This window comes from Novosphingobium sp. BL-52-GroH (genome assembly GCF_044813085.1).
Taxonomy (GTDB): Bacteria; Pseudomonadota; Alphaproteobacteria; order Sphingomonadales; family Sphingomonadaceae; genus Novosphingobium.
Window position 1 is genome coordinate 228,664 of sequence record NZ_CP171151.1, and the last position, 57,671, is coordinate 286,334.

The 57,671-nt window shown below is 61.3% G+C and carries 42 protein-coding genes and 8 pseudogenes (1 of these 50 running past the window's edge); 26 read left to right on the forward strand and 24 right to left on the reverse strand.

Features of this window, described 5'->3' with window-relative positions; genetic code table 11:
* A protein-coding gene (locus tag ACFFDA_RS11160) for a hypothetical protein (protein ID WP_404479198.1) crosses the window boundary here: on the reverse strand, positions 1-53 show its 5' portion. The gene continues 127 nt to the left of window position 1, outside the view; 53 of the gene's 180 nt are visible here — the first part of the coding sequence; it begins with the start codon at positions 51-53; the stop codon falls past the left edge of the window.
* A gap of 297 nt (positions 54-350) precedes the next feature.
* Here ACFFDA_RS11160 and ACFFDA_RS11165 point away from each other — a divergent pair.
* Both ACFFDA_RS11165 and ACFFDA_RS11170 read left to right on the forward strand, forming a co-directional pair.
* Positions 351-569: pseudogene (locus ACFFDA_RS11165) on the forward strand (transposase domain-containing protein); the annotation flags it as partial.
* 371 nt (positions 570-940) lie between these two features.
* Complete coding sequence (locus ACFFDA_RS11170) at positions 941-2,152, forward strand: IS256 family transposase (protein ID WP_404477663.1); 1,212 nt, start codon at positions 941-943, stop codon at positions 2,150-2,152.
* A gap of 713 nt (positions 2,153-2,865) precedes the next feature.
* On the opposite strand, the pseudogene ACFFDA_RS11175 reads toward ACFFDA_RS11170, so the two are convergent.
* A pseudogene (locus ACFFDA_RS11175) lies at positions 2,866-3,973 on the reverse strand (IS110 family transposase).
* Positions 3,974-4,919: 946 nt separating this feature from the next.
* Positions 4,920-5,318: a hypothetical protein gene (locus tag ACFFDA_RS11180; protein ID WP_404479199.1), complete on the reverse strand. Its 399-nt coding sequence runs from the start codon at positions 5,316-5,318 to the stop codon at positions 4,920-4,922.
* 427 nt (positions 5,319-5,745) lie between these two features.
* Here ACFFDA_RS11180 and ACFFDA_RS11185 point away from each other — a divergent pair, with 427 nt between their 5' ends.
* Positions 5,746-6,072: a response regulator transcription factor gene (locus tag ACFFDA_RS11185; protein ID WP_404479200.1), complete on the forward strand. Its 327-nt coding sequence runs from the start codon at positions 5,746-5,748 to the stop codon at positions 6,070-6,072.
* 181 nt (positions 6,073-6,253) lie between these two features.
* Here the strand turns inward: ACFFDA_RS11185 and ACFFDA_RS11190 are convergent, their stop codons facing one another.
* Positions 6,254-6,421 carry a hypothetical protein gene (locus ACFFDA_RS11190; RefSeq protein WP_404479201.1) on the reverse strand — a complete coding sequence of 56 codons (168 nt, stop codon included), beginning with the start codon at positions 6,419-6,421 and terminating at the stop codon, positions 6,254-6,256.
* An 83-nt stretch (positions 6,422-6,504) separates the two neighbouring features.
* Complete coding sequence (locus ACFFDA_RS11195; RefSeq protein ID WP_404479202.1) at positions 6,505-6,810, reverse strand: hypothetical protein; 306 nt, start codon at positions 6,808-6,810, stop codon at positions 6,505-6,507.
* Positions 6,811-6,862: 52 nt separating this feature from the next.
* On the opposite strand from ACFFDA_RS11195, the gene ACFFDA_RS11200 reads away from it, so the two are divergent.
* From ACFFDA_RS11200 to ACFFDA_RS11215, 4 genes are all read left to right on the forward strand, one after another.
* A complete protein-coding gene (locus ACFFDA_RS11200) occupies positions 6,863-7,090 on the forward strand; it encodes an AbrB/MazE/SpoVT family DNA-binding domain-containing protein (RefSeq protein ID WP_404479239.1) in 228 nt (75 codons plus the stop codon).
* Complete coding sequence (locus ACFFDA_RS11205) at positions 7,087-7,476, forward strand: type II toxin-antitoxin system VapC family toxin (RefSeq protein WP_404479203.1); 390 nt, start codon at positions 7,087-7,089, stop codon at positions 7,474-7,476. The genes ACFFDA_RS11200 and ACFFDA_RS11205 overlap by 4 nt, the downstream gene beginning before the upstream one ends.
* A 413-nt stretch (positions 7,477-7,889) precedes the next feature.
* Positions 7,890-8,594, forward strand: a complete 705-nt coding sequence (locus tag ACFFDA_RS11210) for a murein L,D-transpeptidase catalytic domain family protein (RefSeq protein ID WP_404479204.1) — start codon at positions 7,890-7,892, stop codon at positions 8,592-8,594.
* 61 nt (positions 8,595-8,655) lie between these two features.
* Positions 8,656-9,897 (forward strand): L,D-transpeptidase family protein, encoded by a 1,242-nt coding sequence (locus tag ACFFDA_RS11215; protein ID WP_404479205.1) that lies wholly within the window; start codon positions 8,656-8,658, stop codon positions 9,895-9,897.
* 376 nt (positions 9,898-10,273) lie between these two features.
* On the opposite strand, the gene ACFFDA_RS11220 is transcribed toward ACFFDA_RS11215, so the two are convergent.
* Positions 10,274-10,507: a DNA recombinase gene (locus ACFFDA_RS11220; RefSeq protein ID WP_404479206.1), complete on the reverse strand. Its 234-nt coding sequence runs from the start codon at positions 10,505-10,507 to the stop codon at positions 10,274-10,276.
* A 970-nt stretch (positions 10,508-11,477) separates the two neighbouring features.
* Between ACFFDA_RS11220 and ACFFDA_RS11225 the strand changes: the two are divergent.
* The 4 genes and pseudogenes from ACFFDA_RS11225 to ACFFDA_RS11240 all read left to right on the forward strand — a co-directional run.
* Positions 11,478-11,609 (forward strand): annotated as a pseudogene (locus ACFFDA_RS11225) (NAD(P)-dependent oxidoreductase); the annotation flags it as partial.
* A gap of 71 nt (positions 11,610-11,680) precedes the next feature.
* Positions 11,681-12,852 (forward strand): IS3 family transposase gene (locus ACFFDA_RS11230; protein WP_404478809.1). Its coding sequence is split into 2 segments (ribosomal slippage): positions 11,681-11,945 and positions 11,945-12,852, totalling 1,173 coding nucleotides; the frame shifts between segments, so codons are not numbered across the junction.
* A 175-nt stretch (positions 12,853-13,027) separates the two neighbouring features.
* Positions 13,028-13,246: an SDR family NAD(P)-dependent oxidoreductase gene (locus ACFFDA_RS11235; RefSeq protein ID WP_404479240.1), complete on the forward strand. Its 219-nt coding sequence runs from the start codon at positions 13,028-13,030 to the stop codon at positions 13,244-13,246.
* Positions 13,247-13,272: 26 nt separating this feature from the next.
* A complete protein-coding gene (locus tag ACFFDA_RS11240; RefSeq protein ID WP_404479207.1) occupies positions 13,273-13,590 on the forward strand; it encodes an SDR family oxidoreductase in 318 nt (105 codons plus the stop codon).
* Between the two features lie 295 nt (positions 13,591-13,885).
* Here ACFFDA_RS11240 and ACFFDA_RS11245 read toward each other — a convergent pair whose 3' ends face one another.
* The 3 genes from ACFFDA_RS11245 to ACFFDA_RS11255 form a co-directional block, all read right to left on the reverse strand.
* Positions 13,886-14,191 (reverse strand): hypothetical protein, encoded by a 306-nt coding sequence (locus ACFFDA_RS11245; protein WP_404479208.1) that lies wholly within the window; start codon positions 14,189-14,191, stop codon positions 13,886-13,888.
* Positions 14,192-14,288: 97 nt separating this feature from the next.
* Positions 14,289-14,564, reverse strand: coding sequence for a hypothetical protein (locus tag ACFFDA_RS11250; RefSeq protein ID WP_404479209.1), 276 nt, complete (start codon positions 14,562-14,564; stop codon positions 14,289-14,291).
* Positions 14,565-15,054: 490 nt separating this feature from the next.
* Entirely contained in the window at positions 15,055-15,504 is a 450-nt protein-coding gene (locus ACFFDA_RS11255; protein WP_404479210.1) for an Rrf2 family transcriptional regulator, read from the reverse strand.
* Between the two features lie 109 nt (positions 15,505-15,613).
* Between ACFFDA_RS11255 and ACFFDA_RS11260 the strand changes: the two genes are divergently transcribed.
* From ACFFDA_RS11260 to hmpA, 3 genes are read left to right on the forward strand one after another with little or no spacing between them, the layout of a single operon-like run.
* On the forward strand, positions 15,614-16,054 hold the full coding sequence (locus ACFFDA_RS11260) for a group III truncated hemoglobin (RefSeq protein ID WP_404479211.1): 441 nt from the start codon (positions 15,614-15,616) through the stop codon (positions 16,052-16,054).
* Positions 16,051-16,326, forward strand: coding sequence for a DUF1971 domain-containing protein (locus ACFFDA_RS11265; protein WP_404479212.1), 276 nt, complete (start codon positions 16,051-16,053; stop codon positions 16,324-16,326). The genes ACFFDA_RS11260 and ACFFDA_RS11265 overlap by 4 nt, the downstream gene beginning before the upstream one ends.
* A gap of 45 nt (positions 16,327-16,371) precedes the next feature.
* A complete protein-coding gene (gene hmpA, locus ACFFDA_RS11270; RefSeq protein ID WP_404479213.1) occupies positions 16,372-17,583 on the forward strand; it encodes an NO-inducible flavohemoprotein in 1,212 nt (403 codons plus the stop codon).
* Between the two features lie 260 nt (positions 17,584-17,843).
* Here the strand turns inward: hmpA and ACFFDA_RS11275 are convergent, their stop codons facing one another.
* Complete coding sequence (locus ACFFDA_RS11275) at positions 17,844-18,257, reverse strand: MarR family winged helix-turn-helix transcriptional regulator (protein WP_404478934.1); 414 nt, start codon at positions 18,255-18,257, stop codon at positions 17,844-17,846.
* A 73-nt stretch (positions 18,258-18,330) separates the two neighbouring features.
* Between ACFFDA_RS11275 and ACFFDA_RS11280 the strand changes: the two genes are divergently transcribed.
* Entirely contained in the window at positions 18,331-20,115 is a 1,785-nt protein-coding gene (locus ACFFDA_RS11280; RefSeq protein ID WP_404479214.1) for a chloride channel protein, read from the forward strand.
* 91 nt (positions 20,116-20,206) lie between these two features.
* Complete coding sequence (locus ACFFDA_RS11285; protein WP_404479215.1) at positions 20,207-20,497, forward strand: hypothetical protein; 291 nt, start codon at positions 20,207-20,209, stop codon at positions 20,495-20,497.
* Between the two features lie 550 nt (positions 20,498-21,047).
* Here ACFFDA_RS11285 and ACFFDA_RS11290 read toward each other — a convergent pair.
* A pseudogene (locus ACFFDA_RS11290) lies at positions 21,048-21,229 on the reverse strand (IS110 family transposase); the annotation flags it as partial.
* A gap of 209 nt (positions 21,230-21,438) precedes the next feature.
* Between ACFFDA_RS11290 and istA the strand changes: the two are divergent.
* A pseudogene (istA, locus tag ACFFDA_RS11295) lies at positions 21,439-22,488 on the forward strand (IS21 family transposase); the annotation flags it as partial.
* Positions 22,489-22,521: 33 nt separating this feature from the next.
* On the opposite strand, the pseudogene ACFFDA_RS11300 reads toward istA, so the two are convergent.
* A pseudogene (locus ACFFDA_RS11300) lies at positions 22,522-22,860 on the reverse strand (integrase core domain-containing protein); the annotation flags it as partial.
* Between the two features lie 154 nt (positions 22,861-23,014).
* Here ACFFDA_RS11300 and ACFFDA_RS11305 point away from each other — a divergent pair.
* A pseudogene (locus tag ACFFDA_RS11305) lies at positions 23,015-24,308 on the forward strand (IS110 family transposase).
* 214 nt (positions 24,309-24,522) lie between these two features.
* Here ACFFDA_RS11305 and ACFFDA_RS11310 read toward each other — a convergent pair.
* Both ACFFDA_RS11310 and ACFFDA_RS11315 read right to left on the reverse strand, forming a co-directional pair.
* Positions 24,523-25,352, reverse strand: a pseudogene (locus ACFFDA_RS11310) (IS3 family transposase); the annotation flags it as partial.
* A gap of 60 nt (positions 25,353-25,412) precedes the next feature.
* Positions 25,413-25,559, reverse strand: coding sequence for a transcriptional regulator domain-containing protein (locus ACFFDA_RS11315; RefSeq protein ID WP_404479241.1), 147 nt, complete (start codon positions 25,557-25,559; stop codon positions 25,413-25,415).
* Between the two features lie 915 nt (positions 25,560-26,474).
* Between ACFFDA_RS11315 and ACFFDA_RS11320 the strand changes: the two genes are divergently transcribed.
* The 8 genes from ACFFDA_RS11320 (at position 26,475) to ACFFDA_RS11355 (ending at position 32,065) form a co-directional block, all read left to right on the forward strand.
* A complete protein-coding gene (locus ACFFDA_RS11320; RefSeq protein WP_404479216.1) occupies positions 26,475-26,948 on the forward strand; it encodes a LuxR C-terminal-related transcriptional regulator in 474 nt (157 codons plus the stop codon).
* Positions 26,949-26,955: 7 nt separating this feature from the next.
* On the forward strand, positions 26,956-27,294 hold the full coding sequence (locus tag ACFFDA_RS11325; RefSeq protein ID WP_404479217.1) for a hypothetical protein: 339 nt from the start codon (positions 26,956-26,958) through the stop codon (positions 27,292-27,294).
* Positions 27,295-27,327: 33 nt separating this feature from the next.
* Positions 27,328-27,789: a hypothetical protein gene (locus ACFFDA_RS11330; protein ID WP_404479218.1), complete on the forward strand. Its 462-nt coding sequence runs from the start codon at positions 27,328-27,330 to the stop codon at positions 27,787-27,789.
* A 208-nt stretch (positions 27,790-27,997) separates the two neighbouring features.
* The gene (locus tag ACFFDA_RS11335; RefSeq protein ID WP_404479219.1) at positions 27,998-28,438 is read left to right on the forward strand and encodes a MarR family transcriptional regulator; all 441 of its coding nucleotides are present in this window, start codon (positions 27,998-28,000) and stop codon (positions 28,436-28,438) included.
* Positions 28,439-28,641: 203 nt separating this feature from the next.
* Positions 28,642-29,292: a GntR family transcriptional regulator gene (locus ACFFDA_RS11340; RefSeq protein ID WP_404479220.1), complete on the forward strand. Its 651-nt coding sequence runs from the start codon at positions 28,642-28,644 to the stop codon at positions 29,290-29,292.
* A 145-nt stretch (positions 29,293-29,437) separates the two neighbouring features.
* The gene (locus ACFFDA_RS11345; RefSeq protein ID WP_113941883.1) at positions 29,438-29,572 is read left to right on the forward strand and encodes a benenodin family lasso peptide; all 135 of its coding nucleotides are present in this window, start codon (positions 29,438-29,440) and stop codon (positions 29,570-29,572) included.
* A 340-nt stretch (positions 29,573-29,912) separates the two neighbouring features.
* Positions 29,913-30,323, forward strand: coding sequence for a lasso peptide biosynthesis B2 protein (locus ACFFDA_RS11350; protein WP_404479221.1), 411 nt, complete (start codon positions 29,913-29,915; stop codon positions 30,321-30,323).
* A complete protein-coding gene (locus ACFFDA_RS11355; protein ID WP_404479222.1) occupies positions 30,320-32,065 on the forward strand; it encodes an asparagine synthase-related protein in 1,746 nt (581 codons plus the stop codon). Before ACFFDA_RS11350 ends, ACFFDA_RS11355 begins: the two co-directional genes overlap by 4 nt.
* Positions 32,066-32,077: 12 nt before the next feature.
* Here ACFFDA_RS11355 and ACFFDA_RS11360 read toward each other — a convergent pair whose 3' ends face one another.
* The 10 genes from ACFFDA_RS11360 to ACFFDA_RS11405 all read right to left on the reverse strand — a co-directional run bounded on the left by ACFFDA_RS11360 (position 32,078) and on the right by ACFFDA_RS11405 (position 57,415).
* Positions 32,078-34,216, reverse strand: a complete 2,139-nt coding sequence (locus ACFFDA_RS11360; protein WP_404479223.1) for an Atxe2 family lasso peptide isopeptidase — start codon at positions 34,214-34,216, stop codon at positions 32,078-32,080.
* 3 nt (positions 34,217-34,219) lie between these two features.
* The gene (locus tag ACFFDA_RS11365) at positions 34,220-36,757 is read right to left on the reverse strand and encodes a TonB-dependent receptor plug domain-containing protein (protein ID WP_404479224.1); all 2,538 of its coding nucleotides are present in this window, start codon (positions 36,755-36,757) and stop codon (positions 34,220-34,222) included.
* Between the two features lie 75 nt (positions 36,758-36,832).
* The gene (locus ACFFDA_RS11370; RefSeq protein WP_404479225.1) at positions 36,833-37,927 is read right to left on the reverse strand and encodes a FecR family protein; all 1,095 of its coding nucleotides are present in this window, start codon (positions 37,925-37,927) and stop codon (positions 36,833-36,835) included.
* A complete protein-coding gene (locus ACFFDA_RS11375; RefSeq protein WP_404479226.1) occupies positions 37,924-38,523 on the reverse strand; it encodes an RNA polymerase sigma factor in 600 nt (199 codons plus the stop codon). The genes ACFFDA_RS11370 and ACFFDA_RS11375 overlap by 4 nt, the downstream gene beginning before the upstream one ends.
* A 221-nt stretch (positions 38,524-38,744) precedes the next feature.
* A complete protein-coding gene (locus ACFFDA_RS11380) occupies positions 38,745-39,671 on the reverse strand; it encodes a nucleotidyltransferase and HEPN domain-containing protein (RefSeq protein WP_404479227.1) in 927 nt (308 codons plus the stop codon).
* Positions 39,672-39,929: 258 nt separating this feature from the next.
* Entirely contained in the window at positions 39,930-40,562 is a 633-nt protein-coding gene (locus ACFFDA_RS11385; protein ID WP_404479228.1) for a hypothetical protein, read from the reverse strand.
* Between the two features lie 4 nt (positions 40,563-40,566).
* Positions 40,567-41,274, reverse strand: a complete 708-nt coding sequence (locus ACFFDA_RS11390) for a hypothetical protein (protein ID WP_404479229.1) — start codon at positions 41,272-41,274, stop codon at positions 40,567-40,569.
* A 159-nt stretch (positions 41,275-41,433) separates the two neighbouring features.
* Positions 41,434-41,946, reverse strand: coding sequence for a toxin-activating lysine-acyltransferase (locus tag ACFFDA_RS11395; protein WP_404479242.1), 513 nt, complete (start codon positions 41,944-41,946; stop codon positions 41,434-41,436).
* 25 nt (positions 41,947-41,971) lie between these two features.
* Positions 41,972-56,635, reverse strand: a complete 14,664-nt coding sequence (locus tag ACFFDA_RS11400) for a cadherin domain-containing protein (protein WP_404479230.1) — start codon at positions 56,633-56,635, stop codon at positions 41,972-41,974.
* On the reverse strand, positions 56,636-57,415 hold the full coding sequence (locus tag ACFFDA_RS11405) for a hypothetical protein (protein WP_404478781.1): 780 nt from the start codon (positions 57,413-57,415) through the stop codon (positions 56,636-56,638). It abuts the gene before it with no gap.
* Positions 57,416-57,671 lie beyond the last annotated feature (256 nt).

Here is a 57,671-nt window from a genome sequence, read left to right on the forward strand (position 1 = left end):
ATCAGGCTCATCTGTTTGCCCAAGGCTGGTGCGGGCGTGTCGTGCTTGTTCATCGACTTCCTCCCATGCGACTCCATCATCGCGTTGGGAGTTTGGTGAAGCAGCCACCGCGGTGACCAGCTCGGTCAGCGCCGCGACATCAACTTGGGGCAGGCCGACTCTCATCTCGGCGCAGGCGACGGGATCCACTATCCACTCCGGCATTGAAACGACAATGCCAGACGGGCCTTCCACCCTAAGGAACCTGCCGGTCGCTCGTTCCTCTACCCGCCGAACGCTGACTTTCCGCCCGAAATAGGGATGCCAACGATAGTGAACTTCCCGCTCTTCGCCGACATGGGCAGAATGAACGGGCGATGGCCGTGGGGCGCAAGAACTGGATGTTCGCAGGCGCCGACAGCGGCGGTGAGCGCGCCGCCGCCATGTATTCGTTGCTGGAGACCGCCAAGCTCAACGGCGTCAATCCGCAAGAATGGCTGGCCAACGTGCTCGATTGCATCGGGAAGGGCCACCCGATCAACCGGATCGACGATCTCCTGCCATGGAATTGGTCTTCGCCTCTGGCGTGAATGCGCGATTTGTGATGAGAAATGATCCTCGATCGATTTTTCGTTGCATCAAGCTACCTTGAAAGCGCACACGTCCCCTATGCAACGTTACGTTCTAATATCCATGCTTCTGGTGTTAGGTGGGTGGTCCCAAGCACGAGCAGAGCAATCTGAATATACCCTCCCTTCCGTGGCGCAGGGAGCTTCTGTCAATGAGTATCGTAAATGCCAGGTTAGCGTCCGCGCTCGTGGTGTAATTTCTGGTGTAGATTGAGGTGATCGCATCGGGTGGGGCATGCCCCACCCGATGCGATTTCGATCTCGGTGGCCACCGGGCTCATCGGTAAGGTGGAGTTACCACACTTCACACGCCCACCGAGGAGTTGATCCCGATGACCGACGACAGACTACCGCTTGCCGAGCTGATGGCGAAGACCGGAGATGGAGATTTCCTGCGCACGATCGCCGAGAGCGTATTGCAGATCATCATGGAGGCCGACGTCGACGGCCTCGTCGGCGCTAGCCGACACGAGCGCTCCGGCGACCGGACGACCTGGCGGAACGGCTACCGCGACCGCAGCCTCGATACCCGGCTCGGCACGCTCAACCTGAAGATTCCCAAGCTGCGGACCGGCGCCTACTTTCCCGGCTTTCTGGAGCCGAGGAAGACCGTGGAGAAGGCGCTGGTCGCGGTGATCCAGGAAGCGTGGATTGCCGGCGTCAGCACCCGACGCGTCGACGAGCTGGTGCAGGCGATGGGCATGACCGGCATCTCCAAGTCCTCGGTGTCCAAGCTGTGCAAGGATATCGACGAACGCGTCCATGCCTTCCTTAAGCGACCCCTCGCCGGTGAGTGGCCCTATCTCTGGCTCGATGCCACCTACCTCAAGGTGCGCGAGGGCGGGCGGATCGTCAGTGTCGCCGCGATAATAGCCGTTGCCGTCAACATCGAGGGCAAGCGCGAAATCGTCGGCCTGCACATTGGCCCCTCCGAAGCCGAACCGTTCTGGTCGAGCTTCCTCAAGGACCTCGCCCGGCGCGGCCTGAGCGGCGTTAAGCTGGTCATCTCCGATGCGCACGAGGGCCTCAAGGCAGCGATCACCCGCGTGTTCAGCGCTACCTGGCAGCGCTGCCGCGTTCACTTTATGCGCAATGCCCTGGCTTACGTGCCCAAGGGCCAGAACACCGTGGTCGCCGCTGCCATCCGCCAGGTCTTTCTCCAGCCCGATCATGCCGCCGCAACGCAGGTCTGGCGCCAGGTCGCCGACCAGTTGCGAGCCCGCTGGCCAAAGCTTGGCGCTTGCATGGACGACGCCGAGCACGACGTCCTCGCCTACATGACATTCCCCGAGCAGCACCGGGTCAAATTGCATTCGACCAACCCGCTGGAGCGCCTGAACAAGGAGGTGAAGCGTCGCGCCGACGTTGTCGGCATCTTCCCGAACGAGGATAGCATCATTCGCCTCGTCGGCGCTGTCCTGCTCGAGCAGAATGACGAATACCAGCTCCAGCACCGCTACATGCAGATCGAGGGCATGGCCGCCCTTGCCACACCAATGATCGAGGAGGTCCAGCCGCTACAGATTACACCCAAGGCCGCCTGAAAATGCAGCCCGCTGGCCACACCCAATTTTACACCACATTGACGGACGCGACCAATGCCTGCGATACCAAGAGCGAGGTCACAACGGTCCAGCAAATGCTCGCGAAGAGTTGGGTCCCGATCCGACACCATTGCCGCTCATCAGCAGCTTCGCCCGTGTTGTAGACTTCTGTCGATCTGAGCGCATGTCTGCGATCTCTACCATTCGGATCGAAATCCGGAAACGCCATCCGGACTGGCGGCCCGATAGGACTAACGAAGGCGCGGAAAAGGTAATGAGCCGGTTTGAGATGAGCATATTTCAGCGCTGGATAGCACCGACAATGACGTCCCATGGGCCCATAGAGGATTTTTAGCCGGATCGAGGTCACCCGCGAGGGATTCTGGATGGTGACTATCAGCGCAATTTCGACTGAGGGCTATCATTCAACCGTCGAAACCGGACGCTCTGATGTCCGTTGTCAACTCGGTAGACGCGAGGATTGGGCCACGGGTTGTGGCGGCTGAATGTGGCCGCGTACAGGTGGAGGTGGGATCGTTAGACCGTGGGTGATCAAGCTCTGATGCGCGGATTGGATACCGCAGTTCCGAGTATGCGTCCGGGGCTGATCCGTTCTTACTGCGGGCGTCGGCTAGGCCGGCCACAAAACGTCCGTCGGATGTTCCCCTGCCGATGATCCCACCCCCGCCTGTACGCGGGGTCGGTGGCAGATGTCAGGCTGGTTGGGCTTCGCGGGCTGCTGCCCACATGAAGCCAACCAGTTCCCTTGCGACCGCAGTACACACAACAGTGCTCTTCTTGCCCTTGGCCGTGAGGGCGCGGTATCGCGCGGAGAGGCGGCTCTGGGCTTTCCAAGCGATTTCACGGACGGCAGGCGTCGTTTTCTCCAGCAGGTAGAGCTTCCTCGCTCCAACCTTGGGGGCATAGCGATAGCTCCAGGCGCTCTCGACCAACAACTGGCGCATCCGGGTATTGCCGGCCTTGGTTATGCCTCCTCGTCTCACCGTATCACCGGTTGAGCGCTCGCTTGGCACCAGCCCGATGTAGGATGAGCTACCGGGGATTGTCGAAACGCCGCATGTCACCGATCTCGGTGACGAAGGTGATCGCCACGATGAGATCGACGCCCCGCAGCGCTTGCAGGGCGCGCACGACCGGCTCCAATTCCCACTGGGGGAGAAACTCCTCGATTGCGTGCTCAAGGCGAGCCACACGCTCCTTGGCGACGCGCACGGCATCAACCATTTCCTGAAGCGGAATCTGATGCGCAGGGTGGTCAAACCGTTGCTCTTGCAGCCATTTGAGGTGCCGTGCGCCCCATGTTTTCTTGCCCGGGTAGCTCGTCCCGTGCTTCAGAAGCAATGCGCTGACCTGCTGGCGATGTACGCGTAAAATCTCAACTGCTGCGGTGCGGGCACGTATCAGATCGCGGATCGCTTCATGGGCTTCATCCGGCACCCAGACTGCCGTAAGTTCCCCAGCGCGCAGCAGCTTCGCCAGTTCAATGGCGTCGCGCCGGTTCGTTTTCACTCTGTCCCCGGCGCGTTTGGGTATCAATGAAGGTGCGATCACCGTGCATGGATAGCCCATCGATGTAATCTGCCTGTATAGCCCGTAGCCAGTCGGTCCCGCCTCATAGCAGAAATGCAATTGCTGATGCCGGCTTGCGAGGCGCTGCACCATTCGCCGCATCGCTTCGGGGGTAGCAGCCAGCTCACCCAGATAGCGCACCTCGCCTCCGCGCTCCCCATCCGCCACAGCGACGGCATTCCGTGCTTTTGCGACATCGATACCGACGAAGACTTCTGTAGAATGTTCCACGGCTCGTCCTCCTGTGATGAGGATCGACTCGGCCCGTCCGAGGAACCCTCGGATGCGCAGTGTAGGGCGAGCCACTCAAGGCGCGCAGACGGACATACGGTCTTACGAATAAGCCAGATTGATGTTGCTGGCGCAGATGCGATCCAGGGTGCTGGTTCCGACGTACCGCTGCAACCGAATAAACTCGCTCGGCTCGTCGCATCTGCCGCAATTGTGTGCAAAAGTGGGTAGTCATCTGGTCCGCACTCAGTCCGTAGGGCGCGCACGGCGCGGCGATTTGCAGGGGACCGCCGCGCCTACCTCTTCTGCGAACGGATAGGCATAGGGGCCGCTAACCATCGGCCAGGAACGCATCAGCGATGTTCCCGAAACAATCGGATCAGCCGCGAACAGAGAGGGAAGGCCGCCCGACGTGATCGCATCTGGATTTAAACGGGTTGGGAGCAAATTAAAATTGACGCACGCCAGGCGCACTTCGCCGCAGTTCGACTTCTCACGGGCAAGCCTATGGGGGATTGTCTTCTCTCTGCACCAGGAGTCGGCGATGAAACTCACCGTAAAAAAACTACTTCGACGAGCGCGACGGGAAGCCCGTAAGGCTCAGGAAGCCCTGAGACGTGGCAGATCGATTACTGCAGTTTACGCTCATCGCGAGAAGGCTGTTATTTACCATGCAAAGGCGATGGTAAAGAATAGGATGACCTGACAGGCAATTCAGGGCCCGGATGTCATCGGCTTCGAAGCGCATTGGCTTCCGGTGAGCGGGACCTTCGACAATCACCTGTATTGCTCGATGGACATCCTACTGGATGCGGATGTACCTGCCGACCGAGAAATGGAGTCGGCCGCCCGCGGCTGCAGGCGCGAATCTGTTTGCGCAGCCGTAGCGACCTCGTTGAACTTTTCGGTATAAATGCCCCCCTTCCGCCTGTTTATCCCCGCCCCCTCACATCGGCGCCTGGGTCGATGTCCGTAACCGCATCCAACGAGCTATTGGCGACGCCATCCGCCATGCCGAAACGTCCATGCGGCCTCCGTAATTGAAAATGCGTCCAGCGTCGGTGCCATGGATGATTGCCGGGGATTCTCGTTCCACGGTTAGGCTGCCGGCGATCGTTCCGTGAAGGATGAGCCGAAAACCGCTGCGCAAAGTCGCGGCACCAGTGATCGTACCATAGAGCGCGATATCCTCCTCGATGGCAAAAGGACCCTCGACATTGTCGTGGATTGATTTCACATCTGTCCCTCCCAGCAGCAATGACAGACATTCCGGAATCCCAGTCATCATATCCGCTCGCTGACTGCGCGAGGGCCGTGCCGCTCGCTCGATGATCGATCCGGTCACCGATCAAAAGTATCACTCTATCTTTCAACGGCCAAGTCCGAAGCGCTCACTTGTGTGCAGACGTGAGATACCCGGTGCGTCGTCGGCAGCCAACGCTGCGTCCCCTTGTGTTGGATCATCTAGTTGCGCAGTTCCACGACAACGCCAAGCCGCGGAAACCAACCGACAGGCCCACTACCGGCGTCAAAAGCGGATTTGAAGCCGGGCAGAATATTTTCTACAGAGCGCCAAGTGCTCTCTGCCATAGCTGCGGTCTTTACCGCATGCCGAATGAATCGGCACAAAAACGCGCGGCGTGCCGCTCCAGACAGGTCAGGGCGTTGCCACAGCGGATCGAGGGAACCACCCGATGCATCGGAAAGGCGTAAAAACCAGTGCCGGGATTCACCTATATTGTTTTAACAGGCGCTTCGAGTATTATTAATATATGTTCATCATTTTATCTGGTATGCGCGATGCCGTGATTGCAAATGACAAACCTAAGCAGGGCGTAACGGGGGGAACTATGCAAGAAAACTCTGAGTTGGAACTCACTGCTCGCGAAAACGAAGTCGTGGTCCATGTCGCATCCGGCATGTCGGCCAAGGAAATCGCAATCCGCCTGAGAATCTCGCGCTGCACGGTCGAAAGGCACGTCGAAAACGTGCGCCTCAAGACTCGGACTCGCAACCGTGTGCATATGGTAGCCTATGTTTTGCAGACCGGTTTATTGCGGTCGCTCATCGACCGGCACCGGACAAATCTAGTGGCGTGACGGCTGACGGGCCGAGAGCCTATCAGCGAAGGACGCCCGTTTGCCGGTTTCAACGGAACTGGCATTCCAGTCGCTACTGGTGCCGACAACCGACGCACAAGAGCGGTATCGATTACGTCGAGTCGCCCCGAAAATGCGAGTTGTAGCTGAGCAACAAGCTTGGCGCAGCAAACTAGATCCCTCATGCCCGCTGCTCACGCTCGATTAAGGCCAAGCCTTCCCGGTATGTCATCGGGCGGAAATTTGGAAAGCGCGTATTGAACTTGCGGGACATAAAGATGTTGTCCACGACATAGCGCGGCAGCAGTCGCGCCGCATCGCGGACGGTGCTGTCAAACAGTCCCGTCATGCGCAACTGCCCCCGCTCGAGAGTCCGGTAACGTGGAGCGGAGCCGAGCTCCTCGGCAGCCAGGTCGATGAAGGCGCGGTAGGTCAGCCGGTTTTCGTCATCAGGAAGAAGGAGCGGCCGTAAGGCTCGGGCGCGTAACCCTGCAGCGCCATAGCCCGACTGGTGCCCGGGGTGTAGATCGGAGTCGGCAGTGTTTCGTCGCGAAGGAACACCCGCGCCGACTTTCCCTTTGCCAAAGGCTCGATGATCGCGCCGTTTGAGATGCTCTGCGGTTTACCAAAGCCATAGAACTCGGAAGGGCGACAAATCCTCGCGGTCAGCCTCGCTTGACCATCGCTCCTAACGTAAAAAGAATTGTGATTTTTGCCGGCAGCCCTGCCGTGGCTCATCACTGCCGATATGACATGCCTAGAGCGCGGTGGCAAAGCGTAGCATTTTGCGATATACACCCCTAACGGGCGCATGAGCCTTCCGGCCGACGTGCGTAAGCGACTTGGTCTCACCAGCGGCGCAGTCTTTCTGGAGGAAACTGAAGACGGCGTGGTTCTGCGCACCGCCGCGCAGGCCGTGGCACGCGCGCAGGCACTGGCCCAGCAGTACACCGGCGGCCACCCGGAAGCCGGTGTTGACGGGTTCCTTGCGCGGCGCGCGGAGGACAGCGTCGAATGAGCGAATTCGTTCTCGATGCCTCGGCCCTGATTGCCATGCTGAAGCAGGAGAAAGGCGCGGCTAAGGTCTCTAAGGCGATTTCCTCAGCGCGCATGTCGGCGGTCAACTACGCCGGGGTGGTCAGCCATTTCGCGTTCCTGGGGATGCCAGCGGCTGCAATCGACGCCATGCTCGATCCGTTGCCGATCGCGATCGTGCCCGCCGACCAGGCGACGTCGCGTTTCGCCGGACGGCTGCGGGCGGTGACCGCCAGCGCCGGGCTGTCGCTCGGCGATCGATACTGTCTCGCCCTCGCGCACCGCGATGGTCTGCCCTCCTGGACCGGTGACACCAACTGCAATCGCGTCGCGCAAGAGGCCGGGGTCATAGTCGTGCAGATCCGCTAACTTTACGGCTCTAGGCACCATCGCAGCATGAATGTGCTTCTTTCCTTCGAACTCAGCCTCATCGCGAAATTTTTCCGCAGTGGTGAGAGAGGCTATGTCCTCGACTTCTCCAACCGAACCATCACCGATTTCTTTTTCGCGAGTCGATGTCGCCATCGATGCACCGCAATACGCCGCGGACGGCACCTCCCAAGCACCTGCGCAGCTTTCTCGGGCAAATGGACGACCGTACTATTGGGGTGTTTGCGAAGCGCACTAAAAGTGGTGGTTCAGAAGATTTGTTCCAGAGTAAGCGCTGCACTTTGAACCGCCCGCCGCAATTCTAGAGCATTTCACCGCTTAAGCGCACAAGTGCTCTGACCAGGCCAGCCAAAAACTATTTAAATACAGTCTCATATGCCCATTATGAGAGGATGCTTGAGTTCACCCTTCGATCCGACCGCCGCGCCGTAATGATTTCAGGTGCAGGCATTGCTCTCGCCGCGCTTGCCCGGCCGATCGCCAAGCCGTTTTTAGGATCGTCGCATCCGCGCCGCCCGACGACAGTTCCAGCTACCCCCCGCAATGCCCCGCGCATGCCGCAGACGGCTCTGGATGCTGCGCGCTTTTCTGTGGACCCCGCGCTGCTGCGCCGGGCTCTATCTGCGCTCGACCAGCATTCTGGTTCAATCAAGGCGCGTGACCGGATAGCCATCGTCGATTTCACCGCCCCGTCTTCCAATCCCCGGCTGCATTTCCTCGATGTGATGAGTGGCAAGGCTTCGCGGCTGCTGGTCGCGCACGGCTCTGGTTCGGACCCGGAGCATACCGGCTTCCTCGAGCGGTTCTCTAACGCCTTCGGCTCCAATGCCTCGAGTGAGGGCGCCTTCCTGACGGGCGATTACTATACCGGCAAGCACGGTCGGTCGCAGCGTCTGGTGGGGCTCGACCCGACGAACAACAATGCGCTCAGTCGCGCCATCGTAATCCATAGCGCTTGGTATGCGAACGACGACATGATCCCCGCCCATGGCAAGTTGGGCCGCAGTCAGGGGTGCTTCGCGGTGGGCGAGAACAAGCTCAGCGACGTGTTTAATTTCCTCGGCGAAGGACGGATGGTCTTTGCTGCCCGCGCCTGAGGCAGCATGAAACCTCCGGGATTTCCATAAGTTGTCATACGGGTCTTACCAGGAGATTCGTGTGCATAGAAGTGTGATCGTTTGCTCGTTGCTGGCCCTGACGGTCGCGCTGCCCGCGTGCCATTCGAAGCCCGACAATACATCCCAGACCACCGAAGCGCCGCCGATTAACATCGACCAGGTGCGCTGGAACGACGGGGCGGTCCGCCAGTTGCGCGACGCAATCGACCGCCGCGCTGCGCATGGCCTCGACCGGGTGCAGTTCGCTGTGGATGGTCGGCCCGGCAATGCCGAAGGTGACCGTGCCCTGACGCAGATCGCGTTGCGTTACGCCTCGGCTCTGGCCCGCGGGGCGTCGGATCCTGCCAAGCTCTATGACGTCTATACCGTCGCCCGCCCGAATCCGAACCTGCTGAATGGTCTGGGTGCAGCTCTTAAGGATGGGAGCCTGGACAAATGGCTCGATGGGCTGGCTCCGCAGGGCGACAGCTACCGCGCACTGTCGAAATCCTATCTCGCACTGCGCAAGCAGGGCGATATCCCCGCTTCAGCGATCCCCAACAACGGCGAGCCGCTGAAGCCCGGCGCTTCCGACCCGCGGATACCCGCGATCGCACGTCAATTGGTCGCCTCCGACTACCTCGACCGATCTGCTGCGCCGGGTGACCGCTACAACCCCACAATGGTCCGCGCGGTGCAACGCATGCAGGCCGACTACGGGATCAAGCCGGATGGCGTCATCGGCGCCGACGCTCTCGAAATCCTCAACCTGTCGGACGCGGACCGGGCGCGGACAATGGCCGTGGCGATGGAGCGGCTGCGCTGGCTCCAGCGCAATCCCGTCCCCACGCGCATTGACGTGAACGTCGCCGCTGGACGGATGCTCTATTGGCGCGACGGCAAGGTCGCCGACAGTCGCAAGGTGGTCGTCGGCAAGCCTGAAAACGAGACACCTCAGTTGGGATCGCCGATCTATCGCCTCGTCGCGAACCCGACGTGGACAGTGCCGCGTTCGATCCAGACCAAGGAGATCGCAGGTAAGGGCAGCGTTTACCTGCAGCGCAACGACATGGCTTGGAAAAACGGTTGGCTTGTCCAGCAGCCCGGCCGCAAGAATTCGCTGGGTCTCGTAAAGTTCGACATGAATAACGAGCATCAAATCTACCTGCACGACACGCCCGCCAAGCAGCTGTTCCAAGAAGTCCAGCGTCAGCGCAGTCACGGCTGCGTACGGGTAGAAGATGCGTTGGGATTTGCTGAGATGCTTGCGAAGGACGAGGGCATGCTCGACGAATGGCATTGAGCTCGTGCGACCGGCAAAGAGACGTTCGTCAAGCTGCGGCATGAGATCCCAGTCAGGCTGCTCTACCAAACTGTGGTGCTCGGCGAGGATGGTGAGCCCGTAATCCGTTCCGACCCCTATGGCTGGAACGACCGCGTGGCCGCCGCGCTGGGCTTTTCCTCCGCCCAGGCCTACCGCCTGCGCACATCGGGATCCGACGTAGGGCCTTAGCAAATACCGACCAAAGGATGGCCCGCATGCGGGTGCTGGCGATCCCAAACCGACCGGGTGCGTTACGCCTTTCTCGTCGTTTGGAAAGCTCATTTTGGAGGTTTTCCGCCAGCTCGGGGACGCTAGCGTCTATCTGTGCCCATTCTATATAACGCCCCAACATAGGTCAGAGGAATTCCGCGCCCACATGGTCGTAGAAAATCTCTTCCGAGCGCACATAGCCGAGCAGGACCTTGAGTGACTTGTGCCGCGAGACCTCCTGCTTGGCAAGCGAGAACCGGGCGCGCGCCGCCTCGATAAAAAATCCGCCGCGCAACGATTGCCGAGCAATCGTATCGGGATCGAGACCCTGCTTTGCAGCATAACGCTTGACCAGCCGCGCCGCCGAGTGGTCGGACATTGCCTCAAGTGTGAACTCGCTCTTCGTGCCTACCCGCATAAACAGCGGCCCTAGCGTCCCCCTCCTCACCTGCAACTAGGCATTAAGATGGACGACGGGCCTCACGGCCTTCCCGCAAGTACCGCAATGATAGCCCCCTCACCTTCCTATCGGTCTTGGAATGACCGATGCCGACAGTCAGCCCTTGCTCGACCAGTGGGACGTCGGCCAGTTGCAGCGCGACGAGTTTCAGACCGTCGCAGCGCGGCGGCGAGGCCCAGCGCAAGGATCGCCCGGTCGCACACGGCACACGTGCTCAGCCCTTCTGCCTTGCCTATCGTGGCCGCCAACTCCTTGGCGCCAAGTGCCGCTTTCTTCCCTGTTGGCCGCAGCCGCTGTTCGCGGCGGATCCCGATCGCCTCCACGGCGCAGAGCCGGGCTAACGTGATAAACATGGGAAATTTTTCAATAGCACCAGTCGGCGCGCTGCTTTCGGCTCATCACTCGATATAAGCGGCTAGTCAGTTCCTCAGCCTTCTTGGAGATCGATGTGGAGAGGGCGAAACGAGACCCTGGATATGGGTTCCGCTCTTCATATCGAGAAGGCAATTAAACAGAACCAGCAGATCCGTTTCGTCCTGGGGCCAACTGGCGGGGGAAAGTGAAATTAACGCCTGGGCAATATCGTCTTCCGTTATGCATTTAAGCTGGGCCACCGTATGCATCGCTGTCCTCCTCTGGATGGTTAACTTTGTCTAACCTATCCGAAGAAAGCGCTCCCGACCTAATTACAAAGCTGAAAACATCTTTGGGCTACCCCGCTGAACTTCAGAAAAAATGCAGAAATGAGCCCCGTCCGCCTGTTTAGCTCTCCATGGTAGGAATAGGACTTGGAGTCCCGCGCTTGGCTGATATGAACATGGAAGAAAGCGCCATGAATTAGCAGACCATCAACCCGGAGACGCCGCCCTTTCCCGAGTAGCAGCCGGCCGTGCCAGGCAGGACCGATGATATAACCCCTCGCCCCGATCACGGGGAGGAAACCTATCGCGGTTCAGAACGCCTAAAAGGCAAGAAGGCCATTATCACAGGCGGCGACAGCGGGATAGGCCGGGCAGTTGCGCCTATGTGAGGTGGTGCCGGTTTTCTGGACAGGATGCTAAGCTAATTCCGACCTGACGGATTGGTACGGGAATGAAGACGACGAGGAAGCGCTACAGCGCGGATTTCAAGGCGAAGGTGGCGCTGGAGGCGATCCGGGGTGACCTGACGCTGGCGGAGTTAGCCGCCAAACATGGCGTGCACCATACGATGATCGCATCCTGGAAGCGGCAGGCCATCGAAGGGATGGCCGGCACGTTCTCCGGTGCGGGCGATGTGGCCAAGACCGCCAACGATAGCGAGTTCGAGAAGCTGCACGCGAAGATCGGGCAACTGGTCGTCGAGCGGGATTTTTTAGCGAAAGCCTTCGGTCGATGAGCGTGGATCGGAGGCGGGCGATGATCGAACCTGCTCACCACCGCTTGTCGATCTCTGCGCAATGCCGCCTGCTGCGGATCAGTCGTTCGTCTTATTACTACGCCCCGGTGCCGGAAACGGACGAGACGCTGGCGCTGATGACGGTGATCGACGCGACGTTTCTGGACTGCCCCTGGTACGGCAGCCGCCAGATGGCGCGGCACCTGCGGCGTGCAGGACATGAGGTCGGTCGCCGTCGGGCACGGCGGCTGATGGCGAAGATGGGGCTGACGCCGATCTACCAGCGGCCGCGCACCAGCGATCCCCATCCGCAGCACCGGGTCTATCCCTACTTGCTGCGCAAGCTGGCGATCGAGCGGCCAAACCACGTGTGGTGTGCCGACGTGACCTACATCCCCATGCGGCGCGGCTTTCTGTATCTGGTAGCGATCATGGACTGGGCAACCCGCAAGGTACTGGCCTGGCGGCTGTCGAACACCATGGACGCCGGCTTCTGTGTCGCAGCGCTGGAGGAGGCCCTGACCCGCTTCGGCAAGCCCGAGATCTTCAATACCGATCAGGGCAGCCAATTTACGTCGCACGCGTTCACCAGCGTGCTACGCGACGCCGAGGTCCGCATCAGCATGGATGGCCGAGGCCGGTGGATGGACAACGTCTTCATCGAACGCCTCTGGCGATCCTTGAAGTACGAGTGCGTCTATCTCCACGCCTTTGAGACGGGCTCCGAACTGCGGGCTGGCCTGGGCCGGTGGATCACCTATTACAACACCCAGCGTCCGCACTCGAGCCTGGCCGGGAGAACCCCACTCGAGGCCTATCGGCGGATCGGACAATCAGATCATGGGGGGCATGCCCCCCATGATCTGATGATCAAACAGGCGGCATGAACGATAACCGGGATTAGCTTAACTCAGCCGCCAAACTGTCCAAGAAGGCGGGACCACCTCAATGTCGCGAAGGCGCCGATTTCTTCATTTCCTATCTGAACGAAGATGAGGATGCGAAGAAGACTATTCGCTGATCGAAAAGGCGGGACGTACCGGAATTGCCCTGGCTGGCGACATCAGCAGCGCTGAGCATTGCCGCACCGTGATCGCAAATGCCGCCGAGGCGTACGGAACCACCGACATCCTTGTCAATAACGCTGCGCACCAGATGACATTCGAGTCGCTCGAAGAAATTCCGGACGAGTATTGGGATAACAACCTCGCGACCAACATCCACGCAATGTTCTATCTGCGAAGGCGGCGCCTCCCCACACGAAGGAAGGTAGCTCCATAGTCAACACGACCTAGGTCAACACCGACATGCCCCGCGCCACCCTTCTGCCCTATGCCACGACAAAGGGTGCCATTCAAAATTTCACCGGTGGCCGGTCGCAGTTGCTCGGAGAGAAAAGAGTCCGGGTAAACTGTGTCGCCCCGGGGCCTGTCTGGACGCCTCATCCCTTCGACCATGCCGCCCGACCAAGTCGAGAACTTCGGCAAGAACACACCGCTGGGGCGGCCTGCTCAACCGGCGAACTGGCCGCAGCATTCGTGATGCTGGCCAGTGACGAGGCGAGTTATACCTCAGGAGCAACCATTGCGGTAACAGGGGAAAGCCGATCCTGTAACCGCCGATAAATCTAAGCGGTACGCGCGCAATCGATATGCAGCGTGTCACCAATTTGACGCGCGATACAGAACTTGTTGTAATCCGGAAAGGAAAGCGGAGCCTCATTTGCTTACGAATCGATCTTGCCCTGCTCAGACCGAGAGTGGCCAATAAACTGCAGGCGCGATTATCTTGCTCTGCTTCATTTATATCGCCGTCGAAGCAAGACATGGCCTTAGAAGCTGGACCGAATCCAACTACTCGATCGAGCTTGGTGCTCCCTGGAGTGAAAAGTTCTTACGATCCGAGATTGACGATTGTCACTTATGCCCGCCCCCTGACATTGGCGCCTGGATCGATGACCGTAACCGCATCCGCCGAGCTATCAGCGACACCATCCGCCATGCCGAAAAGTTCCACGCGGCCTCCGTCATTGAAGATGCGTCCAGCGACGGTGCCATGGATAATTGCCCGGGATCCTCGTTCCACGGTTAGGCTGCCAGCGATTGTTCCGTGGAGGATGAGCCGAAAACCGCTGCGCAAGGTCGCGGTACCAGTGATGGTACCATAGAGCGCGATATCTTCCTCGATCGTGAACGGGCCTTTGATGCTATCGTGGATTGCTTTCACGTTTGTTCCTCCCAGCAGGCAATAACGGGCATACCTTCGGCCGGTTGTGCGGTCGGTACGGTCAGGCGCCAACTTCAATTTCGGATCAGGGACCGCCTCATCGCTCGTCCATCGCGGCTGCGACCATGAAGCGCCAAGTGCTCGCGGCGTCGTCCCGATGGTCCACTGCGGTTTCGGCAGTGGCAATGTTGCGGATTACCTCGCCGCCCGCGAGTGCCATTGCGTCGGTGGGTTCGCGAATGGCATGGAATACTGCGCGCACATCACGCTTGATCGCCGCCTGATGCTTGGGGTCCAGCGAATCCCAGTCATCATGCCCGCTCGCTGACTGCGCGAGGGCTCGTGCCGCTCGCTCGATGATCGATCCGGTCATCAATCAAACGTAACACTCTATCTTCCAAAGGCCAAGCTCGATGCGTTCACTTGTGCGCGACCTTCAAAACGGTCCGGTTCGTTGTCGGCAGCGCTGTGACCCATCATTTTGCGTCATTGGCTTGCCTGTTATATAAGACCGCCGAATTCGGCGGAACCAAACCGGCAGGCCGCTCCCAGCGGCCGCGGTGGCGTTCCAGCAGACGATGGCGGCAGTGAGCAGGGTGAGGCTGGAGAACCGGAGCGCGCCTGTTCGGCTTCGCCGAGCAGCCATGCAAAGTGTCCGGGACTTACTGAAATGCCTGTCCGGGACTTAGCGAAACACGCAGATGGGCATGGCCGATGCCGTTGAGCCTTTTCGAAACAGATTCTAGTCAGGAGGTCCGCGGGCCTAAGCGCAAGCTCCCACATCAATCTGCAACCTCGCACACAAACGCATTGGCAGGACGGATCCGGTGATGCGGCGAAGCGAAGCAGTGGAGCAATAGTTTTCAGATTTTGGCTCTGTGTTCTGCCGGCTCAGACACGAGTGGAAACATCGCGGCAAAACCCGGTTGCCGGGCGAGCAGATCAGCAAGTGTGTAGCTGTCTAGAACACCAAGGAAGGCGCCCAAGGCTTCCTTTAATACTCCGGTCAAGCCGCAAGCCGGCGCGATGACACAGCTTCCGCAATCGACCAAATCGAACCCCTCTTCGGTATGCCGCACAAGCGTACCAAGGTTAATCGCATTGGGCGGCTTGCCGAGCCGGATGCCACCAAAGCGGCCGCGCACGCTTTCGATATAGCCGCTGCGGACCAACTCGTTGACAACCTTCATCAGATGGTTTTGCGAGATCCCATAGGCTTTCGCAACCTCACCAATCGAGCACAGCCTTTGTTCGCGCGCGCCGAGATAGAGCAGCACACGCATCGAATAGTCGGTGAACAGGGTCAGTTTCATACGCTCCGGGTAGCCCGCTTCATGGCTCACTTAGATAATATGCATTTATATTGCATATTTCAACGCACAGCGATAGATGCACGACGAATACATGATTGGAGCCTGAGTCGTGGACACAGTGGCGCAGATCAATGAAGAGAAGCTGGGGCAGCTTGTGCATGCCTTCTATGCTCGTGTCCGCGACGATGCCGACCTGGGGCCGATCTTTAACGACGCGATAGACAATTGGCCGAACCACCTAAATAAACTGGCGGCCTTCTGGTCCTCGGTTATGCTGACAACGGGTCGTTACAAAGGCCAGCCAGTCCCGGCGCATATGAAGCACAGCGGCCGGATCACTCCGGCCCTCTTCAATCGTTGGCTCGCACTTTGGACGGAAACGACCAATGCCCTGATGCCGCCCGCCGCCGCAGCAGCGTTGCAGGCCAAAGCGGCGCGTATCGCCGAAAGCTTGCAACTGGCGATGCTCTTCCGATTGGACGGACCGGCGATGTCGGTTGCCGCAGGAAGCCACAAGACGACTGCGAGCGCGGTGGGGCAACTGTCATGACCGCGCCGACTCCCTACCGCTCGACACCTGTTTTCGACGAGACCAGCATCCCTGCAGCCTTGCGCGGCTTCCACCAAACCAAAGCGGGGGTCTGGGGTCTTATCGGCGTAATCGAGGGCGAACTTAATCTCACCTATGCCGAGCCCGCCTCCGAAAAGATTCTTAGCCCCGGCAATCCCGGCGTCGTCGAGCCCGAGCAAACCCATTTCGTAACACCGCTAGGCAAGGTCAGGATGCAGGTCGATTTCTACGATCAGCCGCCGGATGGCTGAACCCTCCTTCCCGCTCCCGCAAATTCTTAGCTACAGGAGACGTTGATGTCGCAGACACTCAGCGACGAGACCATCGCGCTCGTCAAAGCCACCGTTCCCGCGCTCGAGGCGCACGGCCTCGACATCGTGCGCGAAATGTATGGGCGCATGTTCGAGAATCCGGCAATCCGCGACCTGTTCAACCAGTCGCACCACGGCGACGCCGGCTCGCAGCCCCGCGCGCTGACTGCGGCGATCCTCGCCTATGCCAGCAACATCGATAATCTCGGCGCACTGGCGCCGGCGGTGGAGCGCATCGCGCAGAAGCATGTCGGGCTTCAGATCCTCCGCGAGCATTATCCCTATGTCGCCGACGCCCTGCTTGGCGCGATCAAGGCGGTCCTCGGCGACGCCGCAACCGAAGAAATTCTCGCGGCTTGGGGCGAAGCCTACTGGTTCCTCGCCAACATCCTGATCGCACGCGAAGATCGCATCTATCACGACCAACAGCACGCTACGGGGGGCTGGAACGGGTGGCGAGACTTCCGGATCGAGAAGGTCATCCCGGAAAGCAGCGTCATCACGTCGTTCGTTCTGCGTCCCGCCGATGGGGGGCCGGTGATGACACACAAGCCCGGCCAATATCTGACCTTCTGGATCGAGATCCCCGGCCATCCGTCGATCAAACGCAATTATTCGATTTCATCGGCATCCAACGGCGAAAGCTATCGCATCTCAGTCAAGCTCGAGCCCCACGGGCTCGTCTCGGGTTGGCTTCACGACAACGCGAAGCCAGGCACCATCCTCAAGGTGGCGGCGCCGGCGGGCGAGTTTTTTTTGGACGGCGCCCCGGATCGCCCCATCGTGCTGCTGTCGGGCGGCGTTGGCTTGACGCCGATGGTGGCGATGCTCGAAGCCCTGGTCGCGGGCGGCAGCGACGTGCCTGTTCACTATGTCCACGGCACGCACGACCGAAGCACGCACGCAATGCGCGATCATGTCCGTGCGCTGGCGGCGAAGACCGCAAACGTCAACGTTGTCGACTTCCACCAGACGCCGATCGCGGGCGAGATCGCCGGGCAGGACTACGACGTCGCCGGGATCATCACCGACGCATGGCTCGTATCCAACACACCGGTTGCCGATGCCGACTATTACATCTGCGGTCCGCGCCCGTTCTTGCGCCACGCGGTTTCCGCTCTCTCGCTCGCAGGCGTTCCATCGAGTCGCATCCACTATGAGTTCTTCGGGCCCGCTGACGAACTCTTAGCGGCTTAAAAAGAGCTTGCCGATTGCATCGGCTGACTGACTTTCGAAGATCCGGCCCGTCGTCACCGCCCCATCTTGGTGATGCTTGGCGAGCCGGATTGTGATTGTGTATCCGGGGCGTTTCACGTCCTTCCTGGTAAGAATGATGGCCCCAAGCCGAGGTAGAAGCGACCCGCTTGAGCGCGCGAGTTCGGCTTTAGCGTCCCCGGCCGGCGACAGGACCGCACGGGTTCTCGACGTCCGCCGCCATTCGGTTGACATCTCACATTTCAAACGAAGCGGGCCAACATTTCCGTGAGCAGGGGGCCGAGCCGCCGAATTTCGTCCCTGTGGGCGCTCGAGAGTTTCGACAAAATCTCAGAAGCTTGGGGCGTCAGCCGCAATTGGGCACGGCGCCGGTCATCGTCGTTCGAATGTCTGGTTACGTATCCCTGCTTCTCTAACCGATCAATCAAGCCCGTTGCGCTATGCGGCTTCAACAGCAAGCGCCGTGCAACGAATCCGACTGTAGCATCATCAATGGGGGCAGCGCGTAGCGCCAGAAGGGCCTGATGCTGTTGGGGCGTCAGGCCCTCTTGCGTTGCCCGTTCGTCGCTGAAAGCCTGAAATTTCCGCAAGGCAAACCGCAAATCCGCAAGCGCGGCATAATCGGCATCATCCAACTCTGCTTCTTTCGTTTCCATAGCACCTCCGTGTTGAAATATATCGCAATGCGATATAGCTGCCCCAGGCTAATTCTTCAAAGAGGGATTTTGTATGATTCGGGAAGCCTCCTGTTCTGCCGAGGCTGTCAGGCTGGGCGACCATAGCGCGGATCTGCGCATGATCATGTTGGCCGCCATGGCGCTGTTCGTTGGGAGTGGTGGCGCAGCAAGTGCATGGGTGCTCCTGAAGCTGATCGCGCTGGCGACGAACCTGTTCTGGTTCGGCCGCCTGTCGTTCGCGGAAGTTGACATGGCGGACAATGCCCTCGGGATGGCTGTCCTTGTCATCCCCATGATTGGCAGCGTGATTGTCGGACTGATGGCCCGCTTCGGCTCGGAAAAGATTCGCGGACACGGGATACCCGAAGCGATCGAGACGATATTATTCGGTGAAAGCCGACTGTCGATGAAGGTGGCAATTCTCAAACCCGTTTCGTCCGCGATTTCCATCGGGAGCGGCGGGCCCTTCGGCGCTGAAGGTCCGATCATCATGACGGGGGGCGCAATTGGTTCGCTATTTGCGCAATGCTTCCACCTGAGCGCAGCAGAGCGCAAGACATTGCTCGTTGCCGGCGCGGCGGCAGGCATGACAGCGATATTCGGCACACCTCTCGCCGCCATATTGCTGGCGATCGAGGTGCTGTTGTTCGAGTGGAAGCCGCGCAGCTTCGTACCGGTCGTCCTTGCGGTCCTCGTCTCCTTCACATGGCGACCGCTGCTCATTGGCGATGGTCCGATGTTCGCGGCCCATCTCGTGCTTCCAACCGGATCGGGGTCGCTGGCCTATGCATTGGGTATCGGCCTGCTCCTTGGCTTGCAAGCAACCTTGCTTTCAAAGGCGCTCTATTGGATCGAGGACGGGTTTCATCATCTGCCACTGCATTGGATGTGGTGGCCTGCATTGGGTTCGATCGCGGTCGGGCTAGGCGGCCTGGTCGAGCCTCAAGTGCTAGGCGCAGGCTACGGCAATATCCATGCCTTGCTGGGCGATAGCCTGGGAATGCGCGCCATCATCATGCTTCTGGTGGTGAAGGGGCTCGTTTGGCTGATCGCGTTGGGGTCAGGAACGTCAGGCGGCGTGCTAGCACCGCTTTTGATCCTGGGCGGGGCGCTGGGTTGCCTCATAGGACAGTTCCTGCCCGGAGACCCGGGTTTTTGGGCCATGATAGGCATGGCTGGCATCATGAGCGGCGCAATGCGCGCGCCTATAACCGGCGCGTTGTTTGCGGCCGAGCTGACGGGGCAGTTCGCTGCGCTGCCGTTCTGTATCGCGGCCGCCGTCTCCGCCTACGCGATCAGCGTCCTGTTGATGCGGCGTTCGATCCTGACGGAGAAGATCGCGCGGCGTGGGCGGCATATCCTCCAGGAATATAGCGTCGATGCATTGGATCTGTTGCAGGTGAGGGATTTGATGACCGCCGAACCGGAGACGCTTGCTGGCGATATGCCGATACGCGAGGTCATCCAGTTCTTCGAGAAGGAAGCTCGCCATCGCAGCTATCCCGTCATCGATAAGAGCGGGCGCTTGGTCGGCCTTGTCTCACGCAGCGACGTATTGCGATGGGAAGTGGAGGGTTGTGATCAGGAGACGTTCCTTGCCGAAAGCCTCTCGGATGCGTCACAGCCTACCGCCTTTCCCGACAGCCCCAGCGGCATTGTGGCAGACCTCATCGTTCAATCCGGCATCGGACGCATCCCAATCGTTGATCCCGATAGTCGTAAGGTTGTCGGCATTCTCTCGCGCCAAGATTTGCTCAAGGCACGACACAGGATTCGAGTCGAGGAAACGCAGCGGACCCGGCATGTCGGCGGAACCAGGAAGACAGCTGGCACTTGATATTTATATCGCGAAACGATATAAAATGTTTGGGGGGGCAGGATGCTGCCGGATGGCAGGTTAAGCGGGGTCAGGCTGGAAAGGACGACCCATGTTCGTGATTGCCGGAATGGTTGAGGCCATTGGTGCCGTTTTCGGCAGCCTTCTGGCTGTCGCCTTGATGTGCTGGCTTGCGTCAGGTGTGGCGAATCGCTTGCACCACAGCAATTGGGCTGCGTTTCTGGTTCTCGGGCTAGTGGCAATCGTTTCGCTGAGCGGCCTGACCCACAGCGGTTTTGTCAGGCTGTGCGCGGCATATGGGCTGTTCGGCGCACTCTTTTTGTGGCTCACGGCCCGAAATAAAAATCTGGGTCCGGACACGCTTGAACGGGATGGCAAGTAATGACCCTGCGCTGCTGGTTTTATCCTGCGCTTCTTGCCGCCATCGGCGCACAACGGCGACCAGATAGGGCGGCGCTCCGCTCTCTGGTCCGGCGCATTCGGCAAGAAGCATTCCCCGGAATCGACGACCCTGCTCAACGACGCCTGCAGGTCAGACAAACGATCAGCGCGTGCCTCAGAACGTTATAGACCGTATTGCCGCCTCACCAGTCACTTCCTTCACGCTTCACATGTTTGCTCCCCGAAGACGGCTATCGCATGCGTACCCACCTTCCTCGCCGATGGCCGGATATGTCTCTCGACGGATGGTGTAGAGAAGCCCCAAGCGTCATCCGGGCGCAGATTTTCCCGGCTGCTGCTTCCAAGCTGCTACCATCCGCTCGTAGGCGTGCTCAGCGCTCACGACGTATCCGGCTTCCAGGTCCCTGATCTTCTTGATCCAGTAGTCCCGAGCCGAACCCGCCTTGCCGTACGCCCGAGGAGCTCCCGCCATCAGCTCAACCTTGCGCAGCTTCATCGCCGTGAACGATGGCCGCGCATATGTGTATTCCGTCAGCCACCCAGACCTCCGGTATGAAGCCCGCCGCATGGAGCTTTGCCAAGGTTTGGCGTCGATCTTGTCGGTTTTAACGCGCGCGTAGGCGATAGCGCGAACGAGCCTGGGATTCGCGACGACGACACGCTTGACGTACGGTCGCATGAGTCGCTCTACGGCGGCGCTGTTCCCAGTCTGTTGCGCGGCGATCTGAATGAGAAAGCGCGACAATCAAGATGAGAATCCAGTGTGTCGGGATCGGCGTAGGGCGTAGCCCGTAGCCGGTCCCGACACACTGGAGGCACTCTTTGCCGGGTGCCTGTGATGGTCGTGGTGGCCGCTATGCATAGGGTTTTCCGGGGAGGAGGACCTGGCGTGTGGCCGGCCGACACATCAACGATCATCAAGTGAGACTTTTCATGACCAACAGACGTTATGACCCCGTCGCGCTGGCGGCGGCGAAGGCCGGGTTCAGTCCGGCGACGGGCTATCGGGTTTTGCAGGACACCCGGCTGCCATCACAGCGGTCAACACCGCGCAGCCGGCGCCGACCCGATCCCCTTGCCGGTATTTTCGATGAAGTTGTCGTGCCGATGTTAGAGGCTGCCCCGGGCCTTCGGCCCGTAGCGATCTTCGAGGAGCTGCGGCGCCGATATCCTGAGACGGAGTTCGGCTCCCGGCGAACCCTGGAGAGGCGCATTCGCGACTGGCGCGCCCTGAACGGGCAAGATCGCGAAGTCATTTTCCGGCAAGTGCACGAGGCCGGGCGGCTCGGCCTGTCCGATTTTACGTGCATGGACGATCTGGGAGTTTCCATCGCCGGACAGCCCCTGGACCACCTGCTCTATCACTTCCGGCTTCCATGTGGCGGCTTCGAACACGGGCACATCATCTTGGGCGGCGAGAGCTTCGTCGCATTGGCCGAAGGGCTGCAGAACGCGCTCTGGTCCGCAGGCGGCGCGCCGAAGCTTCATCGTACCGACAGCCTCTCGGCCGCCTTCCGCAATCTGGACGCGGATGCCAGGATCGACCTGACCAAGCGTTATGACGCGCTCTGTGACCATTATGGAATGGAGCCCACGAGGAACAACCGGGGCGTTGCTCATGAGAACGGCGCGATCGAGAGTGCCCATGGCCATATCAAGGCTGCCATAAGGGATGCGCTGCTGCTGCGCGGGAGCGCCGACTTCTCCGACCTTGCCGACTATCGCCGCTTCATCGATGAGGTCGTAAATGCGCGCAACCGGCGGCACGGCCCCGGGATCGATGCCGAACGCAAGTTCCTGCAGCCGCTGCCGGACGTGCGCACCACCGATTACGAGGAGATCCTCGTGACGATCACATCCTCGGGCGGCTTCACGTTGCGCAAGGTGTTCTACACGGTCCCATCCCGCCTGATCGGGCACCGTTTGCGGGCTCGCCTTTATGATGACCGCCTCGACCTCTTCATCGGCGGTGATCGGCCCCCACCGAGTGGTCCGGGTTATTTGTTAGTGTAAGATTGCCTCCGGCGCCATGGCCGGCCGCAGGTGGAGCGAAGCGGAGCCGGAGGGCGGCCATGGCGGCGTCGCTGCTTCCGGGGCCGGCGGCCGGTAGCCCAGCGAGCTGTGCGGCCTGACGGTGTTGTAGTGCCGCCGCCAAGCCTCGATCAGGATCTTAGCCTCGGCCAAGGTGTAGAAGATCTCACCGTTGAGTAACTCGTCACGCATCGAGCCGTTGAAGGACTCGCAGTAGCCATTTTCCCACGGGCTGCCGGGGGTGATGTAGAGCGTCTTCACACCGATCCTGCCCAGCCATTCTTGCACGGCATTGGCGATAAATTCGGTGCCGTAGCACATTGGGAAACGCCGGATCGGGAGCCGCTATGGCCCTGATGAAGACAAGGTCGCGAAGCGGCCGCCGGCTTCATCAGGGCAAGCCATGGCCGGCCAGCATGTGTCTAAAGTGAAGTTGTCGAGACAACACTTTGGAGGCCAACCGACCATGACCAAGCTCATCCCTACGCCTGCCGATGCCGTGCTGGTAGCCATCGATATGTCCAAGAACCGGCAGGAGGTTCTCATCGAGCGACCGGAAGGCGGGCGGCGCCGACGTATGACCGTTATGGCGACCAAGGAGGACTACGACGGCTTTGCCGAACAGCTCGCCGCCATCGGTCGTCCTATCGTCGTTGGATTTGAAGCGACTGGAAATTACCATCGCACGCTGGCGCACAGACTGCTGACCGCGGGGTTCGAACTGCGCCTCATCTCATCAGTCGCGCTCGCTCGAACCCGCGAAGCGCTCCATAATGGCTGGGACAAGAACGATTCCAAGGACGCGCAGGTGATCCTCCACATGCTGCGGATCGGCGCCACACAGCGCTACGTCGATCCGCTCGCCGCTGGGATCAACGACCTTCAAGAGCTGTCCAAGACCCACGAGGTCGTCTCCAGAATGAAGACGCAAACCTGGCATCGCATCTTGACCCATTACCTCCCCCTGTATTTTCCCGAGATGGCGCGCTTCGCCGGCAACAGTCGGTCGGATTGGTTCCTGGCGATGATCGAACGGTTCCCGACCCCAGCCAGCATCACCTCGCTTGATCGGGAAGAATTCTCTGCCGCGGTATGGCCTCTGATCGGGCGCAAGGTCTCCAAAGCCCGTTTGATCAACGATGTGTATGAGACCGCCCGCAGTTCTGCGGCGTTGCCGGTGCCCGAGGACTCGATCGCGATCACCATGTTTCGCATGGTCATCGCGCAAGGTCGCAGCCTCATACACCAGCGCGACGAGATCGAACGGCTCGCCCATGCCCGGCTTGCCGAGCATGTGGATTACCGGCTGCTGCGCAATATTCCTGGCATCGGTCCGATCAACGCCCTGACGATCCTGGCTGAGGCAGGCGACCTTCGCCGCTTCAACCATCATCGCCAGTTCCTCAAGTTCTGCGGCCTCGATCTTGCAACTTGCCAGTCCGGCACGTTTCGCGGTCGCACGAAGCTATCCAAGTACGGCAATGCGCGATTGCGTCGTACATTCTGGATGGCAGCTCAGGTCGCCGCGCGTCAGCGCGACAACAGCTTCCGCGACAAGCTCGGACGATACACTGCCGGGCACGCGGACGATGCCGATCGCCGCCGCAAGGCGATGACGGCGCTCACCGCCAAGATGGCGCGCGTGGCTCACGCCGTCGTCAAGACGGGGACAGAGTACCGGCCGTTCGTCGAACGGCCGGGTGCCAGGTGGAAGGACCCCTCTCTGCAAGTGCCGTGAGGGCGCGAAAGCGACCCTGTAGATAATGTTCGGGCCTTCCACCTGGGTGCGTATCTCATTCTAAGGACGGTGAGGACCACGGTGGCTTCGGCGCCGCTGGATCCTGTGTTTGCTATGGCAGAGAGCGATCCCGTTGACGGTGGAAGCCATCTGGCTCAGAATGCATGCCGTGCCGATCATTGTCGGCGCATAGAGACCTGCTGGCCAAATCTCGCCGTTGCTTCCCTACCCAGGACGTTGTCCGACCGTATATGCGCAGGCGGCCCACGCGTGACGAACAGATCGGCCAGCGCCGCCAGCACATCCTCGCTCCTGAGCCGTCGCGCGACCGGCAAGGCCAGGCACTCCCGACTGGCCTCGTCGATGATCGACAAGATGCGGAACTTGCGACCATCATGCGTGCGGCCCTCGACGAAGTCGTAGGACCACACGTGCCCCGGATATTCGGGCCGCAGCCGGATGCACGATCCGTCATGGAGCCAGAGCCTTCCGCGCTTTGGCTGCTTTTGCGGCACCTTGAGCCCCTCGCGGCGCCAGATGCGCTCGACCCGCTTACGGTTCACATGCCACCCCGCATCGCGCAGCAGGGCGGTCACCCGGCGATAGCCGTAACGGCCATATTGCCGGGCGAGAGCGATGATGTCCTCCGTCAGTGCGGCTTCGTCGTCCGCCCCGCGTGGCGCCTTGCGCTGCGTCGATCGATGCTGCCCGAGCACACGGCACACCCGCCGCTCGGAGACAGCCATGATCCCTCGGATGTGATCGACACAGCGTCGGCGTCTGGCGGGGCTCAATAGTTTCCCCGCGCCGCCTCCTGCAGAATCATTTTATCGAGCGTCAGATCCGACACCGCCTGCCGCAGTCGGGCGTTCTCTCGCTCGAGATCCTTCATCCGCCGTGCCTGATCCATCTTCAGCCCGCCGTACTCCTTGCGCCAGCGGTAATAGCTCTGTTCGGTGACGCCGATCCGCCGGCAGGCGTCGGCCATCGTCCCGCCCTGCGCCAACACGATCTCCGCCTCACGCAGCTTGCCGATGATCTCCTCGGGCTTGTGCTTCCGAGCCATTCCATTCCTCCTTCGTGGTCCAGACTACGATAGTCGATGGGCCACTCAGAAGGGGGCAGATCACCGATCGTCACCACTGGCCCTGCCGGCGTCGGCCACCTTCCATGCGGTGCGGTAAGCCGGGTCGCGCCGGAGCACCTCCCACGCGAGCCCCCCGCGTCCCCGGCGCGACAAGGCATCAAGCCGATGGGCAAGCGAACCGACCATCACGACCGGGAAAAAGGCAGCATACACCGATGAATGTCGCGATCAGTCCGGCGCAAGCGCCGTGTCGACGCTTGGGCTATTTGTGGACCTGCCGTGTCCACGGCGCGCTCACCAGCCCTGCGCATGTACCTCCTTTCGCCAAGGACAGCCGATCGGCATGCGACCGGCGACGCCCGCCGCCCCGCGCGGGCGGTGACATCGCTTCCCGCAAAGATCGCGGCTATCGCCCGCGGCTGTCACCCCCCGAAGATCAAGGGGCAGTTTTTTGACGGGCCGCATGAAGGCCCTGGGGAACGGCCAGGCGCGCCTTGGGGTGGCGGCGCAGCGGGCTGCAAAGCCAGCACCGGACCCGCGGACAAGGCGGGATCGCCGCGCCGCAAGCGCAGCGGTCAAGCGCGCCGAGACCGCCGATTCTGGCCGCCGGCACCCGCGAGGCGACACCAATAACCACCGGCATGCATACTGTGACGGACTGGTCGCCGGGAGACGCCGGACCTGTAAGAAAATTCAGGCCGGCATTCCCATCGTACCGCCGAACATCGCATCGCAAGGGCCACGTTCGGCCCCGCCACACCACACGGAGGCTAATCCCGCTCCGCGGATTGCCGGGCACGCTATCCCCTGGCCGGCGAGAACACCTGCATACACGGCGAGCATCGCGCTTCTAGCGCTGACGGCGTGACAAACGGACCCATCAGGATCTATGGACGGCTGTGCGCAGTAGTGACCGGTCCCGGCAAGGGATTGGTTCCGCTGGTAAACCCGCAGAAGACCGCTCGATCGCAGACGGGCGGATGGAGGTGCGATACTGGTGCGAACGACAGGTGACACCATGGGGCTCGGCTCAGATTTCCCGCCGATCGCTCGCTCAGCGGACCGCCGCTTCGCGCTGCCGTACTCTAGAAGGCAGCCGCAGTGACGGAGGACATTGACACCCTCGCCGCCCGGCTCTCGCCGCGCCACCGCGAATGCCTCTGGCATGTTTTCCAGCTTCGGATTTCCAAGGAAATCGCCGCCGAACTGGGAATCGGCGTCGGCACGGTGGATTCCTACATCTCGGAAGCGGTGGCGATCCTGGGCGCGCCAAACCGGCGCCGCGCCGCCGAAATGCTGTTCGGCGGGAAGGAGCCGGCGACCCCCGGGAAATTCGAGGGAGAATTGCCGGGGGTAGCCATGGCCTCGAACGATGACCCATCCCCGGGCCAAGGGTTGCAGGTCGGCGATTGGCAGGTGCTGCTTCCCTTTCGTCACAAGGGAGTACACCGCAATGATCTCGGACCTATCCACCGCCTTTTCTGGTTCATCCTTCTCGTCCTCGCCGCCGCCGCCAGCTTCGGAATGCTTGCCGTCGGCCTCGAGGTCCTCTCCCGGCTTCTCGGCAGCGATTGAGGGCGGAATGAGCGGCGGCGGACCGGCAGTCGCCACGCTGGCCAGCGACCTGCATGCCTACGAGAAGCTGCTCCAGACGCTTTTCGCCAAGGGCGGCGAACTGTCGACCTCCGCGATCCTCGCGCAGATCGGCCGCAATGTGTCACCCGTGGCAGGCCACCAAGTCCTTGCCGCGATCAGCAACGCACAATTGCTGACATCGAGCGCGCTTGGCCATGTCGCCGAGGCCCACCGCATGCTCGAAGTGCTCGGCCGCAAGCTCGGGATCGACGTGGAGGCCTTTGGCGACGTCCTCAAGCCGCCGTCGAGTGCGATCGGCCCGGATCAACCCGAGCTCGGCGGATGATCCACGGGCATGATGATGCGGACCTGCACAAAGATGACCCAGATCGCGGCCTTTCTCGTCCTGATCGCATTGCTGGCAATACATGCCGCGTGTCGTGGCGGCGCCCCGGAGCGCCTGACGGCAATGGCCATGCTGGTTGCGGCGGTCGCGACCAGCATGGCGAATATGCAGGCTGCGTTGCCTTTCCGCGATGTGGAATGGCTGCTCTTCTGGATCGACGGAGCGCTTTTCGCGGCGCTGCTTGCCATCGCGCTCACGGCGAACCGGTTCTGGCCGCTCTGGGTCGCCGCGATCCAGTGCGTGGCACTCGCTGCCCATGCGGCGCGTGCCTTCGATGCCGCAATCCTGCCGTTGGCCTACTGGTGGATCATCGGCAAGCTGTCCTATCCGATGCTATTCCTGCTCGCGGTCGGAACCGAGCGCCACCATCGACGCAGGCGTCGCGGCGCCCTCGACCCGGCGTGGAGCCGAACCGGCCGATCGCAACCCCAGTGATCTCGAAGCCAAGCCTCGCGCCGAATGCGACAAGGCGCCAGCAAGGCTCAGTCGCACGAGGACGAGCGCAGGCCAGCCGGGTGACGATACCGCCGTGTTGCGGCCGGACCCGCCCCGCCGAACAGCATGACCGTGCCGGATCGGCGCAGGCCACTGCTCGCGCAACGAGGGGAATTCCCCCCTGTTCCGCTCGAAGGCGGAGCACGGCATGGCCGGAATGACAGGGATGCCGAACGAGGACCTGCGGGCCCAATCATGCCGGGCTCTTGCCAGGATGCGAGAGGCGACGAGCGAATGCTTCGACCGGCATTTCGCATCGACGCCCCGCCTCGACATGCTTGCCCAGCTCTATCTCGCCGAGCGCGAACATCGCCCACTCTATGCCTGGAGTTTGTGCATCGCTTCGCAGGTCCCGGCATCGACCGCGCATCGCAAGATCGGCGAACTGGAACGGCATGGCCTCGTCGCCTGCAGCCGCGGTGCGCATTCGGACATCGGCAACGACCGGAGCAGGCGGCGCGGCGACAACCGCTACGTTCGCGTCAGCCTGACACCGGAAGGCCGGAAAAAGATAGGCCGCCTGCTCGACCACTTCGCGGGCATCTGGAACAGCGCCAGCCCCAGGGACGCGGCGGACTCGTTGCCATAGGGCCAGGGCGCACCCGAGATCGCAATCGACAGGCCCGCGGTTTCTGCCTGCAAACATGCAGTAACCGTGCAGGACCGCGTCGGCACGGCGCCGGCAGGAGGCTGGTAAGCCGTGAGTGGTCCCGCGCGGACCGAACGGGGAGCCTCCGAACGGGGCGAGAAGCGGGGCAGGCGGACTGGCTGCTGCCCATAGGACGGAGAATCATGATGGCCCCCGAACCCGTGACAGCACATCATATCCATGGCCTCGTCCGGCAGGAGATCGTCGCGGGAGCCTACACGCCCGGCATGATACTCAACCTCAACAGGCTCACGCATGAATTCGGTACCAGCAGCACACCTGTCCGTGACGCCATGAACCGTCTCGTGGGCGAGCGCCTGGTAGAACATCTTCCGGGCGGCGGTTTTCGCGTCAGAGCGCTCAGTCCCGACCGACTGGCCGGGCTCTATGAATGGCATGGCCAACTGCTCCGGCTTGCGCTTGCCAGCGCCTTGCCGGAAAGCGTGCGAGAGCAGGTCAGCGCGCTTGCGCGCAGGTTCGATGAGCCAGGACACGTGGCACCAGTCGCCGGCGCGGCGTTCGGGATCGTGGTCTCGGTTTCGCGCAACGAAGAACTGGCGCGGGCGTTCGAGGCCGTCGCCCTCACACTCGCGCGCGCACGGGCCCTCGAGCATCTGGTGATCCCTGGTGCCGTCGACGAACTCTCGCAAGTCATCGCGACGATCGCGGCGAAAGATGTGGCCGCATCGCGCCGGATCGTAGGGCGCTATCATCGAAATAGAATCCGGTTGAGCCCGCGCATTCACAATATGCTCCGACCAACAACCGCGGGGATCGGACAAAAGAGGCCATGAATTTTATCAACTTTCACGCAAAAACACTGTAACGGCCTAACGCATCGGACTGACTCTCATTTCGGGACAATACAAGTTCGCGCCCGTTCATATCGCGTCTTATCCTTATCGCGCCGCAATCAAGCGGCGAGAAGGAGTAGACGAAATGGAACGCACCAGCGAAGACCGCCGTGACGACGTCGTCGAACTCGGCGCGGTGAGCGTCGAAACCAAGGGCATCGTCGGCAACCCCGTCGATGCGCCCGCAGGCCAGGGCCTTGCCGGCATCCTCGACGACTGATCGACCGCTTGGCGCATCCCCGGGGATGCGCCAAGCACCATCCCTTCGGAGCAGGCGCTGCCTGCAGCATCCGACATGCCGGGAGTCAGAATGCCCCATGGCCCGCTCGCAAATATCCTGGTGCACAGTCGGCTCACATATCGTCGTCATCGACATTCGCCGCGACACCTACCTGCAATTGCCGCCTAACCTTGTCGAAGCCTTCCATACCCTGCGATGCGCCGGCAGGCCCGCAGGTGGGCCCGCCGAATGTCTCGAAGCACTCGCGCGGATCGGCCTATGCGATAAGGATTACACCCGTCCGGCCGAACAGCCCACCATCCGTGTCCCAGCGTATGATATGCCGCCGCCTGCAGTGGGCTACCGGCGACCGCCGCCGCAGACGATGATGGCGGCGCTCGCTCGGATCATCACCGCGCGCCTCGCGGTCCGCGCGCTTCCCCTGCGCGTACTCGCGCAGCGGGTTCGGCGCCTCGATACCTGGCCATCGCGGCCCATGGCCGAGGCCGACGTGGCGGCACGAACTGCCATGTTCGTGCAGGCGCGGCAGCTTCTACCCGCGCGGGGGGCCTGCCTGCCCGACTCCATCGCGCTGGTGCACTTCCTGCGCGCGCACGAAATAGCATGCAACATGGTGTTCGGCGTGCGGCTGGACCCGTTCGAGGCGCATTGCTGGGTCCAAAGCACGGATGCGATCCTTGGCGATACGCACGAACGCGTCTCGTGCTTCACCCCGATCCTGCAACTATGACGCTCGCATCCTACTTCGGCGTAGTGGCGCTCGAGAAGGACCGGCCCGCACCTGCCCGGATGGCCTCCCCGGCGGTAGCGGCGGAAATGGGACTGGCCCCTTGTGTCTCTTCGACGACGTACGTCCTGTTCGCTGCCGGACCGGCCGAGACCGTCAGCGGCATGCCGGCGGCCACCCATGTGGTAGGACCCGCCTTCGCCCGCCCTGCGGACGGACAGCCGTTTGTCGCGAACCACGATCGCAACGCCGCGCCGGCCAGCTTTCTCGAAGCCATCGAAGCGCGATGGGGTGCGTTCGTGGCATGGACCGCCAACGAGGCCACCGGCGAGGTCTTCGTCTATCGCGATCCGTCGGCGCGCTGCCCCTGCTATTATACACGTTGGGGCGGCGAACTCGTCATCGCGTCCCATCTCGACTTCATCGAGGCTCTGACTGGTCGCGCCAACGCGATCAACTGGGCGGTGATCGCCGATGAACTGCTCTATCCCGACCTCGCTGGACGCTCGAGCGCGATGCTCGGCATCGAGGAAGTCCTCCCGGGCGAGATCGTGCGTATCGGACACGAGGGGGTCCACCACCATGCGTTGTGGACTCCAGCGAAGTTCATCGACGAGAGGCGCGTTCCCTCTTTCGAGCAAGCGGAGCACGATGTCGCGCGGGCGGTGGAGCGGTCATGCCGGGACTGGTCCGCGCACATCGGGCCCGTGGCACTTACGCTCAGCGGGGGCCTCGATTCCTCGGTTCTCGCGGCAACGCTGCCCGCTCTTTGCCACTGCATCACGCTGATCAGCGGGACGGGGAGCGGCGACGAAAGGGCTTTCGCCGGCGAAGTATGCCGGCATCTCGACTTGCGCCCGCATCAGCGTCGCTTGTCCCCGAGCGACGTAGCCCTGCCCCTGACGAGCGCCGGGCGGCGTCCCCGTCCCTCGACGCGCGCCTTCACCCAGAGCATCGTCAAGCATGCAGGCGCGGTCGCCAGAGAAGTCGGAGCGCGCGCGATCGCCTATGGAAGCGGCGGCGACAACGTATTCTGTTTCCTGCGATCGGCCACGCCGGCGAGCGACCGGCTCGAAGTCGAAGGGTTTGGCGCGGGATATCGGCGCACTCTGATGGATGTTGCGGCAGTCACCGAGTGCTCGCCGTTACTCATCGCCCGGCGGTCGCTGCAAAAGCATTTTCGCCGCCGCCGGGCCTGGACATGGCCGCGCGACGAGCGCCTGCTCGCGCGCGGGCTGCTAGAGGCCCGAACGTCGCATCTTGCCCACCCCTGGGTCGACGAATTCGCGGCCCTCCCGGTCGGCAAGCGCGAGCACATAGCGGCAATCATGCGGGGCCTCGCACTGGTGGACTATCTCGACGGCGAGGACGGCGTGCCGGTCATCTACCCGCTCCTCTCGCAGCCTGTCCTGGAGGCCTGCCTGCGGCAACCGACATGGCTGTGGTACCGGGACGGCGTCAACCGGGCGATCGTGCGCCGCGCCTACGCCGGGAAGCTACCGACCGGGATCGTCCAGCGTACCTCGAAAGGCGGCTTCACCGGCCTGGTACGAAGCCTGTACCTCGAAAACCTCGCGCAAATCCGCAGCATGCTGCTCGACGGCGAACTGTGCGCGCGCGGAATCGTCGACCGCCAGGCGCTCGAAGCCAATCTGGGCAAGGTGCCCGACGCGCAAGATCACATGTATGTGCGGATCATGCGGTTCGTCGATGTCGAGGCCTGGCTGAGCGCACGTCGTGGCTGATCACCGCCGCGCTCACGGCGACGCGCCCTCGCGCGGTTTGAACCACCGCTGGAACCAGGCAAGGTTGCGCTCATAGACCGCGAGCCGGTGCGCTGGCTGGAGCTTGACGTGACCTTCGCCCGAAAACACGTACATCTCGGTCGGCCAGCCCGCGTTCTTCGCGGCGGCATAAGTCGGCAGTGCGAAGCGAAATTCCTCCTCCCCCGCCTGGATCAGCAGTGGTACCGGCGGAAGATCGCCGAGATTGGGCACCAGCGATCCCTCCTTCCAGAAGCCGCGGCGATCCTCGTTGAACCTCGGATATCCGGTCCTGGCGTACCAATCCTCGAACCCCGGCCCGAGGTTCGCCATCATCGTCGCCTCCTCGCAGCATGTGCTGAGCGCCACGGCCTTGAACAGGCGCGAATGGACGAGCGCAAACGTCGCCGTGGTGGCGCCGTCGCTTTGCCCGGTGATGCCGATGCGCGCAGGGTCGGCGATGCCGCGCGCGATCAGGCGCTCGACGACGATTTCGAGCGAGGACTGTACGCTGCGCCGGTCGGACCAGTCCTTCTGGTTGGCCTTGAGGAAGGCGAAGAGGTCGAGCGGCGGCCCCTGGAGCCCATACCACGGCGGCCGATTGAAACTGAGGACGGCAAAGCCCTTGGCCGCGAACAGCTGGATCGGGAATTCGTCGGCGGTGCCGCCCCGCAGGAACCCGCGCGAATCGTACTGGACGACGATGAGCGGCGCCGGATGGCCCGGACGGTAGTCGGACGGGAGGACAAGGTCACCGAAGGTCTCGATGCCGAAGGCATTGCGCCACGCCATGCGCTCGGGCCGGCGAAGCCGGATCGCGGCGAACTCCGGATTGGGATCATAGATGGTGCGGACTCGGCCGGATCCCGCGTCGACGCCGATCACATGGCGCGGCGCGGTGTCGCTTTCCGCCGCACAGACCAGTTCGATGGGCCCGAGCTGGCAGCCAAGCCACGGATCGATGGTCGTGTGCAACACGCGGGGCGCACCCTTGCCAAGGTCCCAGCTCAGCAACGCCATCTCGCTGCGCGCCACGCCTTGTCGGCGCAGGAACAGGATCGTGCGCGGATCGCGCTTCCATAGCCCGACCACGTCGGTGCAGGCCGACTGCGGACAAGGCAGCTCGCGGCCATTCATCGAAACATGGAGAACGTTGGGCTTGAACAAGGCGCTCGGGTCGACCGGTGCCAGCCAGGCGCGATCGGTGCCGCCGCCGACTGGCAAGACTTGCGTAGCGCTGGCTGGCCAACCGGGCGTTCCGTCCGGCGCCAGTACGAGCCCTTCGGCCGACAGTGCAGGACGCGGAGTTCGGTCGGCCAGCGCGATCACGTCGATCCGGCTGGGTGTGGAGGACGGCGGATGGGGGCGCCCGCCGGCAATGGGCCAGAATCGCACGTCATAGCGCCAGCCGCTCGGTGCCTCGCCATCGATCCGCCGTTCCTCGTCGAGAAGCGCGGGCCGACTGGCATAGACGATCGCCGCGCCGCCCGGCAGCCACTGGAAGTCGTCGATCGACACGGGCGAGCGCGTCAGTTGCGCCTCGCCCGATCCATCGGGGCGGACCAGGAAGACTTGCATTAGGCCGCCGATGGCCTTGGTGAAGGCGAGTCGGCGACCATCGGGGGACCAGCGCAGCACCGACGGCACCGGGGCGCCGCTCACCAGCCCGGAAAACCCGTACTTGTCGAACGAGAGCCGGATGATCTCGCCGCCATCGGCGACGATACGCGGCGGCGCCGTACCAACGGTTTCCTTGACGACGATGCCGGTACAATAGCGGTTGGAGGAGGGATCGCCGCGGCGAAGCTGCAGCGCGACATGCCGGCCATCGGGAGAGAGCGCGGCCGGTGGGCCAGGATAAGTATCGAACTGCATGCCCCCGAAGTCGCGCAGCCGTGCTAGGTCAAGCGCGGTGATCTCACGCTCCGGCGCCGACGGCGCCATCGCGGGAGGCAACAGGTCGCAGGGCGGCTGGCTTGCCCACGATGCGACCGGAACCAGCGAGATGCCAAGGATTACTCCGCCCAAGGCGGTACGCAGGTTCTTTTTACATGCCCGGCGAACTGCAAGGCGAGGCAGCTGGCCCGTAGCGGCAGATGACGATCCGTCACCATCCAAATCAATCTCCTTCATTGCTCACCACTCCTTGGTGAGCGAGACGCTGACGAAGCGTCCGATCGCGGACTGGTTGGTGGAGTCGTAGCTGACGTAATAGTCGGCCACCGGCCGCGCGTAGGCGGGCTTGTCGTTGAGCAGGTTGCGCACGGCGAGCGCGAAGCCCAGGCCCGGGACGAGACCCTGCGCGGACGCACGATAGACGACCGCGAGATCGAACGTGGTTTGGGATCCGACGCGGACTGCGGGGGCGCCGCGGGTGTCTTCGACACCGCCTGTATAGTTGGCGAAGGCGGAGGCGCTCAAGGGACCGCGCGTCCATGTCGCACCTGCCCTTCCCCGCCAGTGCGGCGGATTGAAGATCGTGCCGGCAAGTTCGGTGTACGGCCGGGCGGGGTCGAGCCTCTGGCGCGACTGCAGCCAGGACGCCGAGCCGTTGAACGCGAGCGTATCGCCTGAGCCCAGCCGCGCCTCATAGCGTACCATAAGGTCGAGGCCCCGGATTCGCTGGCGCGCGACGTTGAAGAACGTGTTGTAGACCGCCGCAGCGACCGCATCCGGATCATAGGCCAGGCCCGAATAATTGTAGAGCGGTACGGGCGATGCCGCGATCAGTTCGGATTGCAGGGCGGCCGAGGGATAGGGATCTACGAAGTCGTCGAGCGTTCGCGCGCCGAGCGCGGTGTAGAAGTCGGTGCCCTGGAACGGCTGCGCGACCCTGTCGCGATAAGCGATCTCGAAATAGCTCGCCTCCACCTGCAACCCGGGAACGGCGCGGGGATGCGCGGCCAGCGTTGCCGACCATGAGGTTGCGCGCTCGGGCTTGAGCGCCGGGTTGCCGCCATTGGTGAACAGCGCCGTCGCACCGGCCGGGTAACCGGCGCCGCCCAGGGTCGTCGCGGGATAGAGGAAGGCATATTGCGGCTGATACTGCTGGTAGAGCGTTGCCGCCTTGAAGGACTTGCCCCAGGATGCCTTGAGATCGATATCGGCGCTCGGCGCATAGATCGCGCCCAGCTTGGGCGTCAGGACGTCGTCGATGCCGGGATATTTCTCGTAGCGCAGCGCGCCGCTCAGCGACAGGCGATGGATGGCGGTGACCGCCTGCCCGGGCGAGACCAGCGGGACGTAGATTTCGCCGAAGCCGTAATAGCTGTCCTGGTGCGCGTCGATCGGCTCGGCTAGGCTCGCGGAGCGGTTGAGGTAACCATTGTCGCGGTAGCCAGCCCCGGCAGCGAACCTGACCGGGCCCGCCGGCAGGTCGATGACATCGCCCTGCGACGTCGCCTCGAGCGACTTGACCGAATTGCAGTAGCAATAGGGATAGGCGCTGACCGCGCCGGCCGGGGTGGTGGTGAACTGCCGGGTATCGGTGTGGTCCTCGCCATAGACCCCGCTCAGGGTGAAGGACAGCGAGGGCGTCGCCTCGAACGTCAGCGACGGCGCGACCGCGAAGGACCGGTTGGTCGGCTCGGTCGTATAGCGCGCGGAGCCGGGCACCTGCAGAACGGTGGACGAACGCCGCCAGTTGTAGAGGCCATCGAGGCTGAAGGTTAGGTCAGGCCCAAGTTCGTGGTGCAGGCTCAGCACGGCACTGTGCCGCTTTTGCGCCGGAAGGAGGGTGCTGTTCCCGGGCATGTAGTTCGTGAAGTCGCGCTGACGCGCGGTGATCGCCGTATCGTGCTCGAAATCATAGGTGGCGACGAGGCCGCCGCCGTCCCACAGCGTTCCCGCGACAAGGCTGTACTGCTGCTGCGTGTTACCACCATCGGTCGCGGCACCGAGCCGCGCCGTGGCGGAGACCCCGTCATAGTCCTTGCGCAGGATGATGTTGGCGACGCCGCCGACCGCGTCCGAGCCATAGAGCGCCGAAGCGCCGTCGGCGACCATCTCGATGCGCTCGACCGCGCCGAGCGGGATGGCATTGACGTCGATCGCCTGGGTAAAGGAGCCGTAGGCCAGCCGATGGCCGTTGAGCAGCGTAAGCGTCGCATCGGGCCCGAGACCGCGCAGATTGATGCTTGAGCCCGAGTTCTGGTTGTTGTTGCTGCCCGGTGCTCCCGGCGCGACGCCCGGGTTCTGGCCGCCGGCGAAGCTCTGCGGCAAAGTACGCACGGCCTCGCCGAGGTCGGTCTGACCGGCCCGGGCGATGTCGCGGGTGGTGAGCGTGGTGACCGGGGAAGCCGGCGGCGCCCCGCGAATGCGCGAGCCGGTTACCAGGATCGCGGAACCGTCACCGCGGGATGCCGCCGGGACTTGCGGCACCTGCGATCGCCCCACGACAAGGACACTCCCGTCCCGCTCGACCGCGACAAGGCCGCTTCCCGCCAGCAGGAGATCGAGTGCCTCCTCGAGCGTATATGCGCCGTCGATCGGCGCGGCGGACTTGCCTGCCACGGCGCCTGGCGTGAAGATGATCTCGCGCCTAGTGGCGCTGCCCAGCGCGCGCAGCGCCTCGCCAAGACCTTGCGCGCGCAAGTGCAGTTCATGGCGTGGTTCCTGCGCTGCGGCCGGGACGGCGAGCGCCCATAGGCTCGTCGCCAGGAACAGTGTGCTCAATCTCTTGTCCATCATGGATACCCCCATTGCCTGGTTGCAGGCTGTTCGGGGGTATCCATGCCGGTCAGGCGAAATTTATGAGGGCGGGCAAAAGTTCTTTTCCATGCGGGAGCAGCGGCGCGCGAGCGCGATTGCCGATGGGCTTTCGACAAGCGCAAGGTCGAGCAGTTCGGCGAGGTTTCCGGCAAGGCGGACCGGTTCGCGGACCCGGAACGTCCCCGAGACGCGAAGATCGCCGAGAGCGGGTTCGGCAAGGACCACGGGCTTGTCGGTGTAGCGGTTCGCTTCTGCAAGAAGATCGCGCAGGGGCACCTCCTGGAAGGCGCGCAAGTCGCTTGTCCAGTCGATCGGGGCCGACGGGACCGCGCGCAGCGGCAGGCCCCGGGGTGCGCCGATCGCGAGGCCATGGCCGGCAGTCAACCGCGTCACCTCGCTCTCGTCGCGAGGCGAACCTGCGGGTCCACCGCCGGCGCGGGGCTGGCGGACGTCGACCAGCCCTTCGATGAGGTCGACGCTGGCACCGGCCTCGCCGCGAAGCGCGACGTCGAAGACCGTGCCGCGTGCCAGGACCGAGCCCCCGCCGGCCGCCACGACGAAGGGACGCGGCTCATGCGCGACGAAGAAACGTGCGCGCCCGCGCAGCAGGGCGAGGTCGCGCCGCTGGGATGACAACGCCACGCGGACCCGGCTGTCGGAATCGAGGGTCACCCGAGATCCGTCGCCGAGGCGGAAGGTCCGCACTTCGCCCCGCCCGGTGGCGAGGCTTGTCTCGCCGCCCAGGCTCGTTCCCGACCCGGTCGCCTGGAGAAACGGATGGCCGGGGCCGATCGCCAGCATGGTCGCGATAGTGAGGCCGACGAGCACGGGGACGAACGCGAGGAAGAGAAGCAGCACGATGACCGGATTACCGGTAGCGCGCGCGAGGGTAGAGGGCTGCCGCGCCGTGGCGGGAAGGAGCGCTTCGGGGGCCTCGACAAGCGGCTTGAGTCCCTTGCCGAGGCTGAACACCTCGGCGATGTGATTATAGGCTTGGCGATGCGCGGATTCCGCGGCCAGCCAGGTCTCGAACCGGGCACGCTGCGCCTCCGCCTCCGGCCCGCGCATGAGGGCGAACCACATCGCCGCATCCTCGCGCAGTTCGCGCGTTCGCAATCGGTCCGTGTGTGTCATTCGGTTTCAAGAGCCGTGGAGATGTGCGCCAGTGCCCTGCCGACATGGTACTGGACAGTGGGAATGCTGATGCCGAGCCGCTCGGCGATCTCCCGATAGGTCAGTTCGTCGACGCGGTGAAGCAGGAACGCCGTGCGGGTCTTGTCGGGAAGGCCGTAAACGGCGGCCTCGTACAACCGCATGAGGTCCGCGTAAGCAAGGGCGTGCTCCTGAACGGGGCCCACCGCCACGTCGCGCTCATCGTCGATGGACACGTGAGAGGCGGCCATGCGGCGCGACCGGCGCCGAGTGCGCTCGAACAGCACGTTGCGCGCGATGCGCTGGAGGTAGGGGGCCGGATTGGCGAGGCCCTCGCGCGCCATGAAGGCGGCAAGCCGCGCGAAGGCTTCCTGGACGAGGTCGGGCGCCTCGTCTCCCTCACCGATCCGGCGCCGGAAAAAGCGGGTGAGACGCGGCGCTTCGGCCCGGTAAAGACCCTCGATCCTGCAAGTGCCGCCGCTATTCTCGTCGCACCTGTCATCCCCGTCCTCCGGGTCCGACGGTTGCGCAGCGGTGCGGCGTTCGCTGGCAAGCGCCCGGGCATGTCGCATTGGCATGGAAACGCACGACCTCGACGGGCCAGCAGACATCACGCCCCGGGACGGTCCGGGGTTGGCGAGAGCTAGCGACGCGCGAGGTCTTTAAAGAACCCCTGCCACCCGACCGCAGGGACGGATGTGGTGATGCCTGGCAGAACAGGAGGAAGGCGAGTGCCGGCGATCGACGCCTCCGACGCTCATGATACCCAAACGAACCCGGCGCGCAAGACGCCGCCCGGCTAAGCCTGGCCGGTCACGGCCTTGCGCAGTTCGGCGATGCGCGACTGGCACAAGGCATGGACGCGCTGACCCAGGACCTCGGCATGGCCGGCAAGCCATTTCAGGTCCTCGCGGGCGATCGTGTAATGGCGCGAGTAGCGGCCCTTGCGGTAGGCATCCTTGAGCTTCTGGTAGAGCGCACGCTCGCGGCGCGAACTCCGCGGCCAGACGTCGAAGAGGCTGCGGTCGATGTCCTCGGCAAGGTCACGCAGGAACAGGATATTGTGATCGTAAGGCGTGTAAAATGTGAAAGTCAGCAGCAATCCTTGGTAAAGATTTTCGACCGTTTGATGGAGTAGAAATGCCGCTTCGTTTGAATAATTTCGCTCGATTGCAGTCTGAGCGAGATCGAAATATCGGGTCGCATCGCCTATGTATTTTGAAAAATATTCTTCCGCTGCCACCAAAGCCAGCTCCGGCGTCTTGGGAACCGGCGTCTTCAGCGGCCTGTCGTCGGATTCGTAGAGAAGGATGCCATCCGTCACGATGTTCATGAAGAACAGGCGCCCGTGTGCCAGAGCGTCGTTCACTTCCTGCAACGAGTGAACGACGAAGGTGGCGGGCGTGCCCAGCGTCTTCTCGAAATTGTAGGCGGTGACGACGCGTTGCTCGGTCTCATCCCAGTAGGCGGCGCGGTCGGTCAGGTCCTTCTGGTTGACGATCACCAAGAGATCATAGTCGGACTTGTACCTGTTGGCGTCGAGCGGCGCATCCACCCAATCCCCGCGTGCATAGGAACCGAACAGGATGATCTTCAGGATGCGGCCGGACTTGCGGCGCCCGGTCGCATTGCCCGTCGCGTCGCGAAGCCCCTGGAACAGCATCTCGACGACCAGGTCCAGTTCGCGCTGCTTGTGCGGGGGAAGATGATCGATGTCGGTACGCATGGCTCGGTTCGGAGTAAGGCTCCAAGGACATAAAAAGCAACGCGCATTTCACGCGGACATCTGAAAGACCTTTGCCAATCCGCGCCGCGCCATCCAAGCGGCGGCGAAAAAGACTGGAGCACAAATATAGAACGAAAAGCAGCGACGGTGCAAGTTTCACGGGCGGCCGGCGCTCAAATGTCGAGAGACGCCATTTGAATTTCGCCATCGGCCCCGTGAACCCTGGAACACGGGTTCTCGTACTCCAGCCCCCTTGGCCTACAGTGCTCGGGCCTGTCGGAGCAGATCGATGGCCGCCTCTCTCGTGACGATACCGGTATAGCGCGCAATATTGCCGCAAAAACCCCCGACCCGACCTTCCCGCTCGACTTGCGCGACGAGCGGCGCATGAGCAACCGACCCGTCGGCACGCGTGACGCTCGCGTCGGCAGTGATCCGCACCCTATTCTTGCAGATTGTGGCAAGATCGCTCTTGCCCATGCATCGAAGAAGGGTCGAGCCGGAAAGAACCCTAAGCTTCACAACCGGTTTGCCTGCCGGGCTGACGATCTTACCGCTTGGTCCGTTCGCAGCCGCCACCAAGTCTTGAAGCAGCAGCGAGACCGGGTTCTCGATGTGATAGGCCTGGCAATAGTTGCTGGCGATAATCACGCGATGATCGGCGGCCGTTGCAGTTTCCAGCGCCAGCAGCGCGTCGCCGGGCGCCGGGGCCTCTGAAAACGGCCCCGCGATGCCCTGGTCGTCAGCGGCCGTGCGAATGGCTACGAGATCGCCTATATACTCGACGGTGCGCGCGACGACCGACGCGGGCAAACTTGCAGCGACGATGACGCCTACGGCCATGCCGGCCGTGCGAAGCGGCGCGGCGTAACGGCGAAATGCGGAAAACATTGAATCAGGCTCCAGCGCCAGCAGGCATGGCTGCAGCCTTCTCGCCCCCGGCCTGCTCGGTCGCCTTCAGACGCTTCTTCCAGTCTTTTTTCGTGCTGCCGGTAAGGATCCGCGAGCTTTCCAGAGCAAATTCCTCGGCGAGCTTTTCCCGGATGCCCCCGCCGCGCATCGCGAGGCCGGCGAGGCCACCGTGATTATTGAGGACCTGCACATAAAAGCTGCCGATCTGCTGCTGCGATGCCGGATCGAGGACAACGACCTCGCCGGACAGTTCGTCCGCGCTGGAAAGTAGCAAGGCCATCCCGGCGTTGGCGGTCTTGATGTTCTCAATGGTGATACGCAGGTTGACCGCCTTGCCGCCACGCTCGGGCGTGAGGCCCCACTTGCGGGTCACATCGCGCATGACGTTCGGCATCATCGCAGCGAAGGGCAGCGTCGCGTACTGGTCGCGGGAGGGCGCCGTCGAAGCCGGATCAAATGCGGCGAGACCGGCTTCCGTCCGCTTCGCTCCGGCCTTGATCTCGAGGTCAGCCATCTTTTTGCTGGCCGTGTCGGCGACAATCACTTCGACGTCACCCACGTAGTTTTTGTCGACGATCTCGGCCGGCAGTTGCTCGATGACCGTGCGTTGTTTTGCCACGGCAGGATCGAATGCCGCGGGCGTAGTGATGGCAACGGCGGCGAGGCTCGCCGCGAGCAGGACTTTCTTCATGATGGTACCCCCAATGAAATAGAGAAGACCTTCGCCGCATTCTCTCCTCCATTCCCCATAGAGATGCGTAGATTGCGAGCGAAGGGACGATTCAAACGACCGACGGCGTATTGACCGACCGGAGCATCCTCGCGGGAAGCAGCAGACGTGAGAGATCGGCTATGGCTTGGAGGTCTGCTCGACGGCATGGCGCAACCGCTCGCCAGCGTCCGCCGTCACTACCTGGACGGTTCGCTTCCCGGTCTGCGGGTCCGTCTGGTGGAAACGGAACTCCTGTCCTTTGAGGGGGCCGGAAATGAGATCGGCGATCATGATCTCGCGCTGTTTGTTCTCGGCATTCGCGAAAGGCGCGATCAGGTCGACCAGCCAAAGCTGGTCGCCCTCTTTCCATTCCTCAAGCGTCAGCCGGTTCTCCGGCTCGATCATGCCCTTTTCGAGCTTGGCGGCAGCCACGGGCGAGCATTTCGCCCACAGGGCGAGGCCAACGGGTTGCTGGCCATCGCGGAACATATAGAACTGTTCATGCAGCAGCGCCGGCATCACCAACCATTCCAGGTCCGAGAGCGCTAGGCCCCGATGCAGCGGAGACTGGGTGAGCAACCAGGCCATTTCCCCTAGGAAATGGCTGACCGTCAGCGGCGCGGTAGGGGCAGTATCCTGTGTAGTCGTCATCTCAGTGTCCAATTCTCGTTCGGCTTCAGGCAGCCGAAGCTGTCAGCATGTCATAGCTGCTGGGTAGATCGGCGAGCCTGCCGGTCAAGGCTCCGTCGGTTCCATTCGCCCCAAAGGTGCTCATGGCCTGGGCGAGCCGGGCAGCCGCCTGCGTAGCTTCGGTCTGCGCTGACGATGGATCGAAGGCCAGGGCGACGTTGCCGATGGTGGAGGTGACGCCGTTGTCCTTGGTGTAGACCGAGGTCGTGAGCGGCAGGTTACGCCCAATCTTCGCAGATTCGCCGACTGTCGTGCTCGTCAGGGAAATCTCCTTGATCCCGAGATCGGTGAGACCATGGAGTTCGCCAGCGTCGGATACCCCATTGTGGTTGGCGTCCTGCCAGACCTTAAGATCGCCGAACCGGGCGTCGGTGGCATTGATCTTGCCATCCTTGTTGGCATCGAGCGTGCCAAGCCCATCCCACGCGCTCTTCGCGTTCTCCTTCTCGGCGAGGAACGAGATTTCAGAGGCATGGGTGATCGCACCGTCGCCATTGCGGTCGATGACTAGAAGGCCGTCGCCATCGGCGACCCAACCGGTGTCTTCCGCGGTCCCGTCGCCATCCATGTCGAAGCGGGCATCGGTTTTGCCGCGCTTGCGGGCTTCGAGACCGTCCCCGTCGAGATCGACCAGGATCGCGGAAAGCATCCCGACCTTCGTGTTATCGAACTCGATGATGGAGGCGGGCCCGATCAGCCCTGCGGATGCTGCAATCGCGCCTTGCGCGTCCCTGGGGACGACATGGCCGCCATCCGAAGCGCCTGACAAACGGAAGCCCTTGGCTTTCCCAGACCAAGTGCTGGTCTGGAACGCCGGATCGACAAGCGCCGAGAGAGCCTTGAATGCAAGACCGACGTCGAGAAGCGTGCCGGAATTGCCATTATCGAGCTCGTAGGCGGAACGGTTGTAGGTGATGTTCTTGCCTGCTGCGGCCGTTTCGCCGGTTGCCGTGCCCTGCAGCGTGATCGAAGTGATCCCCGCCTCCGCAAGGCTCAGCAACTCGCCCGCATCCGTCGTGCCACTGCTGTTCCGGTCGAACCACAGCTTGAACTCCACGAATCGGGCATCCCCAGCATCGAGAAGACCATTAGCGTTAGTGTCAAATGCCACGAGACCTTCAAGATCTGTCTTAGCGCCTGTCTTGTCCTGAACGAACGAGATTTCCTTGATGTCGTCGATGACCCCGTTCGCGTTGCGATCGAGCGCCAAAAAGGCATCCTCCCCTCTGATCCAGCCTGCCTGGTCAGCGACCCCATCGCCGTTCATGTCGAAACGGGTCTTGCTGTCTGCCAGCGAGACAAGCGAGTTGCCATCGCCGTTGAAGTCGAAGACAATGGGAGCTGCGATCTGAGCGCCAGGAATTCCTGTATCTTCGTCGTTTGTTCCTATTGTGTTATCTGGCTCGGCGATAGCATCTGGGACGAACGCGCTAGGATCGTAGGCTAGGCTTACATCTGCCAGGCCCCGGGAGGTGCCGTCCGTCATCAGGAAATCCGACGTCGCGGTCACAACGTTTTCAACACCCTGAGGGACGCCTCCGGTTTCATTCATAGTTAAAGTCAGCTGAACAATGCTGGACTGTGCCAGGGTTGCGAGTTCGTCCGATGAACTAACGCCATCTTGATTCAAATCGCGCCACACCAAAAACTCGCCATAATGCTCATCAGCTACATCCAGCAGGCCATTACCGTTGGTATCAAAGGCTCTCAAGCCCTCTAGGTCAGTCAGCGCCCCAACTGCGTCGGCGATAAAACTGATTTCCGTAATGTCATCGATGATCCCGTTGCCGTTTCTATCAAGCGCCAAGAAACCATCGTTGGCATCGACCCAGCCCGTTCGGTCACGCACGCCATCTCCATCCATATCAAAATAAACGTTGGAAACTTCGTAAGACACAAACTCAATACCATCCTCACCAAGATCCAGAACAATGGGAGGTACGGTGGATCCTGATCTAATGAAAGTCATTTTAAATGGCACACTAGAGGTGACGTTTGTTGCATCCGTGATGTTAAGAGTAAAATTCACCTCTACAGTTGTTACCCGCTTCGCCCCATTAATTACAACGCCACCTGACCACGAGGAAACAGTTGTCAATGGAACAACATAGCCGGGAACTGTGAAATTCATCCGCCCAGAGCTATCTATCGAGATAGTTGGATATCCGGCGGAGGCGCCATATCCACGTGCACCGGTACTATAATCATAATATTGATAGCCGGATATGCTATAAGTAAAATCACCTGCGTTTTCGGGATCGCTAGCGTTCAGCTGTATTACCCTGGTTGTGTTACTTCCCCCTGTTCCGTTGGTTTGAGCCATGATCCAGTAATCATCATTGTTGATCCGCACTACTTTTCCGCCAACAGGATATATGGCACTGGAATTGTATGTAGGAGCTTCGTTGCGATCTCGGACACTCGCAGTGAACGTTGTAGAAACGGAATGGTCCGCGTCACTTGCCACTACCGTCAACTCTTGGCTCCTTTGACTGGGATCCAAAGATTCATAGTCAACCGTACCATTAGTGGGTTGAAGGTACCCTTCCGGCGAGAGGGTCCAAATTCCGGATGTTGTACCTCCGTTTGCAAATTTCCACGTCACATTGGTGGTAGCGTCATTGTCGCGCAAGAAATCCCGAAGGTTTATGGCCCTCATTTCGAGGGGAATCTGAGTCTCGTCCACACCGACCGACGTCGGGACCAACCAATGAGCCTCATTAACATCTCCGATCTCGATGCGGAACTCGGCACGGACTTCCTTGAAGCCGGGCTGATTCCAGTTATCTCGAGCGGCGACGATATAGGGGCGTGAATACTCTGGGACTTCGCGATTGAGGGTGCCTGTCGTTAGAATGACCCCCGTAACATTGTTGATCTGGTAACGGCCATCAGAAGTCGTGAGAGAATAGTTCCCGTTTTCCCAGAACCAATAACGTTGTTGTCCGAAAGCAGTTGCATTACTGTCTATGTCACCAGCAGAAACAGTTCCAACATAGGCATTCTGCCCTTGGTTCTCTTTTACGACAAACGAACCGCCATCGAGCCAATTCTGCTCGTTCACATCGTTGATCGTGATAGTGTAGGTGCTGCGGATTTCTTTATAACCGGCTGCACCCTGGTTATCGCGCGCTGTCACCACGTAGTCGCGCGATGGCTCCGCCGCTTCCCTATTCAGGCCGGCATTGACCCTGATGGCACCTGTCGTGTTATCGATGGAATAGCGCCCGTCCCAAGTTTCGCTCAAGTCATTGGTACCATCAAAGAACCAGTAGCGCTGCATGCCGAAGGCATTGCTCGCACCGTCCGGATCGGTGGCGGTGACAGTGGCAACGGTGGTCCCGACGCCAACATTCTCGTTCACCGCGAGTGATCCTCCAGCGAGGCTGTTCTGCTCGTTGAGGTTGTTGACGTTGATGGTGACGGACGTCGAGGTCTGGTTGTAATCCCCTGCCCCGGCATTATCGCGAGCGATCACCGTGTAAGGAACACTCGTCGATCCCGCCTCGAAGTCCAGGCCCGCCGCGGTCTTGATCTGGCCGGTGGAGACATCGATCGTATAGCGCCCGTCGGACGAGGTCCCGCTGGCGGCCGAGCCGTTGAGGAAATAGTACCTTTGCTGTCCGAAGGCGATGGCTCCCCCGTCCGGATCGCTTGCGGCGACCCCGCCCACCACGGTGCCAACCGCGACGTTCTCATTGACTCCGATTGTATAAGAGCCAGGCAGCACGTTCTGCTCGTTCAGGTTGGTGACGGGAACGACGATCTGTTTGTCATAGTAAAGGCCCGCAGCATCGAACACGCGCACGGTGATCGTATTCGCTGCATCGCGGCCCGACGCTTCGAAATCCAGGTTCCCGCCACCATTTGCAACGAGCAGGCGGCTCGTGTTGGCGGTGTCGAGGACGTAACGACCGCCAGCATTATAGAGGAGCTGGAAACTGGTCGGGGCGCCGATGCCCTCGGCTGTGTCCGGATCCGCGCCGGAAAGCGTTCCGACGAATGTGCCATTCGCGGCGTTTTCCGCCACCGAGCCCGTCAGCGTTATATTGGTTGGGTTGCCGTTGACGACCACAGACAGGTTCGACCATGCCGATGTCCGCGTCGAGGCTCCGTCCTTTGTCTGGACGGCAAAGCTCAGGGGCGCATTTTCGTAGCGGCCGGAAGGTACCGCCAGACGCAAACCGCTTAGCTGTGCCGCCGTGAGGCGCCACCATCCGGAAGCGGACTCCCATGTACCGACCGCCGCGCCGGCAGCGTTGACCAGCGCGTAGCCGCTGGGCAGGCCCTTGACGAGGACCTCGGCGGCCTCCGAGCCATCCGTATCCGGCGTGATCGCCGAAACAGCGATGGCGATGTTCGTGCCAGCGTTACCGCCGGCGCTCGCAAGCGCGCTGAAACTTCCCGTATCCGCAGTCGGCGCGATGCTCAGCGCAATTCCTCCGGCATCCAGAGCCGTACGCGTTGTACCCCTGATCTTCGCCTGGAACTGAAGCGGCAGGTTTCCACCCGGAAGCAGGTGAGTACTGGCGTTCGGGGCCAGTGTCAGCGTGACCGTCCGGTTGCCGTTCACGTCGGGGCTGCCGTAATTGATGCCGGTGACATAGTCGGACAGGACGTAACCGTTGGACGCTGTCAGCGTGAGGTCGATCTGGCTGGCAGGGACATCGATGCCCATTCCCTGATCGTCCACGAACCAGGCCTGGACCGCGAAGCTTATGGTCGAGGTGGCCGCATCAAGGGCCTCGGTTCGGCTGATCGAAATGGTATCGCTGATCCTGGGGGCGCTGAGACGGCCCCAGTTGTCCTCCAATCCGTTCTTGAACAGCGCGTTGTTCGTGCGCAGCGCAGCCATCGCGCTCTGGGTGGTCGGACGACTGCCGGCCGGAATGCCGGCCATCAACGTTACCAGCGCGTCGACGTTCACTGGGAGCGTCGCGCGATCGGTACCATCCGAGATCAGGTCGATCTTGAAGTAGTTTTCCGGCAGGTTGCGGTCAGGAATCTGGAACCAGCTCTCGACGGTAACCGTCCCCTCGGGCCCTGATTGACCCAGCAGCGTCAAGCGCAGATGATTTCCGGTGGAACTAACGACACCGCCGTCGTCGACGCGATCGAACCAGACGTCGGTGTAGGCGACCGAGTTATCCAGCGCGAGGTGATCGAAGTTGTCTCCGGTCGCATCGAAATTCCTGATGCGATCGTTACCCTGGTTGCGCCCGATGAAATAGGTATCGTTGTCGGCACCGCCAATCAAGATGTCGTTGCCTGCACCGCCATCGAGATAATCGTCGCCTGCCTCCGCATCGAGCGTATCATTGCCATCGCCGCCGATGAGGTAGTCGTTCCCGGCGCCGCCCTTTATGATATCATTGCCTCCGCCGCCGCGAAGAACGTCGGAGCCAGCGGAGCCGGTAAGCGTATCTGCCAACCCGGACCCTTCGATCAATTCGATCCCGGTCAACGTATCCCCTTGTGCGAAGCCGCCGCTGTGCACACCAGTCGCCAGGTTGATCGTCACGCCTGCGGTAGAAACAACATAGCTCACGCCATCGAATCCGGCACCGCCGATCAACTGGTCGGCACCGTCGCCGCCGTCGAAGTAATCGTCCCCGTCGCCGCCGTCGAGAGTGTCATTACCGGCACCGCCGATAAGGCCCGCCCCAGTGAAGCCGCGCCACGCATCCGTGCCGGAAGCACGCACGCCCTCGGCTCCAATGCCGCCCGTCAGGGTATCGTTGCCGGTCCCGCCATCAAGAACATCGTTGCCCGCTCCGCCTGTGAGGGTGTCATCGCCGGCGTCACCAAGCAGTTGGTCATCGCCGGCATCACCTGACAGAGTGTCGTTGCCGTCACCGCCGTAAAGCGTATCGTTGCCGTCGCCGCCTTCGAGCTGGTCGTTGCCGGCAAGGCCCGACAGAATGTCATTACCGGCAAGCCCTCGCAGGATGTCCCGGTTCTGCTGACCGGTCAGCGTGTCAGCCGCTGCGGTGCCATCCACGACATCATCTGCGTTGATGATGGTAAAGGAGAACGTCTGATCCAAGGAGAGCGGTGCCGAGGATTTGTCAGTGGCGCGCACCTTGAGAACGATCAACGCGCCATCGGTCTCGAAATCGAGGCTCTTGTCCGCGAGCAGGACCAATTGGTTGGCGGCATTGACGGCAAATCTCGTGCTGGCCGTGGTCGAACTGTTCTCATAGACCGCATAGGTCTGTTGGCCAGCAAGCTGGCTGACGAGGTCAGGGTCCGTGGTGCTAAGCGTCCCCAAAACGACAGCGGCCCGCGCGCTGCCCGCCGCCATGCGGTCGCGTTCGGTGATCGATGAGGCTGCGGACGCCAGGGCAATGGCCGTTTGCCGCTGATTGACGTCTTCCACCTTGACGGTGAAGGTCAAGAGCGCTGAGGAGAGCGCACCGTCCGAGGCATAGACCTTGCCAGTAAGCGTAACCTCGCCGAACCCGTCGCCATCGCTGTCGGTGACCGTGAAGCCGGCGCCGACCAGGGTTTCGAAATCAGGCTCAACTGCAAACTGAACGTCGGTGCCCGAAATCTTGAAGCGGCTGCCAGGATTGCCCGTGGCATCGGCTGCAAAGACGATCGATGGATTGGGCGCGCCATCGGGATCACTGGTGGTGAAACGTGCGGCCAGGGCAGAAACATTCGATGCGTTGGTTCCCGCCACATACTCGCTGACAATGCCGACAGGCGCGGACAGCACAGGGACGTTGGGGGCCTCGTTGACGTTGGTCACGGTCACCGTGAATGCTGCCTCGGAGGATGCGCCGTAGCTGTCGGCCGCCCGCACACGGACCGTGTGCGAGGACGCGGCTTCCCTGTCCAGCAGGCTGGCGTTCAGGACCCGCAATTCACCCGTCGAAGTGATCGTGAAACGTCCGCCTGCGTTGTCGGCAAGCGTGTAGGTGATCGTGTCCCCTTCCACGTCCAGCGCGGTGAACGAGCCGATCAAGGCGCCGTTAGCGGTGGTACTGCCAGGAGCGCCCTCGGCGATCTGGAGCGGGGTCTGACCCACAATCGCAATGGCGCGCGGCGCATCGTTCACTGCCGTAATCGTGACGTCGACCGGTAAGGCGACCGATTGCCCATCGGCATCGGTTGCGATGACGACGAACGTGTCGGATCCGTTGGCATCCGCGAATGGCGTGTAGGTGAGTGTGCCGGTCAAAGAATTGAACTGGCTGATCACGCCCTTGCTCGGACCCTTCGCCGGATCGAGCGCATAGGACGTCACGTTTTGATCGTGATCGATCACAGCATAGCTGCCGTTGACGGCAAGTGGGGTATCTTCCGCCAGCGTGATCACACGGGGGGCGACGGGACCGGTCGGAGCCGCCTTGCTGCCCGCATGCCAGTAGGTGCCGAGCTTCTCCGCGACGTCCGCGAACATCGAAACCGGCGTTACTGCCGGCGTCGATGACTTGGCGGTCATGACCGTGACAAGATTGAGAGTGTCGGGGTGATCGAGGAATATGACATGCGTGGTGGTCTGGATAGCGTGGATTCGACTCTGGCCGCTTGCCAGGAAGAACCCTTTTACCGTGATGCTTGCGTCCGATCCGATCACCGCAATACGCAGATCATTGCCGACCTGCGTGAGCCACAGCTCATTATACGCCACAGTCTCGTCGAAAGTAATGGTGTTGCTGCCGCTGGTGTCGGTGAGGGTATCTGTCCCCGAATACCGATCGAAAATATAGGTGTCGTTACCGGATGCACCATTCAGCGTATCGTTGCCTCGGCCGCCCTCCAGCTTGTCGTTCCCGGTATCTTCGATCAGGTTGTCGTTGCCGTCACCGCCGATCAGAGTGTCATTGCCGGCACCCCCGCTGATATGATCGTTGCCGAGCCCGCCCGAGAGGATGTCGTCTTCACCCTGACCGAAGAGCTGGTCATCACCGTCGCCCCCGTCCAGAACATCGTTCTGCGCACCGCCATAGAGTTTGTCGTTTCCAAGGCCGCCGGAGATCGAATCCGCGCCGTCCTCGCCGTAGAGGTTGTCATTGCCGTCATCGCCGCTGAGGACGTCATCGCCCCCGCCGCCGTACAAGTTATCGGTACCGGCCAGGCCGAAGAACTTGTTGTCGTTGGCATCGCCGGTGATCGTATCGTTGAAGGCCGAGCCTACGATATTTTCGATGCCGACGAGTATGTCACCCAGCGCATCGGATCCATCGACACTGGTCTGGGCTCCGGTCAGCTTGAGATCGATGGTAATGGCAGCGGCGGACCGCACGTACCGCGCGGTATCGCCGGCGTCGGTCGATGCTGCACTCACGCTGTTCGCGCCGCCGTCAAGCGTATCGGCGCCCAGCCCTCCTTCCAGTGTGTCGTCACCACCCCCACCCGAGAGGATATCGTCGCCGGCGTAGCCCACCAGGACATCGCCGCCTGCGCCACCATTCAGAGTGTCGTTGAAAACACCGTATCGCCCGACCAGCAAATCGTCTGCTGCCGTGCCCACAAGCGCGGCGTCGCTGCTCGCGACAAGAATGCTCGCCAGAGAGACCGACATGCCATCGGCGAGCTTGAGGGTTTCCACCGCGCTGTTGGCGAGCTTCTGGTTCTTGATCGTGACCTGCGAGGTCGCTGCCCCGCCGACACTGATGACGAGGTCGTTGCCGTTCCAGGCGAAGCTCAGGTCGTTGAGGCTGATGTTGGCGCCGAATTCCAGTTCGTCATCGCCCGCGTTGACGGCGGTGTCGAACCGCTGGCGCGTGACCTGCTGCCCATTGGTACGGGCAAAGCCGCCGAGCCAGCCAGTCTGGACATAGGCCGTGGGCGCAGGCACCGCGGGCGTCGTGCCAGCGGTGTAGAGATAAGTCGCATTGTCATAGACGACCGTGCCGTCCGCCGCCTGGACCTGCAGGCGCCAGTAGCTCTTACCGGAGGCCGGGTCGACCGTCCCAGTATCGGCCCAGGACTTGACCGTGAACCCGGTGCCCAGCGCGCCGGCCACGGTGACCGCCTCATCGATCGTGAAGGCGCCCTCCATGATCGTGTCCGCACCGTCTCCCGTATTCCAGACATAAGTGTCGTCGCCGGTGTTGCCAGCGATCTGGTCATCGCCCTTGCCGCCGGATATCTCGTTCTGGCCGCTGTCTCCGCCAATGATATCCGCGCCAGCACCGCCGATCACGTTCTCGATCGAGTAGTACTCGTCCCCCGTAGCATCGCCAGTGTTCGTATGGGTTGCCGACAACTGGATACGCAGCGCTGCCGATGTCGAGGCATAGCTGGCGGCATCGAGCCCGGCTCCGCCGACCAGGATGTCCTTGCCAGCACCGCCGTCGAGGATATCGTCGCCGGTGCCGCCATACAGGACATCGTCGCCTGCCTCGCCCTTGAGGGTATCAAAGCCGCCGTTGCCGGAGAGAATATCGTTGCCGGACCCACCGGCTATGACATCGTCGCCCGCTGCGCCCGTGATCCAGTCAGCGATGGAAGTGCCGGCCAGCGGCGCGCTGGCCGTGCCATCGGCCGCGTCGGTGCCCGCCTTGAGCGTCATCTTCGTCGGATCGATATCCAGGATACCGGTCTGGTAGAAGGCCAGCTTCTCGATGCTCCCCGGCGCCAGGAACCAGTCCTTGATGGTGATGCTATCCGCGACGAGCGAGGTGTTGGCAACCTCGTCGCTTTCCTTGCTGACGACGAGCACCAGGTCGTTCGATCCTGCGGGACGCTGCAGGACCACGTCCTGCAGATTGATCCCGGGCGCGAACTCGATCGTATCCGTCCCTGAATTGGCGGTGATGACCGCGCCAGCAGGCGGGGCAAAGACCTTCAGGGTATTGGTGCCGCTGTCGAAATCGTAGCGGCCGATCCAATCGTATTCTGGCTCTGCCGCGGTGCCGACATTCTTGCGAAGCACGACACCGCCCGGGCCGGTCACTTCACCGGTGGTTCCGCTGAAGGTGAACCCGGCGGCATACGAACCGCCTGCCCAGACAACCTGCCAGTAATTGGCGAATTCGTCGAACACCATGTCCCGGCCATCGCCGCGTGAGAACTTGAAGGTGTCGTTGCCGGCGCCGCCCACCAGCACGTCGCCGTCGCCGGTGCCGCCCGAGAGGATATCGTCATCCGCTCCACCGTAGATATCGTCCGCGCCGCCGTCGCCGGTGATAGCGTCGGCTCCGCGCCCGCCCAACAGTTGGTCGTCGCCAAGCCCGCCGATCAGCAAGTCCTGACCGATGTCGCCAGCGACCATGTCATTTCCGGTGCCGCCGTTGCCGACGTCGTTGCCGCCCAGGAGATAGAGCTTGTCGTTGCCCGCGCCGCCGTACACAAAATCGTTGCCCGCAGTCCCGATCAGGACGTCGTTGCCGGCTCCACCGACGATAAAGCTGGTCGTGTCGCCGATGCGGATTTCGTTGCCGTCGGCAAACTTGAGCCATTCGACGCGCTTGTAGGGGTTGGAGAACCAATCCTTGACGGTGATGACCGTGCTCGTCGCACGCTCGGTTCCGCCTACGGTCTCCATGAGCGTGATCAGTAGATCGTTGCCCGGCGTGGCCGAAGTGCCTGAACGCTGCAGACGGACATCGCCGATGCCAATGCCGGCACCGAAAACGATCGCATCTTCGCCGCCTTCGACCGCGCCGGACGACACGCCGGCCGATGTGCCGACCCAGTCAGGGCGCAGCGCGCCAGCCTGCAGGGGATTCGCTTTCCATTTCTCAATGGCGCTGATTCGCTGGGACAGCGAGTCTGTGCTCGTATTCGTCAACGCGGATTCGGTGCTTGCCTCGTCAATGATGTCAGCACCGTCGCCGCGCCGAACCACGTACTGGTCGGAGCCCGTCCCGCCCTTGAGGCTGTCGCCCTCACCGGCACCGCCGACGAGGATGTCGTCGCCAGCGCCGCCGAGCAGCGTGTCTGTGCCTTCACCGCCTTCTAACCAGTCCGAGCCCTCACGGCCGCGCAGAGTATCGTTGCCGGCTCCGCCATTCAGATAGTTGCCGTCGCCGCCGAGTGATCCCGCGCCGGTGGAGCCGGCATCCAGGGTGTCGTTGCCGTCACCGCCGAGCAGCCAATCGTCGAGACGGCCACCATAGATGATGTCGTCGCCGACGCCGCCAAAGACGTTGTCGCCGAGGTTGGAGGCATAGATGGTGTCGTTGCCGTCACCGCCATCGATCGTTGCTGCAATTGGGATATCGAGGACGCGGCGATCGCTGGTAGCGAAGCCGACCGTTGTCGAGGTAGCCATGGTCCGCGAGCGCGAGACGGTAAAGATCGCTTTGCCCGAGCTTTCATCGACAACCACGCTGTCAATCCAGACCAGGGGTTCGGTCCCAGCGCCATCGACGATCGTGCCGGTTCCAGTTACGGGTTGAGAACCGTTGGCCAAGGCTGACCCACCTGCTGCGGCGGTCGCCTGCAGCCTGAACTTTTCGTTCCCCTCGATGTTGAGGAATTGCGGCTTGCCGTTGCCTGGGGTGACAACCTGTCCGTCGACCATGACTGGCGCCACATAGTCGGGGTTGGCGACGTTGTCCGAGACGACTGCGGTCCGCACAAACAGCTGTGTTGCACCGACCGCGAACGTCGCGCTGGTGGCGTTCGTCCATGTTGTGCCGTTGGTCGAGACTTGGATGTTGGAGGCGCCGGTGTTCCCGAAGTCCGCCCCGCTTCCGCTCGCCTTGTCGGCGAGCAGCGCAAGATTGACCGTGATAGCGCTTGTAGCTGCTTTGGAGAGCGACACGCGGAAGACGGCATAGCCATCGCCTTCCCAAGCGTAGCTGTCACCCACCATCAAGGTCGGAAGCGCAGCGGTGCCATCGATGACATTCGCCGTCGCTGAGCCGCCCATGATCTGCATGTCAGGTGCAGCCGAAAGGGATGCGAGGAAGCTTTCCGTGGCTTCGGCAAAGCCATCCACAGTGACGTTCACCTGAACCGTGGTGCGAAGGGCAGCTGCTGCAAATGTTAGCGTTGCATTCCGTGAGGTATAATCGCCGCCTCCCGCTGCGATGTCATCATTGCGCCGGCCATTCACCGTCAGGTTACTCTGATCTCCTAGCTTGCCAGAGCGCAAATCGACGATATCGGAGAACGAGCCCCCTTCGATGATCGTTTGCGCAGAGATGTCGATACTGTCATCTAATACAAAGCCACCGATATTTATCGACCTACTAAGGTGGGCCCCTCCTCGATCAACATCAAAGCTAAAGTATACTTTGCCGGCATCCGTCTTGGCTTCACCAATCAAGAATGAAAATCCACCAAACCAATCACTTGCTGCGCGTTTCGTAAGGCCGAGCTCACCTGCGCGAACCAGTGTGAGCATTGTCTCAAGGGCAAATGCGCTCTCTGACTGATCAGCAACTAAGGCATTGATCGCAGTAGAGTTGGCAAGGTAACTTTCATATTGCTGCGCGGAAACCACGTTCCCCAGTAAAACTGACGTATCAAAACCTGTTCCGCTATCGGCAGAAAGCTTTATTGTGCTGTAAATCGCCCGTTTAACAAATACGTCACCGCCAGCGATCTTAAAGTCCGGGTCGATAAGACCCTGATAAACGCCATAACCGACGAGCCGCCCTGCAGCATCCTGGCCAGAGAATTTTTGCGTGATAGTGTCGTTGCCGCGAGTAGACGAAGGTCTGTAGACAAAAGCGCTCTTGCGCATCCCATAGTTTCCAGATTGCACGGCTGCGGGGTCGAGGAGCGTGCCACGGGCAGACGTGAGAATGGAATTGAATGTGTCTGAAACGGCAGTCGCGATGCTCCGTGCTGCGTCTTTTGAGCCGCCCTTCTTCGACCAAGCATTCGTGACTACAAATTTTTCCTGAGAGGCATCCCAGGTCGCGTCAGCACCGGAACGCGGCGTGCCCCCAAATACAGAACCGATGAGGCCGCCCACAATAAATCCAGCGAAGGCACCAATCGCAGCGCCAAGCGGCCCCCCAATAACTGAGCCGATTTTCAATAATTCAACGCCAGCATAAGCACCTAACGATGCTCCAACCGCTGACCCGATCTGTCCACCTATGCTATCAAAATGCACGATCTCCGCAGCCAACTTCGAGCCCAAAAACCCGCCCAGCGCATTACCAAGTTGCGTCCAGTCCAGAGATTGAAGAGCTTCGGACACGTTAGCGCCATCTAGAACTAGATTGCTTGCAATTTGCCCAATCGCATAACCGGCGGATGTCGATGCGAATTCCGCTGCGAAACCCTGTAAGCCGACGACATTCACCAACTCGGCAGTCAGGAACGAAGACAGCGCACCGACGCCGGAAGCCTTAAGGTTGGTCAACAACTCACTGCTTACCTTGCCAAACGCAACGTCAAGCACCTCGGAGACTCCATTCAGTCTCTCATCGGAAGTGAATATAAGGCCGTCGAGAACGTCTCCGAGGTTATCACCCAAAGTCTGCAGCGCGGCCGAGCTGACAATACCTACTAGAGCATTCCCATTCGCCAGTCTGTAGCCGAGTTGCTGACCGATAAGGCCGCCAGCTCTAGAAAAGTCGACAGGCGGTGACCCGGGTATTATTATATCATTCGCAATGACAACTTCGGTGCCCGTCTGATAGATGCGGCGCACAATGAGCCCATTGCTATCATCTTCCCGACCAAGCTGAATAGGTATGCCATCACTATTGCGAATGATTTGACCCATTCCGTCACGTTGGAATAGCGTTACTGTGCTCGAAAGCTCTACCCAACTTCCATCAAGATCGTAGTAGCCCCTGCTAACCCCGACCGGATTGCCCTGAGCATCGCGAATTATTTTTTCAAATGTTCCGGCTGACGGGACTGGTATCAGCACGCTAGCCTTAAACAAGGACAAAGGCATCCAAGTGTCTACGCCGGGAATTTCCAAAGGAATTGATTGTGTTTTGAGGCGACTAATTTGATCCTGCAGGACTTTTGTATTGGGAAGACCAAGAATATCAAGATATTCGTCAACAGCTTGCTGGCCGCCCTTCCGAGCTATTGAGACAAGCATTGGAGTACTAGTCATCACACTAGTCCACTCCGCCGCTTGCCTCTGCTGCGTTGTTTCTCCGGTTATGCCCTTTTTAAAAGCATAAGCGATACCCGCGGCGGTAGACATGGTACCGGGGCCAGGGCCGTCGGCAAACTGCGCAAAGGTGTAAATGAGATAGGGGTTATTCCGTGAACTGGTTTGCGCGAATACATCGACGCCATTAAGTGTTTGAGGCAATAGGGATTGTGCATCAAGCATCGCTTGCCACATCCGTGATGATTCAAGCACCGAGCCTGTTCCTCCGAGAGGGATTTCGGCGGTCCATGTCTCAGCGGGCAAGCCATATTTTGCAAAAGTTGTTCTGTGATATTCTCTGTATTGGTCCCAGCGGAGATCTTGTGTTGATCCCACAGTAAGGCTTTCGCGAAGGTCCCAGTCCGCGCGCATCAAATCCACGCTTAGATTCTTCCACTGGGCTTCGGTTAATCGTACACCGCGCGCCTGAGCGACCTGCCTCGCATACTGGTTCGCGACTGCACCATTGATCCCGCTTCCAAGCGCTACATCCTTGGCGAGGCTGCCGTATTTATATCCCATCTGGCCAAGCAATGTGTAATACGCAGCACGATCGCCTGCATCAACAGCCGCCTGCAATTGGGCGCGCCTTTCAAGATTGAGAGCGTCACCCATTTAATCTTTACCTTTGATCTGAAGCGAAGTGATGAAATTCAAAACTCGCGAGATTATCAGTTTGTGATGCGAAGCACATTTTTTTGAGAACGACGTTTTGATATGAAGGTTATTTGTGAATGCTGTGTACGTGCAAGTCGGGTACGGCACATCGCCATCGCGGTCGCATGTAAAGAAGAACGGAAAGTCCCTAGCGCCGTATTCCCCACCCATACACATCATTTCTTCCTCTGAGGCATGTGATGGCGAATGCGCTAGGCAGTCCAGCCCGTATATATTCCGACTGCTGTTCGCCTCTATTTCAGTTCTGTAATCTGCTTTTTTCATTAAGAGCATTCGTTCGTAGTATTTTTCGTCCGTATCTACGATAACACCGTGGTCTTTGACCACTTGATCGCTAAAAGATACTTGAATGGCCGGACGCTTTGAATCGTCTAGCCGCCAGTATTCTTCGTTACAGGAAGCTAACTGTTGGTCCGTTACCGGCATCATTATCAAAAATCCCGGAGAGGAGTCCGTTTCGGCAGCTGCTGCGCGCAATAGATCTTCCTTCGCGCAATAGGTCTTCCCCCCCATCGGCGCGCATATGCTGCCATCTTCTCGTGAAGAGTATCTGAAATTTACCTCTCCCTGTCGATTGTTATCAGCGGGAGCGCAATTGCAGGTTAGTGCCGTTAGCACCGAGCAGAGCACCCTTATGGATCTAAGGCGCGGCATTCCGTAAGGCGTTGAAAAGCGATATTTATCGAGGAGCCGGTGGACTTTGGTGATTTTTTTCATCAACGAGGGCCTTTTTCGTCGAGGCGATTTAACCGCTGCTTCGCCTCTTCCAGCCCCGGGCCAGGAAGGCTGGTCGGTATAGATGTAAGGCTACCTCGCATTCGGCCCGTGCCCAGTGAATACACCCAGATCCGGTTGGGTCTTGTAGAGGCGGCGAGGCGATACAGACGTATGGCGCGTCCAATATTTCTTTGGACGTCTCGGCCCTCTTCGTATCTGATCCCAAGTTCTAATTGGGCCTGCTTGTCCCCCGCTC

Coding starts and splice junctions, on each gene's coding strand:
- ACFFDA_RS11170 (WP_404477663.1), top strand. CDS start 941: ATGACCGACGACAGACTACCGCTTGCCGAGCTGATGGCGAAGACCGGA.
- ACFFDA_RS11185 (WP_404479200.1), top strand. CDS start 5,746: ATGTTCATCATTTTATCTGGTATGCGCGATGCCGTGATTGCAAATGAC.
- ACFFDA_RS11190 (WP_404479201.1), bottom strand. CDS start 6,421: ATGACGGGACTGTTTGACAGCACCGTCCGCGATGCGGCGCGACTGCTG.
- ACFFDA_RS11195 (WP_404479202.1), bottom strand. CDS start 6,810: ATGAGCCACGGCAGGGCTGCCGGCAAAAATCACAATTCTTTTTACGTT.
- ACFFDA_RS11205 (WP_404479203.1), top strand. CDS start 7,087: ATGAGCGAATTCGTTCTCGATGCCTCGGCCCTGATTGCCATGCTGAAG.
- ACFFDA_RS11210 (WP_404479204.1), top strand. CDS start 7,890: ATGCTTGAGTTCACCCTTCGATCCGACCGCCGCGCCGTAATGATTTCA.
- ACFFDA_RS11220 (WP_404479206.1), bottom strand. CDS start 10,507: ATGTCCGACCACTCGGCGGCGCGGCTGGTCAAGCGTTATGCTGCAAAG.
- ACFFDA_RS11240 (WP_404479207.1), top strand. CDS start 13,273: ATGCCCCGCGCCACCCTTCTGCCCTATGCCACGACAAAGGGTGCCATT.
- ACFFDA_RS11250 (WP_404479209.1), bottom strand. CDS start 14,564: ATGACCGGATCGATCATCGAGCGAGCGGCACGAGCCCTCGCGCAGTCA.
- ACFFDA_RS11255 (WP_404479210.1), bottom strand. CDS start 15,504: ATGAAACTGACCCTGTTCACCGACTATTCGATGCGTGTGCTGCTCTAT.
- ACFFDA_RS11265 (WP_404479212.1), top strand. CDS start 16,051: ATGACCGCGCCGACTCCCTACCGCTCGACACCTGTTTTCGACGAGACC.
- hmpA (WP_404479213.1), top strand. CDS start 16,372: ATGTCGCAGACACTCAGCGACGAGACCATCGCGCTCGTCAAAGCCACC.
- ACFFDA_RS11275 (WP_404478934.1), bottom strand. CDS start 18,257: ATGGAAACGAAAGAAGCAGAGTTGGATGATGCCGATTATGCCGCGCTT.
- ACFFDA_RS11280 (WP_404479214.1), top strand. CDS start 18,331: ATGATTCGGGAAGCCTCCTGTTCTGCCGAGGCTGTCAGGCTGGGCGAC.
- ACFFDA_RS11285 (WP_404479215.1), top strand. CDS start 20,207: ATGTTCGTGATTGCCGGAATGGTTGAGGCCATTGGTGCCGTTTTCGGC.
- ACFFDA_RS11315 (WP_404479241.1), bottom strand. CDS start 25,559: ATGGTCGGTTCGCTTGCCCATCGGCTTGATGCCTTGTCGCGCCGGGGA.
- ACFFDA_RS11325 (WP_404479217.1), top strand. CDS start 26,956: ATGAGCGGCGGCGGACCGGCAGTCGCCACGCTGGCCAGCGACCTGCAT.
- ACFFDA_RS11330 (WP_404479218.1), top strand. CDS start 27,328: ATGACCCAGATCGCGGCCTTTCTCGTCCTGATCGCATTGCTGGCAATA.
- ACFFDA_RS11335 (WP_404479219.1), top strand. CDS start 27,998: ATGGCCGGAATGACAGGGATGCCGAACGAGGACCTGCGGGCCCAATCA.
- ACFFDA_RS11340 (WP_404479220.1), top strand. CDS start 28,642: ATGATGGCCCCCGAACCCGTGACAGCACATCATATCCATGGCCTCGTC.
- ACFFDA_RS11345 (WP_113941883.1), top strand. CDS start 29,438: ATGGAACGCACCAGCGAAGACCGCCGTGACGACGTCGTCGAACTCGGC.
- ACFFDA_RS11350 (WP_404479221.1), top strand. CDS start 29,913: ATGCCGCCGCCTGCAGTGGGCTACCGGCGACCGCCGCCGCAGACGATG.
- ACFFDA_RS11355 (WP_404479222.1), top strand. CDS start 30,320: ATGACGCTCGCATCCTACTTCGGCGTAGTGGCGCTCGAGAAGGACCGG.
- ACFFDA_RS11360 (WP_404479223.1), bottom strand. CDS start 34,216: ATGAAGGAGATTGATTTGGATGGTGACGGATCGTCATCTGCCGCTACG.
- ACFFDA_RS11370 (WP_404479225.1), bottom strand. CDS start 37,927: ATGACACACACGGACCGATTGCGAACGCGCGAACTGCGCGAGGATGCG.
- ACFFDA_RS11375 (WP_404479226.1), bottom strand. CDS start 38,523: ATGCCAATGCGACATGCCCGGGCGCTTGCCAGCGAACGCCGCACCGCT.
- ACFFDA_RS11380 (WP_404479227.1), bottom strand. CDS start 39,671: ATGCGTACCGACATCGATCATCTTCCCCCGCACAAGCAGCGCGAACTG.
- ACFFDA_RS11385 (WP_404479228.1), bottom strand. CDS start 40,562: ATGTTTTCCGCATTTCGCCGTTACGCCGCGCCGCTTCGCACGGCCGGC.
- ACFFDA_RS11390 (WP_404479229.1), bottom strand. CDS start 41,274: ATGAAGAAAGTCCTGCTCGCGGCGAGCCTCGCCGCCGTTGCCATCACT.
- ACFFDA_RS11395 (WP_404479242.1), bottom strand. CDS start 41,946: ATGACGACTACACAGGATACTGCCCCTACCGCGCCGCTGACGGTCAGC.
- ACFFDA_RS11400 (WP_404479230.1), bottom strand. CDS start 56,635: ATGGGTGACGCTCTCAATCTTGAAAGGCGCGCCCAATTGCAGGCGGCT.
- ACFFDA_RS11405 (WP_404478781.1), bottom strand. CDS start 57,415: ATGAAAAAAATCACCAAAGTCCACCGGCTCCTCGATAAATATCGCTTT.